Source organism: Endozoicomonas sp. ISHI1 (assembly GCF_024606225.1).
GTDB lineage: Bacteria > Pseudomonadota > Gammaproteobacteria > Pseudomonadales > Endozoicomonadaceae > Endozoicomonas_A.
Map to the genome: position 1 here is coordinate 1 of NZ_JAGRPU010000018.1, position 57,671 is coordinate 57,671.

Genomic DNA, 57,671 nt, shown 5'->3' on the forward strand with positions numbered 1-57,671 from the left:
CATAAGTGCCAGTGATGGTCTCGGCCGTGAAGCTGGCCTCGCCGCTGTCAACATCGGTGACCCCCAGGCTGCCCGAAGTGGTCAGGGTGTTGCCGGCGTCCTCAGTAACGCCGCCTGTGTCAGTGCCCGTGATCACCGCCGCATCGTTGGTGCCAGTAATCGTGATCATCACCTGCTGATCAACAGAGCCGCCCTCGCCATCATCGACGGTCACGGTATAGGTCTGGGTCAGGGTCTCGCCGATGCCCAGATAATCAATGTCGGCATCGTCGACGCTGAAGTTCCAGTTGATCCGCCCGCTGCCATCGCCATAACTGTCGTCCGCCACAGTGGCGCTGAGACTACCGAGGTAACCATTGGCACCGGCACTGACGCTGACACTCTGCTGGTCACTCAAGTCAACATCGGCAATTGTGAAAGAGCCAGTGTCGGTCAGGGTGCTGCTGTTCTCACCAGCGCCCCCATCCACGATCTCGGTCACCGCTCCGGCAACATCGGTGGCACTGCTGATGGTGGGGGCGTCATTGAGGCCCTCAATTGTCATTGAAGCAGTCTGGTTAACTACACCCCCATGACCATCTTCAACTTGATAGCTGTACTCAAGCGTTTCCGTCTCTCCTGCCGCCAAATGATTATAGGCGGCTGAATCCAGAGATAGGCTGTTGCGATCTTCAGAGATGTTGATGCCAACCGGATTACCGGCAGTGAGCCGGAGGTTGTTAACACTTAAGGTATCAGTCTGATCAGCATCATTGATACCTGTAAGCAAATCAATACTCTGTAGTGGCGAACTCTGATCAGTCCTCAATAAAATTGCATCTTGAACAATCGGGTCATCATTACTTCCTGCCAGAGTAATGCTGGCGGTTTGGATCGTAAAATCTCCTTGTATATCTGTTACACGATATTCGTAGGTAATGGTTTCCGTCTCTCCGACAGCAAGGTACTTATAAGCTTCCGGATCAATAGCCAACTCTGAGCCATCTTCAGCCACACTGATACCTGTCTCATTACCAGAAACCAGACGAAGGTTGTTAACAGAAAGCACTTCGTTCAGATCCTTATCACTGGCCGTTTGTAATAGGTTCAAACTAATGGCAGAGTCATTCTGGTTGACATCAAGAACAATTGGGGCCTCCACTTCAGGTGCATCGTTAACGCCTTCTACCATGATATCAATGGATGCCTGACTCCTGTTCCCCTGAGAATTAATAACCTCAAAAGTAAAAGTAACCGTCTGGTTTTCGCCTTTGGCCAGATAGTCAAAGTCTGCTCCTGGCATAAATTCAAAAGAGCCGTCACTGTCAATATTTATTGAACCGGCTTCCGGTGCAGAAACCAATGAGTAGGTGAGTGTGCCGCCACTGGAATCTTTCGCAGTCAGCTGTCCCTGAAGGACCGGCGCATCTTCACTACCGACCATGGAAGATACCTGAGCTACGGGCTGATAGGAAATTACAACAGGTTCTGCCAACCCTGCCTCATTCTCGGACTCCTGTTGTTGAACAATGGTGTTGTTACCAGACCTGTCATTGGCACTAAGAATCTCAGATGACTCGGCCGATGGTTCCTGATCTATCTGGTCATCATTTTCAAGCGTGATAACAGGTATGTCCGAAGGTGCACGCCTGGATTCTGTTTGATCAGAGTCTCGCTCGCCTGAGGCCTCTTCTCCCGGAGCAGGGGTCTCTGATACCGCAGCTGAGTCAGCCCCTTCGGCAACAGTCTCTCGAGCCTCTTCATCAGCCTGCTCTTCTTCAGACAGTTCTTCATCGTTTTCAACACCCTGACCAGACACCACGCTGTCGGTGAGTGTAAGTGACTGCTGCCCACTCAGCTCCAGAACCTGATTGTTTGCAGTTGTAATGACTACAGGTTCACCATTTTCCGATACCACCCGATCATTAAGAAAAACCTTGTCTCCTGGTTCGAGAATTATCTGGGTTCCATCCGGCTTTATGGCAATAACCCTACCTGATGCTGCTGTGATCTCACCAATGGCAGGTGCAGAATTTCCTGAGCTGGAATTCATATCTTTTACTCTCTCTGAATCCTGAGGGAGCAGCGGAAAATCGATTTAAGTGCTGTATGATCAATTCATACAAAGAATAAGGCGAGTTCCCTTCGCTCCTAATCCACGAATAACCAGTTTAAAAGCTTACTAGTTTCAGGATAGACAGATTGAAGCGGCTTTGTTGAAATACTAAGCCATCTAGCTTTTTAATATTTTTCAAAAGGCTCTGTAGCAATGGTTGCACCTTCTGTAACCATGCTTTTTTTCCGGCAACTTAGAGCTTCATCTGCTGCTGTTTCCAGCCTATGAGATCGCCGATGAGAATGAAGTTCATCTGAATAGTTGATAGGACCTCTTTCCGGAATCGCTATTTCGAAGCTAGTGCGGAAACATCATAGAGTATTGGGTTTCTGGCCCTTGATGGATGGCGATTATATAAGAGTATGACAGTACAAGATAAACGGTAAATTAACCCCACATTCCAAAGAAAGCCATATCCTTTAATACTTCAGGTTTCAAAACGGAGAAATCTATGAAACCTGAAGCGCGCAAACAAAATCATTTACTCTGGCAAGAACGGATGAACGACTGGCAGCAATCCGGACTTTCGGCCTCTGTATGGTGTAAAAAACATGATATCAAGCAGCACCTGTTCTTTTACTGGAAGCGCAAGCTACTTGCTCAGCCTGACGATAAGCTGATACCTCTGGCCGTTGTTCAGCCAGAACCTTCTCCGCCTTCTCAGGTGATCCTCTATATGGATTCCATACGAATCGAAGCAGCCCCTGAACAAGCAGCAGCTCTGATCAAAGCATTGCAGGCGGTATCGTGATTCATCCCGCAGGTGAGGTTGCTGTCTATCTCTATACCGAATACGTCGAGTAGGCTCGACTGCCAGCACCGTGACTTGTATGGAGGTTCGAGGTTGACGAACTTCCCAAGCTGGTAACCAACAGCCTGCCCCCGAACGCAGCATGCACCTTTCAATGCACTACGCTCTCCAGTATTAATATCTCGCAGATTTACCACATTGCCAACGCCTGATCGGCTAGTTCCGACAGCTTCATGCCGTCGTACTTTCCGTCATGAACTTTCATGTGGCAGTCACGACAGACCGGTATTTGCTTCCGGTTGATTTGCGCCATTACCTTGCTAAAGCCTTTGGCTTCCTGACCCATCTTGCGGATATGCCGGACATGATGCATCTCAATAATTTCTCAGGATCAAGACCTTTGCCGCTGACATTAAATGCTTTCTGGTTCACCTTCAGGGACAGGTTATTGCCGTATCCATTAAAATCAACCTGTCGCATACCATCTTTAGTTGTCTTCAAGGCTGTAATCTTACCGTTGCCTTTCTTCAAAACTTGCCGGGTTGAACAGCGCCTCCTGCTCGCTAATGTATGCATCAATGATCTTTGAAGCGTGTATACAATCCAGCTCATTTTTGACCTGTTGGCAGCGAAAGAGTAGTAGTTCAGAACTCCTCCCAAGATCGAGTTGTAGTACATGACTATTTCCCATTCCTGTCTCGGGATTAAATCTCTACGCGCTTTTCCCTTAAAAGACCCTTTCTTAGCAAATCCATCCTCAACCAGTTTGCCCATCAGCTCCATGATCGGAGCTTCGAGCCTTATGGTGCCCGCACCAGTACGTGCAAGTGTTGCCCGTTTCGCATGGCCACTTTTATGTTTGGAAGTGTGCCCCTTGGGATCGGATTTAAAATCGCTCATCCTCTATTCGCTTTCGCAAGATACCAATCAGCACGTGGTGATCTACATTATCAAAAAATCCCTTAATATCACCCTCAACAATCCATTTGACACCTTTCCATTGGTTATAGACCTGCTTTAACGCTGTATGGCATCCTTTCACTGGACGATATCCGTGACTCCTGCGACTGAAAGTCGGTTCATAAATAGCCTCAAAAATCATTCTCATGGCTTCCTGTATGACCTTTTCCGGTGGTGGAGCAATGCCCAGCTGACGGAATTTTCCGCTTTTCTTTGGAATCTCCTGAACTCTCACGGGAGAAAACTGAAAATTTTCAGTCTCAAGCTCCTGAATCACTGTCCTGATCATTTGGAGTGAGTACCCGTCAAGAGTCCTGTAATCAGAGCCCTTTGTCATGTTACTGGCTTTGCTTTTGATGTTTTCATAAGCGGTAATCAGTACCGTTTCATCACATAGCAACCGGTAGAGTTTTCGGTTAACGCGGTTTTTATCTTTCCGGTTTTACTCTGCAAGCATCCGAATTTGAGCCAATCCGCCAGCTGTCGTTTTGGCGACCTCCATTGTGATTACCTCTCTTCCAGATGATTAATACCTGCGACCCTTTGCCATGTCCTGACTGTTATGTCAGGCATTTGACTAATACGATCGCTCCGTCACCATAGGGATGACTCCCCTTAGGCGATCCCGCAGTTACGCGTTCATAGTTCCTGATGCTTTAGGCTGCCTTTCCGCAACTTTTACCTGTACTGCTTTGCAGTTTGGCCAGCGGCTCCGAACTTCGGCCCTTGATTCAACTACGCATATCTCAGTTGAGAGTCGGAGCCCACCCCGTTGCCAGAAGTCTTTCGAGGGGGGCGACTTAGTTACCCACTGTTGCTGCTGGGCTTCAACCAGTATGGGCTTAGCCATAGCGTCTTAGCTGACGCCAGTCTTGGGCTTTGACTTCTAGCCCTCAGAACGCCTTTTCCGACCATGCTACACTCAGCTCTGGGATTTCCCCTTTACTTAAGGTCGGTGCTTTATACACGTCCGAAGCAGTGCAACTCCTCCTTTAAGAATCTATTAAACGCGCCACAACGGCGCACTATGCGTAAATCCATTGATGGGTTAGCAGCTTTAGTCGAACAGCAAGCCGGACAATCCCCCTTTAGCCAGACCCTCTACGTTTTCTGCCATCGCAAGCGAGACAAGATCAAGCTGTTATGCTGGGAGCGCAATGGTTTTGTACTCTGGTATAAACGACTGGAGAAATTCCGCTTTAAATGGCCGGGCAATGAAGCGCCTGAAGCGATTAATGGAGACCTGCTCAACCAGCTTCTGGATGGTTATGACATTCGACCCAAAGCACCTCATCCGACGCTGGAGTATACGACGTTACTCTGACAAACTGGCAATGACTGAACCGCAGTCTATTCTGAATCGGCATGGAAGTCTGCCCAGTCCACTTACCCGATGATAACCCCGAGCTGATTGCTTGGGTTCACTCTATTCTGGCAAAAAACGCATTGTTGGAAGAACGCCTTCGCATTCTTCTGCATAAACAGTTTGGTGCATCCAGCGAAAAGACCTCACCGGATCAGCAGGAACTGTTCAACGAAGCCGAGCAAGACCAACCGGAACAACCTGAGCTGGAACCCGAAGAAAACGTCACGGTTGCAGAACACACTCGCCAGAAGAAAGGCAGAGAACCACTGCCCGAAAATTTGCCCAGAGTCCGGGAAGAGCACGACATCCGTGACGATGAAAAAAACTGCAGCTGCTGCGGTAGTGAACTTCATCGCATAGGCGAAGAGGTCACCGAGCAGCTGGATATCGTCCCGGCTAAAATCCGGGTTATCCAGAATGTGCGGTTCAAATACGGCTGTCGGTCCTGTGAAAACGGTGTAAAAACAGCCAAACTGCCTGCCCAGCCGATACCAGCCAGTATCGCTACACCGGGGTTGTTAGCATTTATTGCCACCAGTAAATACGTCGACGGACAGCCTCTATATCGTCAGGAGAAATTTATCCTGGCTCGTCTGGGTGTTGATATTGCCCGTGCTACTACCTCACTGTGGATGATGCGCTGTGGCGATCTGGTGCAACCGTTAATCAACCTGATGCGGGACAAGCTGCTGGAAGCACCCCTGATCCATTGCGATGAAACCGTCACCCAGGTACTCAAAGAGGAGGGGAAGACGGCCCAAAGTCGGTCGTACATCTAGGTTCAGGTGGCTGAACCGGTGAAAAATCAAAAGATCATTCTGTTTGATTACGCTCCTGGCCGCAGCGGCTCAGTCCCGGTAAGACTGCTGGATGGCTTTCAGGGCTACCTGCAAACCGATGGTTATGAAGAAGGAGGGAGTCATCAATCAGGGCTGCCGGGCTCACGCACGTCGCACGTTCGATGAAGCCATCAAGGGGCAGAAAGATAAAAACAAAACCGGCAAAAGCCATATGGGGCCGTCTTATATCCGCAGCTCTACCAAATAGAACACGAGATAAAAGTCAGCCCTCCCTAAGAACGAATAAGATTACGGCAGGAGGCAAAGCTTGCCGGTTCTGCAGAAGCTGCGATAATGGCCGGATAAATCGTTGCCCCGGGTGCGTCCAAAAACCTTGTTGGGTAAGCCTCTTCATTACCTGAAGAACCAATGGGAAAAACTCATCCGTTATTGTGATGAGGGCTACCTGCGTATGGATAATAATCTGGCTGAAAATGCGATCCGCCCGATCGTGGTGGGTCGCAAGGCGTGGTTGTTCAGTAACAGTAATGACGGAGCCAAAGCCAGTGCCAGTCTTTACAGCTTGGTGGAAACAGCAAAAGCCTGTGGATTAGAGCCCTGCCATTATCTGAAGACAGTCTTCACTTATTTGCCGAGGGCAGAATCCGTTGAAGATATCGGGCTGTTGTTGCCCTGGAATCAAAAGCCAGCCTGAATCAAGGTGGGTCATAAATACCGCTTACATTACAAGACCCAGTTGTTTCGATATCAAGATGACGACCAAGTATGTCGAGTTGAGCAAAGATCATCTGGCAGATGCCGTAAGATTGAATCCGTCAAAGAATAGGCATTTTTTGGACACTTTAAGAAAAAAGTATTTTCGGATAATTAACCATTGAAAATTCAATAAATTATGAGAGAAAATGGCGGTGAGGGAGGGATTCGAACCCTCGATACGGCTACAAACCGTATACTCCCTTAGCAGGGGAGCGCCTTCAGCCTCTCGGCCACCTCACCATCATATTCCTTATTACAATAGGATTAGATTTGCTTTCAAAATGGCGCGTCCGGGAGGATTCGAACCTCCGACCGCCTGGTTCGTAGCCAGGTACTCTATCCAGCTGAGCTACGGACGCTCATATTTGAAAACTTTGAAATAATGGCGCGCTCGGGAGGATTCGAACCTCCGACCGCCTGGTTCGTAGCCAGGTACTCTATCCAGCTGAGCTACGAGCGCGTTACTTTAAACTTAATTCTGGCGGTGAGGGAGGGATTCGAACCCTCGATACGGCTACAAACCGTATACTCCCTTAGCAGGGGAGCGCCTTCAGCCTCTCGGCCACCTCACCATTATAACTTATACTAACGACACTTGACGCTTTAATAAATGGCGCGCTCGGGAGGATTCGAACCTCCGACCGCCTGGTTCGTAGCCAGGTACTCTATCCAGCTGAGCTACGAGCGCACTGCACCAACGGGAGCGAACTATAGAGATTTAACCCCCTGGAGTCAACGGCATTATGGCAATATTCAAAACTGAACAACAAGGGATAAAACAAAAAAGCCCCGCATCGGCGGAGCCAAAAGTTCAAGTTTGTAACAGACTCTGGTCGTTAAACGCTAATCTGCTACTAATCAGAATTCATAACGGACAGTGGCATTCAAGCTATCTGCCTTGTAGTCACCCATCCAGTTATTGTCATAGTGCAAACTCAGACTCAGGTTGCTCTCCATCTTATAATTAACACCCAAACCGGCTTCGAAGCGATTTTGCTCAGGATCACTGCCTGTGAATGTTAAGGTTTTACCACCTTGAATGAAGGTCACCGTTGTTTCAGGCTTATCAGCCTTAAAGTCGTGATATCCCATCAACACAAACTCAGGCTGAAGCACGCCTCGACCCAATTCGAAATCACCCATAAGCTTCAGACCTGCACCCAGCTCCGTGACTTCGAATTTTTTCATCTTACGTTTCTGAGCCCAATCACCTGTTAGTTTTTCAGTGAGATCATCAAAGTTAACACTGGTGTAGTCGAAGGCGATCTGAGGCTTAAGAGTCCAGCGATTGATCTGATAGTTATAGCCAGCTACGAAACGTGCACCCCAGATAGTGCTATCCACTTTACCTTTGTAAGAAACCTTGTCCAGCTGTACTTTACGTTTGTACTCATTGATTCCCTTACCGTAACTGAACATCGAATCCAGGAAGTAATTACCCTGATTCAATCCTGTATAAAGGGTACCCATATAAGTATCAGTGGTTGCATTACGATGTATGTCGTTTGTCTCAACCTTTGTATCACCCAAAGTGAAGGCAAAACCTACCGTCATCTGTTCATTAAGAGTGCTATCAACACCAAGAGTGACACCGTTAACCTTGACTTCATAACCTTTCAAATCGTCTTTATTATCAAGCTTTCCGTCACTGAAGATGTACTCAGCCCAGAATCCCTGAGACTCATGCATTTCGCCGGTATTCACTCCAGTACGGTTACTGCTGAGACGACGACCAATGGACTCATTAATTTTATTTTGCAAAGCTACCGAAGCACGACCCACTTCGTTATTCAGATCTGGTAACTGCTGGTCAGCAAATAACTTGATGGTTTGCTGCTTTTCCGCCATTGTTACTTGGTTGAACATAGCCTGAGCCGAAGACAGATCGTCAGTAGATAATGCCGATTCGTAGGTAGCTATATACATTTTCGCCTGATTTTCAGACAGGCTATGTTGAGAGCGCAACTTCTGAACGGGATTGCGATCGTACTTCACGTTAATAGAGTACATAGACTTGTTAGTCTTATCACTCTTCGCAAACTCACTGCTGGAAGCATCTAAAAATACAGTACCTGCGTCTGGAGCGACAAAGTCACCTTCAACTGTATCTGCTTCAATAACTGCAATCGAAGTAGCTAAAGCATTACCAGACTTAGCTTCCTCGTACAGATTTTTGGCATTTTCAAAACCTTTTGTAACATCCATACCAGTCAAATCAATTTTGACCTGATTCTCCCCCTTCAACTTCAGGGCACCATCAACACTGGCGTAGGGGACAGACGACACTGATTGATCATATGGATCCACAACCAATAACAGGTTAGCGCCTTTCTCAAACGTTTTGCCCTCCATTGCTAATAGTGAAGGTGCTGACATGGAAACAGGATTACCCTTCGTATCCTGCTTGCTTTGCTTAAACGTCTTAAAGAGTTTCAGTGAACCTTTGGAGTCAACAACCAAAGGAGCAACAACTTTTACCTGCTTAAGGTCAGTAGATTGATAGATAGCCTTTTGAGACTTTATAGTCGCTTCTGCGTTCAGAGTTGTCAGAACTGTAGTATCAGGCTTAACTTCAACCTGACCGGTTACGCGAACTTCCTTTACATGACCGTTTTCTTCTTCACCAAGAACGCCACCGATTTCACCGCCTTTCAAAGTACCTCTTTTCAGAGTAACCGTTGAACCATTGAAGCGCTTTGGATCTTTTTCATCACCGTGTTCAGCAGCAAATCCCTTCAGGTCACCTTCAAAAGTACCACCGTCCAGTACAAAGTTTCTGAAACCGTGGATATCCTTGGACACTTCCTGCTCGAGAGCCAGAGTTACATCTGTATCTTTACCGAGGAACACAGGTTGCGCATTATTAGAGATTGATCGAACAGTCGCTTTGCCTTTCAGGTCAAATGAAGCCAATGGCTTTTCCAGGGTACTGACTTCATCAGCATAAAGCTGAGCGTCTTCGACCAGAACTTTCTCTATGTCTGTCAGGCTGACATAAGAGACAGAACCTTTTCTAACCTCAAACACATCAGGCAGATCTTCAGCTTCAACATCCACAATATGCTTATCAAAGCCATCGTTGGAGCCTTCCATTGACTTTTGGGCATTGAGTCCCTTGACTGGTACAGCTTTGATTTCAATAAGCGTAATTGAGTTTGGCTCTTTGTTATCCTGAACTTTGTCATTACCCTCGAACACATCGGAAGCATTGCTTTCCAGAGCAATCTTGTGTTCTTCCTGGATGCGTAGAAGACTATTACTCAAAACAATATTCTGACCGGCTACAATTCCTTTCCCGCCTTTGACTGAATCGTCTAAGCCTGCATCAACAATAATATCACTGTCTGTGAAGGTGACATTACTGGATGCTGGAGTAACACCATCTTCCGCAACACCTAACTGCCGAACGGTTAACCTAGAACCTTTGACATGAACATCTTCATAGCCTTTTAAGTTAACAGTACCTTTTTTGGCACCTTCGATAACCGCTACTGTGGATTTTCGCGCAACAGGCTGATAAACCTTTTTACCATTCTCACTCTTGGTTGCTTCCATAACTTCCAATTTCTCGGGAAGAACACCAATCAAGTCTACAAAAGTATTAACAGGCTTGATTTTGATTCCATCACTCTCGATATCAACACCCGTTACTTCATCAACATCTTTCAGATAGATGACTGTAGATCGTATAGCTCCATCTTTCGCGACACGTACAGACGTACCTTCTTTAGCAACAAACGCATCGAGTGCTCGTTCCTTTGTACCAAAACCTTGATGCACGACACTGGATTTCTCAGAAAGAACAACGGTACCGTATGCCCTCTTATCAAGAGCGTCTCCAGTCGCAGCTGATGCTATCACAGGCAATGTCTCACCTTCTTTAAAGCCACTACCTAAACCACCCAGTTCAAATACTCTGGTTTTAAAGCCAAGCTCAGCCATTTTACCATTGCCATCCACCATTAATTCAAAGACTTCTTCAACCTTAGCGAGCTTCTCAAGAACTATTTTTCTAACGCCTTCGTCAGATAAGTCCAAGCCTTTTAGTACGATTGCATCGGGAGCCACCTTAATCTTTTTAGCTACATTGGTAGCCTCATCTATCGCTTCCTTTTCAATAAGAATGGCATCCTTAATTTTCGCATCTTCAAGTTCTAGCAAGCTTTTTACGTATAAGTCCCTTGCTTGATTAAGGCTTTGTCCAGCGCTTTTAAGGAGCCCCTTATTGAGACCATAATCTTCACCACTGAAGCTGGATTTTGTTTCTGCAGCATCCAATGATTCAAGATCTCTTTGGAATTTTCCCAAAGCAGACTTTTCACGATTTACTAAAGGTTTTTCTTCTGTTGGCTTGCCATCATCAGTGGCAGTGGATGCACTTTTTTCATTCAACAAGAAGAATTCAGGTGCTTCAGCTCGAAGATGCTTCCAAAAGCTGATGTTGAGAAAGAAACGCTCATCATCCGTGTGTTTTTCGTCATACTTAACCTTATAAGTCTGATAGCGAGCAATTGCCATATCAGCCTGTTTTTTCAGCGGATTATCAGCAGCCATTCCCTCCCGAACTTTTACCATTTCGGAAAGATCCAGTTTCTCTGCTGTTTTAAAAAACTCTTTATTATCCACAAAGAATTGAGCCTGCGAATAATCAATGCGACCACCAATTGCCGTGACTACGGCTACGGAAAGCAGTGTCTTTTTAAACACCTGAACTTGTCTCATTACTCCAACTCCAACCTCTAGCCTGGATGTTTTTCTCGTTGAATTTTCTCATTTATGAGCTTTTTCAAATTAATGGACATATCAGGCACAGATGCCTGAAGGGAGGCTATCCTACAGATGGAAATAAGTAATATTAAATACTTTTTCAGAATTAAAAGTGATATTAATTTTTCTATAGATTCTATAAGAATAAGATTTTGATCTTTTAGAGATCACTGAGCAACTCTCAGAGCTGTTAATTTAAACAACTTAAAACATTATTATTTCTTTTAATAATCACACCAGATTCAATTAAAAAAACTGGCACACAAAGCCTCAATCAAAAGAGATTGAACATCCGGAAAATAAAAAGGTACAATAGCTCCAAAAAACTGATTGCTTATGAAATACATTCTTCTAGTGCTATCTTTCATTCTCATTTCCTCTGGCTGTCATTCGCCTGCTTCTTTTAATAGCACTTCCACACAGACTCTGGCTTCCTCGAAAAAGCTGAGAGCTGTTGAAATATACACCGCAACTCATACTCTTAAGGCTTGGATGCCCATACAACCGGGAGCAGAAAAATTAAGGGTATACATAGAAGGCGATGGCAAAGCCTGGCTAAAGAGGGGCGTTCCCTCTTCCGACCCAACACCGGTTAGCAGGCTGGTTCACAGTCTCATGCTGGAAGATTCATACTCCGATATCGCTTACCTGGGCAGACCTTGTCAATACATCATGACTACGTTCTGCGATAAATCAGTCTGGACTTTTGGCCGCTATGACTCATCCTCCCTGGCAAGTACTAACGAGGCTTTAGATTATTTAAAGAAAAAGGGTGGTTATAGAAAACTCGAGCTGATCGGTTACTCAGGTGGGGCTACCCTGGCCCTTTTATCGGCAGCCCAGAGGGATGACGTAATCTCAATCCGGACGGTGGCCGGTAACCTCGACCCTTTTTTCACTAACCAGTTTCACAAAGTCAGCCCTATGCCTTCCGCACTAAACCCGTTAGATTTTCAAAATAAACTCAGAGTCATCCCACAAATACATTTTTATGGCAGTAAAGACCCGATAATCCCCTTCCAGATTTCAAAGCATTATCTAAAATCGCTGGCGAGCAGTGAATGCATTTCAATCGTCAGAGTTGAAGGAGCGACACACAGTCAAGGTTGGAATCGTGAATGGAGCACATTGATAGCCATCAACGCAACTTGTGATCGAAATAAGAAAGGAAGCAGCAAATAACTGGCGGTGAGGGAGGGATTCGAACCCTCGATACGGCTACAAACCGTATACTCCCTTAGCAGGGGAGCGCCTTCAGCCTCTCGGCCACCTCACCGCAAGTGCATTCAATACTACTGTTCACGTCTTGGAATGCAAGCTTTTTCTTTTTACATACGACCAAGGTTTTATATATAGACCAGAAAGTTTTTTATCTCGTCAGCAAACACATTAGCATTTTTCAATCGAAGCATTTCCCACAGATAAAAAAATACCCGAACGGTTAGCCGGGTATTTTTTCACTGAATTCGGTGTTATAACCAGACACTCAGTACGGCTCAGAGACGGATGGAACACCCCCGTGCTCTTTTTCTTTCTGAATTCTCTGGTAGATCTCTTCACGATGAACGGCAACTTCTTTTGGCGCATTGACTCCAATACGCACCTGGTTACCTTTTACACCCAGTACAGTGACAGTGACCTCATCCCCGACCATCAAGGTCTCTCCAACGCGGCGAGTCAGAATCAGCATTACAATCTCCTTATTTACATCTCTGTAAGTCAACGACCGTCAATCCTGAGCACGGCGATGCTTTTGTTGATTGACCTTAGCCCCAAATCCGGGAGTGCTTAAGTTCTCAGCAAAGCAGATACTGCCAGATCACCGTTTCATGCTTGAGAAACTCTCAGTCAACAGAGTCTAGCCACCGAACCCAACATTTCCATGCGTATTTTTACTAGCAGAGAAATGTAGTCATCAAAAAAATCACGTTTTGTAAGTTTTTAACAGGCACAGAACATTCTAGTTGAAGAATCCATGCCTGACGGGAATGACGGTGTATTTGTTCGATATTCCTGCCGATTGTTGATCAAACAAGCCACAGAACTATTTGGGTTGAGCAGATCAAAACTGAGCCACTCCCTTTTCAAGACAACCTACCCAGCCTTAGACTTCACTACTCTCAACAGGTTCCCTATCCAGTTCAAATACAGAGTGAAGAGCCCTTACAGCAAGCTCAAGATACTTCTCTGCAATAATAACGGAAACCTTGATTTCAGAAGTTGAAATGATCTGGATATTGATGCCTTCAGCTGCGAGAGCCTCAAACATCCGGGTGGCAACGCCCGCATGAGATCTCATACCCACACCGACGATAGATACTTTTGCGATCTTTTCATCACCGTCATACTCGCGTGCACCCAACTCATCACAGACTTTCGCACAGACATCAAGAGTGTTCTGATAATCATTACGGTGAACGGTAAAGGTAAAATCAGTAGTACGATCGTCAGACACATTCTGAACAATCATATCCACCTCAATATTGGCCTGACTGACAGGACCCAATATCCGGGATGCAACACCTGGAATGTCAGGCACACCTTTAATAGTGACTTTCGCTTCATCCCTGTTAAAGGCAATACCAGATACCACCGGTGATTCCATAGCTACATCCTCGTCGTCGATCGTAATAAGAGTTCCGGGGCCTTCTTGCATGGAATGCAGCACCCTCAATTTGACATTATATTTTCCAGCGAATTCAACCGCCCGAATCTGCAATACTTTTGAACCCAAACTGGCCATTTCCAGCATCTCTTCAAAAGTAATCTTGTCCAGTCGCCTTGCCCCCTCCACAACACGTGGATCGGTCGTGTAAACGCCGTCGACATCTGTATAGATCTGACACTCGTCCGCTTCAAGAGCAGCAGCCAGAGCAACGGCCGTGGTGTCAGACCCCCCTCTTCCAAGGGTTGTAATATTGCCTTCAGCATCACGCCCCTGAAAGCCAGCCACAATTACAACGCGCCCCCGATTAAGAGATGCCCGCATCTTCTCTGTATCAATATGCTGTATGCGAGCTTTAGTGTGAGCCTGATCCGTAACAATGGAAACCTGACTTCCAGTGTAAGAGTGGGCCGGACAGTTACGCTCGTTGAGAGCCATTGCCAGAAGGGCTATTGTGACCTGCTCACCGGTAGAAAGCAGGACATCCATCTCTCTGGGTGTGGGTTGTTTTTGAATATTAGATGCAAGATCAGTCAGCCGGTTGGTCTCACCACTCATCGCTGAGACAACGACAACAACATTATGTCCCTGATCTCTGAACCTCTTCACCTTGTCGGCAACTCCCTGGATGCGATCCAAGTTCCCGACAGAGGTGCCGCCAAATTTTTGTACTAACAGCGCCATGTTTATATCGTTCTACGTCAATCAGCCGACCCCGGAATGTAACACGAATAGCTTTGTTAAAAAAAGCACACCTCATTAAAAACGAGCCCGATGGCTCGTTTTTAATGAGGATTAAGTTGATCGAATTAACGAATCACATTACAGACGCTCTTGCAACCATGGGGCAATAGATTCAAGCGCTTCCTTGATTTTGGAAGCATCTGAACCACCACCCTGGGCAAAATCCGGACGACCGCCACCACGACCATCAACCTGATCGGCAACCATTTTCAACAAATCACCTGCTTTCACTTTGCCAGTAAGATCTTTGGTGACTCCCGCTACCAGAGGAAATTTAGCGTGACCAGGCACAGTCAGAAATACAATACCGGTCTGGAGCTTACCTTTCAGCTGATCCACCATGTCTCGCAAAGACTTAGGATCGACTCCCTCAAGCTCTGTAACCAGCACCTTTACACCATTGACATCAACAGCCCTGGACAGGAGATCGGCACTGCCAGCAGAAGCCAGCCTCTGTTGAAGTCTATGAAGCTCTTTCTCAAGCTCCTTATTCCTATCGAGAATTGAAGATACTTTGTCTTGCACATTATCCTGAGAACCTTTTACCAGACTTGCGACCGATTTCAGGGTATCTTCCAGCTTCTCCTGGTAATCAACCGCAGCTATGCCTGTGACAGCCTCAATGCGTCTCACACCCGCTGCAATCCCGGATTCAGAAACAATTCTGAATGAACCGATATCGCCCGTACGATTAACGTGCGTACCTCCGCAGAGCTCAACAGAAAAGCCTTCAGAGCCCATGGAAAGAACGCGAACCTCCTCACCGTACTTCTCGCCAAACAAAGCCATTGCGCCTTTAGCCTTAGCAGCTTTCATATCCAACAACTCAGTTTTAACCTCATTGTTATTACGAATTTGCTGATTAACCAGCCTCTCTATAGCCCGGAGGGCTTCAGGCCTGACCATTTCAAAATGAGAAAAATCAAAACGAAGTTTGTCTTGATCTACCAGAGAGCCCTTTTGAGTAACATGCTCACCCAGAACCTTACGCAGTGCAGCGTGAAGCAAGTGAGTAGCAGAGTGGTTCAACTCCGTAGCCCTGCGGGCTTCAGCATCGACGTAGGCAGTGACAGTATCACCAACCTTTAATTTACCCTGAGATACTTCCGAAATATGAAGATGACTGTCGCCCTGTTTTTGAGTATCCAATACCTTGACTTGGCCACCCTCAAAACTGAGCAAGCCGGTATCGCCCACCTGACCACCAGACTCTGCATAAAAAGGTGTTGACTGCAGAACGACCGTTGCTTCTTGACCTTCAGAGACAAAATCAACCGACTGCCCATCAACAAACAGAGCTGTGACTTCAGCCGCGTCCTGAAGATTTTCGTAACCCGTGAAATTGGTAGCCCCCTCAATGACCAACTGCTCACTGTAATTGACACCAAATTTGCTGGCTGCACGGGCCCTTTCACGCTGAACCTCAAGCAACTTCCTAAAACCTTCTTCATCTACCAACAGCTCACGTTCTCTGGCAATGTCATTAGTCAGATCGACAGGAAAACCGTAAGTATCGTAAAGGGTGAATACAACATCACCCGGGATAACACTGCCCTCTAGACCTTCCAGCCTTTCTTCCAGCAATTTCATTCCCTTGTCAAGCGTTTTGGTGAACTGTTCTTCTTCTTGCAGCAAGATTCTTTCTATCTGAGCACGGTTTTTAGCGAGATCCGGATAAGCATCACCCATCTCACGCACCAGGGAAACCACCAACTTATAGAAGAACGACTCAGTAGCCCCCAATTTGTGTCCGTGACGACATGCACGACGGATGATACGTCTGAGTGTGTATCCGCGACTTTCGTTAGACGGCATAATACCATCAGAAATGATAAATGAGCTTGAGCGGATATGATCGGCGATAACGCGCAGCGAAGCCTCTGTTGTCGGTACACCACCCAGAATTGCGGAAGCATCATTCAGCAGATTTTGGAAAATATCGATATCATAGTTACTGTGCCCGCCTTGCATAATGGCGGAAATCCTTTCCAGTCCCATACCCGTATCCACCGAGGGCTTTGGCAAAGGCTTCATCACTCCATCCAGCTGACGGTTGTACTGCATGAAGACGATGTTCCAGATTTCAATAAAACGATCGCCATCCTCTTCCGGAGTTCCGGGCCGACCACCCCAGATATGATCACCGTGATCATAAAAAATTTCAGTGCAAGGTCCGCAAGGACCGGTATCTCCCATCTGCCAGAAATTGTCAGAAGCGTATGGAGCTCCCTTGTTGTCGCCAATACGAATGATATTTTCAGCGGCAACACCAATTTCATTCAGCCAGATGTTATAAGCTTCACCGTCTGACTCATAAACCGTAACGCAGAGACGCTCAATGGGCAGTTGCAGTTTTTCAGTCAGAAAAGTCCAGGCAAACCGAATGGCGTCATGCTTGAAATAGTCGCCAAAACTGAAGTTACCCAGCATTTCAAAAAAGGTGTGGTGACGAGCGGTATAGCCTACATTTTCCAGGTCATTGTGCTTACCACCAGCGCGAACACACTTCTGGGATGACGTTGCTCGTCTATAAGTTCGCTGCTCCCTGCCAAGGAATGTTTCCTTGAACTGGTTCATACCTGCATTGGCAAACAGCAGGGTTGGATCGTCGTGAGGCACCAGAGAGCTACTGGGTACAACTTCATGCCCATTTTCTCTGAAGTATTCAAGAAAAGCAGAGCGAATCTCAGCACTTTTCATATAGTTCACACGAGTCATACAGGTCTTCCAAACGGGAGATTAAATAGCAATCTATAAAAAACGATCATTATATAGAAGGGAAAGAAAAACAGCCATGCAGGCTCTGTTTAAGTCAAATGTTGTTCGAATGGGTTAGAGTTAGCATTGCAGATCAGTGCGTTAGAAAGTTGGAAATCTCACGAACGACAAACACTCAATGCGCCGTAAACTGATATTGTTTAGACCTGTCTCTGACACTACGATACAGGCTGTCGTGAAACTCACTGCGCCTGCGGGATCTGACCATCTCCAGCCGCCGTCTTCATACACTGAAAGATGAGGTCACTTCATCAGCCAGTCTTTTCCTGCGCGAATCAGAGCACATTCTGACAGAATCACTTCTTTTTTCAGTTTTTGAACGAACACAAACCTCAATAAGGCTCCCATCACTTTAGAGACCTTCCTCTTTTAAGTTCTCAAATGGTAGAAACACGTCAAAATCCGGGTAACGAATCGAGCTTTACCTGAAACTCATGAAAGCTATGTTCGCGACGTGTCAGCAAATCCCCCGGCCAGCACGTCGAATACCTTTGTCAGAGCTTCCAAAACTTATTCTGTTAGAAGTTCATCCTGAAGTTTTGTGTCTGTTTTTGCGGAGGTTTCTGACCCAGGCTCAGCACTGCCCAACAATTCAGCTCGAATCTGCATTTCTATCTCTTCAGCAATCTTTGGGTTGTCGTTCAGATATTGCGCCGCATTGGCCTTACCCTGACCAATTTTCGTACCTTTATAGGAGTACCAGGCACCAGACTTCTCAACCAGCTTCTGTTTAACGCCCAGATCAATCACTTCACCCATGTGGTAAATGCCCTGACCATAGAGAATCTGGAACTCAGCCTGACGGAAAGGAGGAGAAACCTTGTTCTTGACCACTTTAACCCGGGTTTCATTACCGATGATTTCATCACCCTGCTTCACTGCACCGGTTCTGCGAATATCCAGACGGACAGAAGAGTAGAACTTGAGAGCATTTCCACCCGTGGTAGTCTCGGGATTACCAAACATCACGCCGATTTTCATACGAATCTGGTTGATGAAAATGACCAGACAATTTGCCTGCTTGATAGAACCAGTGATTTTTCGCAGGGCCTGGGACATCAAACGAGCCTGAAGGCCGACGTGGGAGTCTCCCATATCCCCTTCGATTTCAGCTTTAGGAACTAAGGCTGCAACGGAGTCGACAACGATAACATCAACCGCACCGGAGCGAACCAGCATATCCGTAATTTCCAACGCCTGCTCTCCGGTATCGGGCTGCGAAACGTAGAGGTCATCAACATCAACACCCAGCTTACCAGCGTACTGAGGATCCAGAGCGTGCTCCGCATCCACAAAAGCACAGGTAGCCCCCTGCTTCTGAGCTTCTGCAATCACACTGAGTGTCAGAGTGGTCTTACCAGAAGATTCAGGACCAAAAATCTCAACCACACGCCCCTTTGGCAAACCACCTATGCCCAATGCAATATCGAGTTGCAGTGAACCTGTAGAGATAGCTGGAATGGCTTCCTGCTTCTGTTCACCCATGCGCATGACCGTTCCTTTACCAAACTGTCGGTCAATCTGGCCCAGAGCCGCCGCCAGTGCTTTCTTTCTATTCTCATCCATTATTCAAATCCACCTTATGTGTGCTGGCTACTATTCTTTGAATGTTAAAAACCTCAGATACTGTATATTTAAACACTATCTGTATATTTGTCCAGCATTTATCTGGAAATTGCATCCACCAATTTAATCAGACCATCAAGAGCAGTCTCAACGGCTTGTCTTCTCACCTGCTCTCTATTACCGGAAAAGTGAAAAACCTCGGTCGTCACCTGATCATCAAAACACCAACCAATCCATACAGTACCCACCGGCTTGTCATCGGTTCCACCTTCTGGACCAGCAACTCCTGAAATGGAGACACTCAAAGGCACAGAAAGGCGCTTGACCGCACCTAACGCCATGCTTTCCACTACAGGTTGACTGACAGCACCGTAACGATCAATCAATGCAACAGGAACACCCAAAAACTTGTGCTTCATGTTATTGGAGTAGCTGACAATGGCGCCTTCAAACCAGCATGAGCTGCCGTCAACAGACGTAAAAGCCTGACTGAGCCAGCCACCCGTACAAGATTCAGCAGCAGCCACTTTCAATTTTGCGGCATGAAGCTTTCCGGCCAGCAGTTCCAGCTTTTTGTTAAAATCTCCGGACATTAATCTCGCCTCTGGCTGATATGAGAAAAAGCCTTTTGATCAAAGTTAGATATACATTCAACAGCCCATAGCTGCCAATGGCTAAAGATAAACCATTGTTCTCATGAAAACAGCCAGCTTTTCATAGTAAAATGATGGATTGTTTATTAACAACCTGAATTCAAGGCTTACCCTCATCTATGAGCCCGCGCAAAGACACCCTAAGTCAGCATACACCGATGATGCAGCAATATCTGCGTATCAAACAGCAACACCCGGAACATCTGGTATTTTATCGCATGGGTGATTTTTACGAGCTGTTCTATGACGATGCCCGCAAGGCTGCCGAGTTATTAGATATAACACTGACAACCCGGGGACAGTCTGCCGGTGAGCCCATTCCCATGTCAGGTATCCCTTACCATGCAGTTGAAGGTTACTTGGCTCGTCTGGTCAGACTTCGCGTCTCTGTCGCCATTTGCGAGCAAGTTGGCGACCCGGCCACAACAAAAGGCCCCGTTGAAAGAAAAGTAGTTCGAATCCTGACCCCCGGCACAGTGAGCGACGAAGCACTTCTGGACGAACAGCAGGACAACCTTCTGACCGCTTTAAGCCGATCAGAAGATCAATATGGAATAGCCTCTCTGGATATCAGCAGTGGTCAATTTACAGCAGTAGAAGTCGCGAGCGAAGAAGCCCTGATGGCAGAAGTTGAGCGTATCAACCCTGCCGAAATTCTCATCAATGACAGCTTTGAATGGCCGGCCCAGGTTATTGAGCGCCCGGGAACGACCAAACGCCCCCCCTGGGACTTTGATCGTGACAGCGCCTATGAAGGATTAACCCGCCAGTTCCAAACTAAAAACCTGCAAGGATTCGACTGTGAATCGTTGACTATCGGCCTTGGGGCGGCAGGCTGCCTTCTACAATACGCCAAGGAAACACAGAGAACCGCCCTGCCCCACATTCGAAGCATACAGCGGGAACTTCGCGAAGAAAGCGTAGTCCTTGACGCAGCCAGCAGAAAAAACCTGGAATTAAGCCAGAACCTCAATGGTGGTCGAGATCACACCCTTTTGTCCGTACTTGATAAAACAGCGACCGCTATGGGTAGTCGATTGCTCTCAAGATGGCTGAACCGCCCCCTTAGAAACGCTCATAAGCTGCAAAAACGCCAATCTATTATCTCAACAATAAAATCGGGCTATTACTTCGAGCAGATTCAACCCTTGCTTCGCGGCGTTGGCGATATTGAACGCATTCTTGCCAGAGTAGCGTTAAAATCAGCTCGTCCAAGAGACCTGGCTCGCTTGAGAGACGCCCTGAATCAGCTACCTGAACTACAAATCATTCTCAGAACGATTGATAATGAGGACATTCATAAACTGGCTGAAGCCATCGGCGAGCATCCTCAGGTTGCTAATCTGCTGAGCCGGTCTATCGTCGAGAACCCCCCTGTCATCATCAGAGACGGTGGAGTCATTGCGGAAGGCTTTGACAAAGAGCTGGATGAGTTTCGTGCTCTCAGTCAGAACGCTGGCGATTATCTTGTTGAACTGGAAAAAAGAGAGAAAGAGAGGACAGGACTACCCAGTCTGAAAGTTGGCTTTAACAGGGTTCACGGCTATTACATTGAGCTCAGCCGAAGAGAATCTGAAGACGCCCCTGTAGACTACATACGTCGCCAGACACTGAAAAATACTGAACGATTCATCACACCGGAATTAAAAGAGTTCGAAGATAAGGCTCTATCAAGCAAAAGCAGAGCGCTTTCAAGAGAAAAAGCACTGTATGACGAATTAATGGACGAGCTTTTGGAAGCTCTGGGCCCTCTTCAGGAAACGGCCATGAGCACCTCCGAACTGGATGTTCTGAACAACCTGTCAGAAAGAGCTGAGGCTCTGAACTTCTGCAAACCTGAACTGAGTTCGGATCCTGGCATCCATATTGAGGATGGTCGCCACCCGGTTGTCGAACAGGTGCTGACAGAACCCTTTGTGGCCAACAATATAGAATTCCATGCCACCAGGAGAATGCTAGTCATCACCGGTCCAAACATGGGTGGTAAATCGACCTATATGAGACAAACGGCATTAATCGTTTTATTAGCTCACGTAGGAAGCTTTGTTCCTGCCAGTCACGCAAAAATTGGTCTGGTAGATAGAATATTCACCCGAATAGGTTCATCCGATGACCTGGCCGGTGGACGATCCACGTTTATGGTGGAAATGACTGAGACAGCCAATATTCTTCATAACGCCACAGCAAGCAGCCTGGTTTTGATGGATGAAGTAGGTCGGGGAACCAGCACCTTCGATGGTTTATCCCTGGCCTGGGCTTGTGCTCATCACCTGGCAGATACTGTTAAGGCATTCACCCTGTTCGCCACTCACTATTTTGAGCTGACTCATTTGCCAGACGAGTGCAACTCAGTTGTCAACGTTCACCTGAATGCCACAGAACACGACGAAAAAATTGTATTTTTGCACTCAGTTCAGGATGGCCCTGCCAGTCAGAGTTACGGTTTACAGGTGGCTCAACTAGCAGGCGTCCCGAGAAATGTAGTCACTCAGGCACGCTCCAGACTGCACCAATTAGAAGAAGGCTCGTCGGCTCAGACTGTGCCACAAACTTCAAGGCAGGCCAAAACGGTTTGTAAACAGAACCCGGTTCAGGCAGATATGTTCACAGCTTCTCAGCCACATCCGGCCGTCGAAGCACTCAAGGAACTTAACCCTGACAACCTGTCCCCCCGGCAAGCTCTCGGGTTGCTATACGATCTTAAGTCACTGACTTCAAAAAACTGACTATGCTCATAACCGCTTGAACTACTACCTTATAAACAATGCTGGTAGACTTTACGCCTCAACTGGTTGAGCCGTGTGCCAAACCAGTAAGGGATATGCGATTAGAAATGTCATTCCTGATGGTGACATTTCATAAATGTATTTTGACTGACTTACCATCAGCCTGAACAAACGGAGTGTAACCATCATGACTTTCGTAGTGGGTGAAAACTGCATCAAGTGCAAATACACCGATTGCGTGGAAGTGTGTCCCGTAGATTGCTTTTACGAAGGGCCCAACTTTCTGGTTATCCACCCGGACGAATGTATCGACTGTGCCCTCTGTGAGCCTGAGTGTCCAGCCAATGCGATCTTCTCCGAGGATGAGGTACCGGAAGATCAGCAGGAGTTTATTGAACTCAATGCTGTACTCGCTGACGTCTGGGATAACATTACAGAAAAAACAGACGCACTCCCTGATGCTGAAAAATGGGATGGTGTGAAAGGCAAGCTCGAGCATCTGGAACGCTGAGAGCGCCCGATATCCGGGGGCTAAGAGCTATGCAGAAATGTCTTGATAACTGCTTTCAATGGTTCGAGCACCAACTCTTCCCCAAACAAAAAGCCATGACCCCGAGATCATGGCTTTTTTATTGCCAAGACAATGCTATCAACTGAACAGGGATTCTCCAGACAACCCCTGTTTCTCAAGGATAGAGCGCAAGCGCTTTAGAGCCTCGACCTGTATTTGCCTGACCCTCTCTCTTGTCAGCCCAATCTCCTTGCCCACTTCTTCAAGGGTGCTGGTTTCATAGCCCCTTAGACCAAACCTTCTGGCCACCACCTCACGCTGCTTTTCAGAAAGTTCACCCAGCCACTTGTCCAAACTGTCGTTGAGATCAAGATCCTGAAGCAGTTCTGCCGGATCAGACTCCTTCTCATCAGAAATAGTATCAAGGATGGACTTATCAGAATCCGGGCCCAAAGGCGTGTCAACTGAAGTGACACGCTCATTAAGCCCCAACATTCTTTTAACATCATCAACCGGCTTATCCAGCAGATGAGCGATTTCCTCCGGGGTTGGATCATGATCTAGCTTCTGAGTCAGTTCACGAGCCGCCCGGAGGTAAACATTGAGTTCTTTAACCACATGAATCGGAAGACGAATGGTACGTGTCTGATTCATAATGGCTCGCTCAATGGTCTGACGAATCCACCAGGTAGCGTATGTTGAAAAACGGAATCCGCGCTCAGGATCGAATTTTTCAACCGCCCTGATGAGACCCAGATTTCCCTCTTCAATCAGATCCAGAAGTGTCAGACCACGATTGACATATCGCCTGGATATCTTGACGACCAGACGCAAGTTACTTTCAATCATACGACGCCGACCCGCCTCAACGCCTCGACGGGCAAGACGCGCATAATGCACTTCTTCCTCTGGTGTCAACAGAGGTGAAAAGCCAATCTCGTTGAGGTAGAGCTGAGTGGCATCGATAGACTTATAGAAGCCATCATCATCGCGACGGGCTCTACTGTAATCTGACGCACTGGGTGTAAACGTCTGCGGTGCAGGTTCTTTCTCTTCAACTTCTTCGTTTTCATTAAGATCAGAATCCAGCACGTTATCAATTTCACTCTTTCCCTGGGTAAAATCCTCGGCAAAACTACTTTGCTCTGAGTCATCCCTCTTTGCTGCCATAAGAGTCAGTCCTATCCGAAAGCCCCACTGTCTGTCGAACAACCAACTGAGGGTTGAGCCGACACCCGTGAGATCCCTCTACCGACACCACATATTGAAATCAGCGTTCAGGCAGGAATCGCATTGGGTCGACCGGTTTGCCATTATGCCGAATTTCAAAATGCAGCTTAGGCTCTGTCGTTCCTGTAGAACCTATTTCGGCTATCTTCTGGCCTGCTTTAACTGAGTCTCCTTCACGCACAAGCAACTCCTTATTGTGAGCGTAAGCGCTCAGATAGCTGTTGTTATGTTTCATAATAATCAGCTTGCCATAACCAGCGAGTTCACTGCCAGCATACACGACCTCGCCTGTGGCTGCTGCACTTACAGGCTCTCCCAATTTGCCTCTGATATCAATCCCTTTATTCAGCCCATTGCCGTTGTTGTACATACGCACCACTTTTCCATTGGCCGGCCAGTGCCAGCTTGAAATGTTGGATAATCGTTCTGTTTTATCAGCTGTTTTCACTGGTTTTTTTTTAACCACATAAGACTTTGATGAGGTTGTGGTGCTCTTTCTTACAGGACTCGAAGAACGGGATACATAACTTGAGGGAGTCAAGTTAACATGTTGACCCGGAAAGATAGTATAAGGTTGGCGTATTCCATTGATAGCAGCTAACTCTATGAAATCTCTACTATAAAGCCAAGCTATAGAAAAAAGGGTCTCACCGTCACGGACTATATGACTGCCACTGCTTACTTTTGGTGGCAGCCTGAGCTCTCTAACCTGAACTGAGGAAGGATCATGGGCACACCCGGTCAGTAACAGAATCAATGTTATCCAACTGACTATTCTTGAGCAAACACTCAAATTAATTTCTTGCTCAAGACGATTGCCTGTCATTCACTCTGCTCCATACTTGGTCACCGAGGCACACCTCAAAATATAATAAATTTAGATATATTTGAATTTTCTTAATCTAAAAAAATATATCAATACAGGTAATAACGCCTACATTTCGGCGAAATTCACCTAGGAAATGTCACGACTGCCGAAACACTCTTTTCATATCAGACCGGTTCCACACTATTGGCAATCGATTTGAGTTCATTAGACCGCAACATCGACATACCATTCCAGAAAGGAGCTATGGAACGGGGAAGATCAGCAACCCATAGTTCATGATAATGAACCGGTTGATTATCTGTTCAGAAAGAGAATTTAATAATCAATCTTCAACAAAGCGACTACCGAATTTTTCAAGCAGAACAACCAGCAAGATACCTGCCAACATCAAGGCAATCGATGGCAATAGGTAAGCCGAGTGACCGGACAGCGTTTCATAGGCCCAGGGAGAAATATTTCTTTCCAGAAAAGGAACTTCCTGACCCGAACTGTTTATTCTTGTTTCCAGTGTTTCTTTCCACGGCCATACTTTTCCGAGGGCACCCAGCATCAAGCCCGTCAAGAGCGACAGAGCCAGATCACGATGCTGTTTTAACAGCCAGGCAAGGACATGAGAAAATGTCAGCAACCCGACAATACATCCAGATCCAAATGCTGTCAGCGCCAGAATATCCAGACCTTTCACGGCAGCTAAAACAGCGGGGTACAACCCCATCAACAGCAGGATAAAACTGCCGGAAATGCCCGGCAAAATCATTGCAGATATAGCAATACAGCCGGCAAAGAACAACATCAGGTAGGAAGGAGTCAGAGATGTAGGCGTCAGTCTCCCGATAAAATAAGAGACACAACAACCGAATACAAGAAGTATCATGGAGGAGACACTCCAACTCTTTATCTGTTTGAGCATATGAATGCCTGAAATCAATATCAGGCCAAAGAGAAAAGACCAGATGAGTTCCGGGTAGCCTTCCAGCAGGTACGTAATTAGATGGGCAAAACTCAGTATACTGAACAAGATTCCGCCAAACAGCAGAATCAGAAAATTCCCATCAATATACTTCCAACACTCAGCAATCCCTTCGGATTTAAGCTTGATCAGTAAACCGGGATTAATACTCTTCAAGGCATTTAACAGGCGATCATAGATACCGGTAATAAAGGCAATGGTACCTCCTGAAACGCCAGGAACGACATCGGCAGCCCCCATAGCTATCCCCCTGAGCAAAATACTCAGACCTTCTTTCATTTTTGACATAATCCAACCTGTCTTATTCTGTAAAGCGTAAATCAGTATCAGACCCGTTTATCTTTTCAGAGTAATCTCAATGACTTTCATTCATGAAACACGAAGAAGTGTATTATTTCTGAACCCCATCCAGCAATGGCACAAAGCGCACGGCTTCGAGCATTTCTTTCTTGAAGGTATCTCCCTGACGGGTGATCAGCAATAAGTCCTGAACACCGCGACCTCCAACTGGAATAATTAGACGACCATTACCCTCCGATAACTGCTGCAATAGCTCCTCAGGTATCTGATCCGGGGCAGCTGTTACAATGATTCCATCAAAGGGGCTCATGACTGACCAACCCATACCACCATCGCTGAGTTTAAGCTGAGCATTGTGAATAGACAGCGTTCTGAGCAGTTTCTTTGCTCGCTCATGAAGGGGTTTGATTCGCTCAACAGAGTATACTTTCTTTACCAGCGGCGAAAGAACCGCTGTCTGATAACCTGACCCTGTACCTATTTCAAGTACTCTGTCGAGTGGACCTGCTGCCATGAGAGCCTGTGTCATTCTTGCCACAATATAAGGTTGTGACAGTGTCTGCCCAAAGCCAATAGGCAGGGCAGTATCTTCATAAGCTCTGTGAGACAGGGCTTCATCCACAAACAGATGTCTCGGTGTGTTGCGAATAACCTCAAGGACATCGGTAGAGTCGATCCCCTGATCTGAAAGTCGATTGATCAGACGCTCCCGGGTTCTCCGTGAGGTCATTCCTATACCATGAATATCAATCTCTTTCATATCAGCTGCCCAGCCATTCACTGAGCTGAGAAAGCGTTGAATGATGAGTCTGGTCATACTGAAGGGGTGTCACTGAGACTAAACCTTCAGCAATAGCATAGAAATCAGTGCCCTTGCCCGCATCCTGTCCCTTACCGACAGGAGCAATCCAGTAAACGGGCTTTCCCCTGGGATCCATTACTTTTAAAGGTTTCTCCGGTCTTTCCCTGTGCCCTAAACGAGTCACCGCCATGCCCTTGAGCTCTTCATAGGGTCTATCAGGAACATTAACATTTAACAGGGTTCCTTCTGGCAGGGATAATTGCGCAAGTCTGAGAATCAAATCTCTGACAACCTTGCCTGCTGTAATAAAACCTTGCTCTCCCTTGCCACAGGCAGATACAGCAATGGCAGGCAACCCCATAAAACGGCCTTCCAAAGCGGCACCTACCGTCCCTGAATAAAGAACATCATCACCCAGGTTGACACCATGATTGATACCGGAAACGACAATATCAGGCTTTTGCTCCAACAATGCATTGACCGCCAAATGAACGCAATCAGCCGGTGTTCCATCGACACTGTTAAAACCATTGGAATGTTCAGTCACCCTCAGGGGACGCCCCAGAGTCAATGAACTGCTCAAGCCCGAGCTGTTTCTATCAGGAGCAAAGACAATTCGCTCACCCACGCCTTCGAGTGAACTGTAAAGGGTGGCCAGCCCGTTGGCTGCGACACCATCATCATTACTTAGCAGTATTCTCATCAAATCTTCCTTCAATGCATTGCATAGCTTCCCTTAACACCGCTGTTGCAAAGCAGCCTTTTGGCAGAGAAAATTCAAGCTGGATACAATCACCTGATAACCATTTCCAGTTCATGGCTGCAGGCATTAGACGAATGGCTCTCCTCTCATGCTTTAAACCTGCTTGCTCCAGGCCCTTACTCAACAACGGGTTGCGACCTGAAATCCTTTTTTCCATCTTTCTGCAATCCGATCCGGAAAGCAACTCCCCTTGCCCCCACAGAGGAGCTGTCAATGAGACTTCTCCGGCTTCAATTCTTGTCATCAGGTTCTGGTCATGATCCCGCAGGATCAGACTACCACTGTCTTGAAAACCAGGTACATCACCCTCAAGGTAGCGGGTCCAGTTTTTCTGACTGACACGCTCAGAAAGGATCTGATTAAATATCCAGGATCGTGCTGCAGACAGATACATAGAGCGTTTGTTTTTATCAACCCTCAAATGACCGGAAAACATCAGTAACGCCCGATCAACGTTAGCCCCCTCAAGACCAAAGCGTTGTTCTCCAAAATAGTTAGGCACACCCTGATTGGCGATGACCCTCAGACGTTCATCCAACAACGCTTGCGAGATATCCACATGCCGCAAAGTGATGATAAAACGGTTGCCTTTCAGTGCACCAGTCTTGAGCTTTCTCCCATGTCGGGTGGCAGCGATAATATCCAACGACTCACTGTTCAGCTCAGACCATTGAGGAGAGTCTTGTCCGGGCAGCCAGACACTAAACCACTGACGTGTAACACCATGACGATCCTTGCGCCCCGCGTAACTGACTGCAGAGCGTTTTACGCCAGCAAACCTGGAAAGTTGTCCTGCTACCCAATCGGTATTTTCTCCAGTTTTCTGAACATTGATATAGGCATGTTCCCCTTCACCTTCCGGTACAAAGGGCAGCTCTTCTTCAACAATGAAATCTTCAGGCAGGGACTTGAAAGTACATCGTCCCAAAGGACCACCCCAGGAGTAAGCCCAGGATGATGTGTAAGAAACTTGATTCATTAAACAATAATCTTTTTGGGTAAAATGCAAACTGATCAGGAAAGTTGTCGCTTGCTGTGAGCCAGAAGCACCACTGCATGAACTGCAATACCTTCCTCTCGGCCGATATAACCCAATTTCTCTGTTGTCGTTGCTTTTACATTGACAGCTTCAGTTTCAATCTGAAGATCTTTGGCAAGGTTTTCCCTCATGGCTGGAATATGAGGAGCCATTTTTGGCACCTGGGCAACAATGGTACTATCGACGTTGATCACCCGATAGCCCTTTTCATGAATCAGTACCACCACATGCCTGAGAAGCTGTCGGCTATCAATTCCCTTATACCTGGAATCTGTATCCGGGAAATGCTGCCCGATATCACCCAGGGCAGCCGCTCCCAACAACGCATCACAGACGGCGTGAAGGAGAACATCACCATCAGAATGGGCTAAAAGCTTATGGCTGTGATCAATACCGACCCCACCCAAAAAGACCTTGGCCTCAGCCGTTGTTTCATCGGAAAAACGGTGCACATCAAAACCGTGACCAATTCGCATCATACCGTCTCAATCAGTTTGTCTTGCTGTTGAATGTAAAGAGCCGCAAGTGTTAGATCAGCACTTCGGGTCACCTTGATATTATCGCTGTGCCCTTCGACCATCAGCGGCCTGAATCCAGCGTATTCAATCGCGCTGGCTTCATCCGTGACAGGCATTTCATCATCCAGTGCTTTTTTGAGCGCGTCGTAAAGCAGCTTCACCCGAAACATCTGTGGCGTCAGGGCGTGCCAAAGAGCATTCCTGTCAACGGTCTCCGTCACTTCTCCAGCAGATGAAGTACGTTTCATAGTGTCTCTGACAGGTATTCCCAGCAAACCACCAATGGTATGGTCAGTTAACTGTTCTACCAACCACTCCAGGTCAGAGTGACGTATACAAGGTCTGGCCACATCATGAACCATCACCCAATCCTCGGCATCTGCCAACTCAGACAGGGCTTTCAGTCCATTCAGGACGGAATGGTAACGCTCATCCCCGCCCTGCACCAACATGATTCGCGGATCCCTTAACAGCTCAATCTCCTTGTAGCACTCATCTTCAGCACCAATGACAACAATCAGCTTCTCCAAAACAGAAAAGCTGATTAGACGTTCAATGGTATGCTCCATCAAGGTGCGACCATGAATCTCAAGATACTGTTTGGGAATTGCACTCTGCATGCGACGACCCACCCCGGCGGCAGGGATAATCGCCCAAAAACGGGGTTCATGAGGATTACTCGTTCTCACATTGTCACCTAAAAAGGTCAGAAGGAACCTGCTGCAAACAGACTGTGCTTCAATCTGTTGTTAATCCGAAATGTCACTTATACCGCACTATAAAATAGCTACAATCGCCAGAATTGTGGCATTTTCTATCCGATATTACGTCAACATCAAAGCGACGGTATGACTCAGTCGTAAATCAGATAAAACGTCTCATCTTTTTTGATCATCCCAAGATCAAGACGAGCCTGCTCTTCCAGAGTTTGCAGACCATGCTGCAGCTCAACAACTTCGGTAGCGAGTAGACGATTACGCTGATACAAACGGTCGTTTTCCCGTTTCTGCAGCTCAATCTGTTTTTGGATCGCTACCATTTCTGCTAAACTGCCTTCTCCCATCCAGAGTTGTATCTGAAGGGCCACCAGCGCCAGTAGCAGTAATGTATGCACCAGCTTTCGCATCTGAATCTCTCATTGTTTCCAGCCATTCAGTCTAACAAAGCCTGAAAAATGTGCCCACGATAAAAACACAAAAACTGGAATATGCGGAAAGTAAATCAAAGAGGTAAAACAGAAAGTCGTCACATTAAATAAAGGGAGGCTTACAGAAGCCTCCCGCTATTGATACGCTACTCAGATAACATTTCAGGCACGTTTGAATTCAGCAAGACCGCGGTATGGAGCCTTAGCGCCCAGCTCTTGTTCAATGCGTAGCAGCTGGTTGTATTTGGAAACACGGTCAGAACGACACAGGGAGCCGGTCTTGATTTGACCCGCAGCAGTACCTACAGCCAAGTCTGCGATAGTAGCGTCTTCTGTTTCACCGGAGCGGTGGGAAATCACCGCAGTGTAACCCGCGTCCCTGGCCATCTTGATGGCTTCGAGAGTTTCGGTCAGGGAACCGATCTGATTAAACTTGATCAGGATAGAGTTAGCGATGCCTTTTTCGATACCTTCCTTCAGAATCCTGGTATTGGTTACAAACAGGTCATCACCGACAATCTGGATCTTGTCGCCCAGGATTTCCGTCTGGTATTTGAAGCCCTCCCAGTCAGACTCATCCAGACCATCTTCGATGGAGATGATTGGGTACTCTTCACACAGTTTGGCCAGATAGTCAGAAAATTCATTAGAAGAGAAAATCTTGCCTTCCCCTTTCATGTTGTATTGACCGTTGACGTAGAATTCCGAAGCCGCGCAATCCATAGCCAAAGTAATGTCAGTACCCAACTTGTAGCCTGCAGCTTCAACCGCTTCTTTAATGACAGCCAGAGCATCAGCATTAGAAGCCAGGTTGGGTGCAAAACCACCTTCATCACCTACCGCAGTATTGAGACCTTTGGCAGACAGCACTTTTTTCAAGGCATGGAACACCTCGGCCCCCATACGCAGGCCTTCAGCGAAAGTTTTGGCAGCGACTGGCTGAACCATGAACTCCTGAATGTCGACGTTGTTATCAGCGTGCTCACCACCATTCAGAATGTTCATCATTGGAACTGGCATAGTGAACTGACCAGAGGTACCGTTCAGATCAGCGATGTGCTGGTACAGAGGAATGTTCTTATCGGCAGCGGCGGCTTTAGCAGCGGCCAGAGAAACCGCCAGAATGGCATTGGCACCCAGAACACTCTTGTTCTCGGTGCCGTCGAGCTCGATCATTGCCAGATCAAGTCCACGCTGATCACTCGCATCGCGACCCAACAGAGCTTCACGGACAGGTCCGTTGATGTTGGCCACTGCCTTGAGGACGCCCTTACCAAGGTAGCGAGACTTATCTCCATCACGCAGTTCCAGAGCTTCACGGGAACCTGTGGAAGCACCGGATGGAGCAGCAGCACGACCCATGGCACCCGATTCCAGAATCACGTCGGCTTCTACGGTTGGGTTACCACGAGAATCCATGATTTCGCGGCCTTTGATTTCAACAATTTTTGCCATAATAGCTTTCTCTCTACACAAATGCCGATAGACGATGAAAAGTATATTGTTTCAATCTCTGACAGAATTCAGCAAGACAAAATACTTTTCACAACACCATGTCTATGAAGGGAAATATACCTGACCTGACCGGGCAAGTGAGGAATCATCCTGCAGACCGTTGAACTCTGAGATTCATATCCTCCCAACCCAACCGTCTCAGCCTGGTTAGATAATAGTACTGATTCAAACTTCCAGTGCCATTATCCAATGAGGCTGCTTTCAGCTTCCCGGACGCTGTAATGCGGTCACTATACCAACTCCCGGCGGGTTATCAACTATTGCACAAGGCAACACCGAAGACATAAACATTAACATCTCAATTCAATGGAAGCCGTTGGTATCACTGTGAAGAAAAACAGGTAACAATGACTCAATGAAGCCTGATAAAAATGAACCCAATCTGCTTAAAGACAGAGCCCTTTGACATCATCAGTCAGATTGTTTGTGACAAAAAAACCGCCGGAAAATGGCGGTTTTTTTTACATCGAACAAAGCGCTTAAGCCTTAATCAATGGGTATCCAGTACAGGCATGGACTTAACGAGATCGTCAATAGCCTTCACCTGCATCAGGAAACCCTCCAACTGGGAGAGGCGCAGCGCCGAGGGGCCATCACAACGAGCCGCATCCGGATCAGGATGTGATTCAAGAAAAAGGCCTGCCAGACGAGTCGACATACCGGCCAAAGACAGCTCAGTCACCTGATGACGACGACCACCGGAAGCCGCCCCCATGGGATCTCTGCATTGAAGCGCATGGGTCGCATCAAAAATAACAGGAGACTGGCCAGTCACCTCTTTCATGGTACGAAAACCCAACATATCTACTACCAGATTGTCGTAACCAAAAGAAGAGCCACGCTCACAGAGAATAATCTGTTCATTACCCGCTTCAGCAAACTTATCGACAATATTGCCCATCTGGGAAGGGCTCAGGAATTGAGGCTTCTTGATATTGATCACAGCACCGGTATTGGCCATAGCAAACACCAGATCAGTCTGACGTGCCAGAAAAGCTGGTAACTGAATAACATCGACAACCCCGGCAACTGGCTGGCACTGATGAACTTCGTGAACATCAGTGATCACTGGTACGCCGAACGTTTCCTTCAACTCCTGAAAGATCTTCAAACCTTCTTCCATACCCGGTCCTCGGTAGGAATGGATGGAAGAACGGTTTGCCTTGTCAAAGGAAGCCTTGAAAATGTAGGGAATACCCAGTTTCTCCGTGACAGCAACATAGTGCTCAGCTACTTTCATAGCCATATCACGAGACTCAAGCACATTCATGCCGCCGAACAACACAAATGGCTTGTCATTGGCTACTTCAATAGAGCCGACAGAGACTACTTTCTGATCAGACATGTGCACTCTTAATCCTGTTGAGCCTGATAGTTCAAGGCCGCTTCAATGAATGATTTGAAGAGCGGATGACCATCCCTTGGTGTCGAGGTAAATTCAGGGTGGAACTGGCAAGCCACAAACCAGGGGTGTTCCTTTACTTCCACCATTTCAACCAGAGCATTATCTTCAGAGCGTCCGGAAATAACCAGACCTGCATCCTGCAAAGTCTCAAGGTAATTGTTATTGACCTCATAACGATGACGGTGCCGCTCAATGACAGTGTCTTTACCGTAGGCAGAATGAGCCTGTGTTCCAGAGATGAGGTTACACAGCTGAGCCCCCAATCTCATAGTTCCTCCCAGATCGGAAGCCTCAGTACGTGTCTCCAGAGCACCATCGGAAGACAACCATTCAGTAATCAAGCCTACCACCGGATGCTCGGCGTTTTGATCAAACTCGGAGCTGTTAGCCCCTTCCAGACCCGCTTTGTTACGAGCGTATTCAATAACTGCAACCTGCATACCCAGACAGATACCCAAATAGGGAATCTTGCTCTCGCGAGCATGACGAACCGCCTGAATCTTGCCCTCCACACCACGATGGCCAAAACCACCGGGCACCAGAATCGCACTGACACCTTCCAGACGACTCAGACCCTCCTGCTCAAGCAGCTCGGAGTCAACATAACGGATGGTGACCTTGGTACGGGTTTTCAATCCGGCATGGCGAACCGCCTCAATCAGGGATTTATAGGCATCCAGAAGCTCCATATATTTACCCACCATGGCGATGGTCACTTCTTTCTGTGGATGAGTGTCACGGTCCACAACATCCGCCCATTCAGACAGGTCTGCAGCCGGTGTATCCAGATTGAATTTATCGACAACAATTTGGTCCAGACCCTGCTCATGGAGCATCTGGGGAATGCGGTAAATGGTATCAGCATCTTCCAGAGAGATAACCGCACGCTCTTCCACGTTCGTGAACAGAGAGATCTTGCGACGGGCAGAGGCTTCAATAAACTGTTCGCTGCGGCAAACCAGAATGTCTGGCTGAAGGCCGATAGACCGCAGTTCTTTAACCGAGTGCTGGGTAGGCTTCGTCTTGGTTTCACCAGCCGTCTTTATGTAGGGCACCAGAGTCAGGTGCATCAGCAATGCGCGGGAAGAACCCAGCTCGACTTTCAATTGGCGAATGGCTTCAAGAAATGGCTGAGACTCAATGTCACCCACAGTGCCGCCAATTTCAACCATCGCTATATCAACATCGCCGGCACCCTGGACAACGCGACGCTTGATTTCATCAGTAATGTGAGGAATAACCTGAACTGTGCCGCCCAGATAATCTCCGCGACGTTCTTTGCGAAGAACATCCTGATAGACTCTACCCGTAGTAAAGTTATTACCTTGCTTCATGGTGGTGCGCACAAAACGCTCATAATGGCCCAGATCAAGATCGGTCTCCGCACCATCTTCAGTAACAAATACTTCACCATGTTGGAACGGGCTCATGGTACCCGGATCAACGTTGATGTAGGGATCCAGTTTAAGCATTGTCACCTTAAGACCGCGTGCCTCAAGGATAGCTGCGAGGGAAGCTGATGCGATGCCTTTGCCTAATGAGGAAACAACACCACCCGTGACGAAAATATAACGCGTCATTGTTATCTGCTGACTCTTAAATGCGGGAAAAAAATGGATACTCAAGATGGGAGATCAGGATACCAAAACCACTACTAAACGTAAAACACATACTGAGAAAATGCGTAGAAAGTTTAGTTTAAGTCCTGCTCTCGAGACTCAAACATCAGGACGCCAGGACAGGCGTCTGCCCAGACCCGGCTCACTGGTGTGGGTGACTGTCACAAACACTCCCGGTAAGGCCACCAGATCATCCCCGTGAAAAACAAAAGGAATAGACCCCCTGACCCAGGGGGGGACTTTATAGTCCTGCAACCAACGCTTGATCGTTTTACGACCCACACGTCCTTTCACAGCGACTTTCAGTCCTGCCGGTAGCTGAGAACGAAAAAGTATGCGTAATGGCGCTTCAGGGAGTCGCACATCCCCTCCCTCACCCAACGACAAATGCCCTCCAGAAAAAGGCAGTTCGATGGCTCTATCCTTGTCCCACTGCCAGTCAAAGCCTTCTTGCTGGATCAGCTCAGGTTTACGAAGCAGCACCAGCTTTCTGGCAAAGCGACGTAAGAGAAAAGCGCCTAAAGAGACAACTGGCTCAGCGTCCTCTGCCGCATCAATCAAATCTGTGAACAGGACATTCAACCGGACTCTGCCGGGCATTTGGACCTGATGAGTCGCCAGCCAATAACGAACGACTCTCCGGGCTGCTTTGCCATTAATAAGCTTGAGCGCTTCCAGATCTAAAACGCTGCGCTCACCCCACAAACAGGACGGTGGGGTTTGAATAATCTGCCGGGCATGATGTTCTGTTTGCTCAAGCATCATCTGATTCGCTTCAGAGACATCTTCAGAAAACTGCGCCAATCGAGCTGTGGCACCCGGCCAGACAGCCTCAATCTGCGGTATCAGATTTTGCCTCAGGAAATTACGACGAAACCTCTGATTTTGATTGGATTCATCTTCCACAAAATCCAAGTAATGATTTTTTGCATAATTTTCAATAGATTGCCTGGAAATATTAAGCAAAGGTCTAAACAGGACTCCGCCACCAAACTCCCTTGAAACAGGCATACCGGCTGCACCATCCAGACCACTGCCTCGCAGTAATCTGAAGAGCACCGTTTCCGCCTGATCGTTCTGATGATGCCCCATCAACAGACAACCACCTTCGGGAAGACAGCTCTCAAAAACGGCATAGCGCGCTTCACGGGCTTGTTGTTCTATATCAGAGGACGGCTCAATAACGACTCTAACCACCTCCAGAGGCACCTGCCATTGCTTGCAGAGAGACAGACAGTGTTCCGCCCAGGCATCAGCGTTATCACTGAGCCCATGATGAATATGAACTGCCGAGAGAGACCCAATCACTCCCTCTTCACGCATAGACACCAGTAAATGAAGAAGAACAGTGGAATCCACACCACCGCTGAAGGCCACTACAATGGGCTTCCCGGCAACCGTTTTGAGTTGCTCAGAGAGGTGTTCAATTAATGAGATAAATCCTTCACTCCCGGATGGAATGAAACACTTTTTCAATCGTTGATCCTTTTTAACAGGCTGATCAGCCATCAGACAGAGCCGTAATCCCTGATTCGCTGGTAACGGCTTTCAATCAATTCATCAGCGTCCATTTTCTCCAGTTTCAGAAGCTCCTCTTCCAGGGCATCACCTAGTGCAGCGGCCATCACGTCTGGCTGACTGTGAGCGCCACCGAGAGGCTCTTTGACCAGACGATCCACCAGCCCCAACTCCTTTAGCCGGGTTGCGGTAACACCCATGGCTTCTGCAGCGGTAGAGGCATATTCAGACTTCTTCCAGAGAATCGATGCACAGCCCTCCGGAGAGATCACCGAGTAAATTGAGTTTTGCAACATTAACAGCCGGTCACAGACACCAATGGCCAGCGCACCACCGGAGCCACCCTCTCCAATGACCGTAGAGATAATGGGCACTCTAAGACGGGACATAACGGCCAGATTGTAGGCTATAGCCTCACTCTGGCCACGCTCTTCTGCACCAATTCCCGGATAAGCACCCGGAGTATCAATAAACGACATGATGGGCATTTTGAATCGTTCGGCCATCTCCATGAGTCGACAGGCCTTCCGGTAGCCTTCGGGCTTGGGCATGCCAAAGTTACGAAGTACTTTTTCTTTGATCTCACGGCCTTTCTGATGACCAATCACCATCACCGGGCGACCATTGAATCGGGCAATGCCACCAATCATTGAAGGATCATCGGCAAAGTGTCGATCACCATGCAGCTCATCAAACTCAGTAAAAAGATGTTGAATGTAATCCAGAGTGTAAGGACGACGCGGGTGTCTTGAAAGCTGAGCTACCTGCCAGGCAGACAGATCAGAAAAAATCTGTTCAGTCAGGGTTTTGCATTTATCCTGCAGACGGCTGATTTCATCAGTAATATTCAGCTCGGCATCGCTGCTGACCAGTCTCAGTTCTTCGATCTTGGCTTCCAACTCAGCGATTGGCTGTTCAAAATCCAGATAGTTCGGGTTCATAGATTCCACTTCAAGAGTTCAGCATCAGCGAAAAATACGTAAAAGCGACCAGGATGTCGAGTGAATAAGAGTAAGCGTCTGTTACTGATACTCAACTTTGGCGGACTCCTTACCCAGCCATTGCCTCAAGCCCAGCACAAGATCATCACTGGGACTGACATTCCATTTTTCGCCTAACTGGAGACTGGCGGAAGCGTCTTCACGATTGTAGTTGACCTGCACCGGAAGCCGACCCGGATGCTGTTCGAGCAAGCCGGACATTTTGGTATGAAACGCTCTGTCCACCTGCTCACTGCTTAAATCTACCAGCAGCCTGCGGGCATAGTAGCTTCGGGCATCGATCAGGTTGAGGGCTTTCCTGGCCCTGACCTTGAGGCTACCAGAATAATCATCAAAACTGACCTCCCCTTCGAAGACAATCACCGTATCCATCTTGATAAGTGCCTGACATTGCTCAAAAACATCTGCAAAGATAGACACTTCAATCCGTCCAGTACGATCATCCAAGGTAACAAAGCACATTTTGTCGCCGCGTTTATTTTTCATGGTCCTCATGGCCACCACCAAACCGGCTATGTTCTGACTTTCTCCTCTGGCCGGCTGAAGATCCCTGATACGGTTACGAATAAAGTGCTTGATCTCCTGCTCATATTCATCAATGGGATGACCGGTCAGATACAAACCCAACGTGTCTTTTTCGCCCCCCAGCCTGACTTTGTCAGTCCACTCTTCGACACTGTCATACTTGTCATAGATATTCTCCTCTCCGGCTGGCACCAGTGCTCCAAACAAATCGCCATGACCAGAGTCAAAGCTCTTGGCAGCCTGATCTGCCGCCTTCATGGCTTCAGGCTGACTGGACTCCAATACCGCGCGGTTAAAGTTGTATAGAGACTTTTTACCCGGCGCAGGCCCCAGCAGGTCAAGGGCACCGGAACGAATCAAAGCTTCCAGAACCCGCTTATTGATACTCCTGGCATCGACACGCTCACAGAAATCAAAGAGATCCTTGAACGGGCCGCCAGACTTTCTGGCTGCAACAATAGACTCAATAGGCCCTTCCCCCACGCCCTTGATGGCACCCAGGCCATAAACAATATGTCCGTCGTCATTAACACCAAACATATAGTCACCACTGTTTACATCCGGCGGCAGGACTGTCAGTTCCATCTCACGACACTCTTCAATGAACGTCACGACCTTGTCAGTATTCTGCATATCCGAACTCATGACCGCCGCCATAAACTCAGCAGGGTAATGGGCTTTCAGCCAGAGCGTCTGATAAGAGACCAGAGCATAGGCGGCCGAGTGAGATTTATTGAAACCGTAACCAGCGAATTTCTCCACGAGGTCGAAGATTTTCATCGCCAGTTCGCCATCAATCCCCTGCTTGATAGCCCCTTCTTCAAAGACAGCCCTCTGCTTGGCCATTTCTTCAGGTTTTTTCTTACCCATAGCCCGACGGAGCATATCCGCACCACCCAGGGTGTAGCCTGCCAGCACCTGAGCGATCTGCATAACCTGCTCCTGATAAAGGATGATGCCATAGGTAGGCTGAAGAATCGGCTGAAGCCACTCATGCTGATATTGAGCATCCGGATAGGACAACTCTTCCCGGCCATGCTTGCGGTTGATAAAATTATCCACCATGCCCGATTGCAGCGGTCCCGGGCGGAACAAAGCCACGAGAGCGATAATATCTTCAAAACAGTCGGGCTGAAGCCGCTTGATCAGATCTTTCATACCCCGGGATTCAAGCTGGAAAACGGCTGTTGTCTCAGCTCGCTTAAGCATGTCGTAGGAGAACTTGTCCTCCAGATCGATCATCATGATGTCGAGTTCATCCTCGCCAAGCTGCTGGCGACGGGGATTGATCATTTTCAGCGCCCAGTCGATGATGGTCAGGGTTCTTAGCCCCAGGAAGTCAAACTTCACCAGACCGGCTGACTCAACATCATTTTTGTCAAACTGGGTAACGACACCGCTACCGGATTCATCACAGTAAAGCGGAGCAAAATCTGTCAGTTTGGTGGGTGCTATAACGACACCACCGGCATGCTTACCAACATTCCGGGTAACCCCTTCCAGCTTGAGCGCCATATCCCAGATTTCCTTGCCATCTTCATCGATATCAAGAAAATCCCTGATCATGGCTTCCTGCTCATAAGCCTTGCTGAGCGTCATACCAATTTCGAAGGGGATCATTTTCGAGAGCCGGTCTGCCAGACCATAGGACTTACCCTGCACCCTGGCTACGTCCCTGACCACCGCTTTAGCCGCCATGGTACCGAAGGTAATTATCTGGGATACCGCATCACGGCCATAAGTTCTGGCCACATAATCAATAACCCTGTCCCGGCCATCCATGCAGAAGTCGACGTCAAAGTCAGGCATGGATACCCGTTCAGGATTAAGGAATCGCTCGAACAGCAGGTCGTACTGAATAGGGTCCAGATCAGTAATTTTTTGAGCGTAAGCCACCAGTGAGCCAGCACCGGAACCACGACCCGGCCCTACCGGAATGCCGTTATTTTTAGACCACTGAATAAAGTCCATTACGATCAGAAAGTAGCCCGGAAATCCCATCTGGAGAATAATATCCAGCTCGAAATCAAGACGATCCCGGTACACTTTTTCTTTGCTCGCGTATTCAGGATCAGCAGGGTTCAGAATGGTTTGCAAACGCTCGGTCAAACCATCGTGAGAAAACTTCCTGAAAAACGCATCCATCGTCATCTCTTCAGGGATGGGAAATTCTGGCAGAAAGTACTCGCCCAGATGCACATATACCGAGCAGCGCCGGGCAATTTGCACTGAATTTTCAAGCGCTTCAGGTATGTCGGAGAAGAGTTCGCACATCTCTTCTTCCGTTTTCAAATATTGCTCTTCGCTGTAGCGCTTGACCCTGCGCGGGTCGTCCAACGTTGAACTTTCACCAATGCACACCCGGGCTTCGTGGGCTTCGAAGTCTTCTTTGTTGATGAACATGACATCGTTGGTGGCCACCACCGGACAATTGTATTTTTCAGCCAGAGTTATGGAGCCGTGCAAACACTCCTCATCACCGGCTCGCGAGGTTCTGTGAAGCTCAAGGTAGTAACGCCCCGGGAAGGCTTCCATCCATTCGGTCAAAAGCTCACCTGCCAGCGCTTCATTGCCATTGAGAATGGCCTGACCTACATCCCCTTCCCTGGCAGCTGACAGCGCTATCAGGCCTTCAGATTTTTCCTGAATCCATTCCCTTTTGACAATGGCCCTGCCATGGCGCTGATTTTCCAGGAATGACCGGGAAATCAGCTCTGTGAGATTTCTGTAGCCCTGCTCATTCATGGAAAGCAGCACAAGTCTCACAGGCTCAAGAGCCGGATCAGAATGCGTCACCCAAAGGTCAGCCCCACTGATTGGTTTAATACCCGCCCCCTGGGCACTGTTATAAAATTTTACCAGTGAGCAAAGGTTCGACTGATCCGTAACCGCCACAGCAGGAAAACCCTGCTCTCCAGCTGCCTTGATCAGGGGCTTGATGCGGACCAGGCCATCGCTCAGGGAAAATTCTGTATGAAGTCTCAGGTGTATGAAACGTGCAGGCATGAGTGAAGGTAAACCGACTAATGGTGATTTTTAATTCTAACAACAGAGCTGAGTTATCCGCCAGCCTTGTCAAACCCCTGATGCTTCCAGTGCTTCACGGACGGGCCTGAAAGAACGACGGTGAATAGCTGTCGCCCCGAGTTTTTTCAGGGCATCGATGTGAACTTTGGTTGGATAACCCTTGTGACCAGCTATCCCGTAACCCGGATAAAGCTTTTCCAGTTCAACCATTTCACGATCACGTGTTACTTTCGCCAGAATGGAGGCTGCCCCAATCTCTGGAATGCGTCCATCCCCTTTCACCACAGCCTCAGCAGGACATGGCAGATCAGGACAGCGATTACCATCGATCAAGGCCAGTTCAGGCTTCACTGAAAGGCCTGCAACCGCCCTCTGCATGGCCAGCATAGTAGCATGAAGAATATTCAGTTCATCGATCTCATGAACTTCAGCCCTTCCGATGGACCAGGCCAGTGCTCTCTCTTTGATTTCTTCAAAGAGAACGTCACGTTTCTTTTCAGACAGTTTCTTGGAATCATTCAGACCGACGATGGGATAGGCAGGATCGAGGATAACAGCAGCCGTGACTACCGGACCACAGAGCGGACCTCGACCCACTTCATCGACACCACAAATCCGTGTCACTTTCTCGGGGACAGTGAATAAACCCAGATCATTTTGTTGCATTGTATTTTCCTACCACTGACATCACCGCCTCATAAGCCAGTGCACTGGCATCTCGCTTTAGGGTTTTGTGAATCGCCGTAAATTCCCGCACCAGATGATTTCGCCATTCTTGATCGTCTAATGCCTTTATCATGGCTTTATGGAGCTTTTCAGTGGTCGCATCGTCTTGCAACAATTCGGGGACACAGGGCTCGTTCGCCAACAAATTCGGCAACCCTACATGATCTACTTTCACCAACCGGCTGAGAATGGCAAAACTCAATGACGCCATTCGATAACTGATCACCATGGGCTTCTTGTGCAGAGCCGCCTCAAGGGTAGCAGTTCCCGATGCAATCAAAATGGCATTGGCTGCCGCCATCATTACGGACGTTTTACCAATCGCAACCATGACATCCAGATCCGAAAAATCTTCCAACAGTGGCAGTAGCTGTAACTTTCTCTTTTCACTGGCGCAGGGAATCAGGAACCGAATATCGGGATGATCTTTCTTTAACAGACGCGCCGTTTCTAAAAAAAGCCTCCCCAAACGAGCTACTTCCGCTTTTCGACTGCCTGGCAACAGGGCCACCACAAGCCCTTCTTCAGCTATTCCAAGACAGCGTCGAGCTTTAACAGTGTCCGGCTCCCGGGCCACCTGATCGGCCAGAGGATGACCAACAAACGTCACCGGGACTCCATGTCCCTGATAGTAATCCGCTTCAAACGGAAGCAGCGCGAGCATATGATCAACCGAGCGCCTGATTTTTTTCAAACGCCCTTCCCGCCATGCCCAAACCTGAGGACTTACATAATGAACGGTGGGTATCTCATTGGATTTAAGGTACTTTTCCAATGGCAAGTTAAAGTCAGGCGCATCAATTCCGATAAAAACATCCGGCTTTTCTAACACAAAGGTTTCTTTCAGCTGCCTGCGAATGCCTAATAACTCTTTCAGTCGTCCCAGTACTTCAACAAGCCCCATCACCGAAAGTCTCTCCATGGGAAAAAGACTCTCAAACCCTTCGGAGATCATCATCGGGCCACCGATTCCGTAACATCGGGCATCAGGATGATGGCGTTTGATCTCTTTGATCAGCGCTGCCCCCAGAAGATCACCCGAGGCCTCCCCGGCCACCAGAGCAAATGACAGTGTTCTGGACATTCCTATTTACCGTGAAAAATATGTGGCTGGCAGGAAAGGCCGAATCCCGGAATCAGCGTGTGATACCGCGAGTCGACGCTTTCAGAGAATCAATCAGCAACTGGATTTCAGGCTGTTTCTCCATGGATTCAAGCCTGCCCAGTGCCTCATTGGTTCGCAGACCCTGTCGATAGATCAGCTTGTAACACTGGCGTAATCCCCGGATCAGTTCCGGACTGTAACCACGGCGCCTCATCCCCTCAAAGTTCATGCCATGCGCCTTGGCCGGGTTGCCACTGACCATCACGAATGCAGGAACATCCTTGAAGATAGCAGTGTGAGCAGCACTCATACTGTAATCACCGATTACACAGAACTGATGGACGGTGGTAAATCCGCCAAGGATAACCCCATCACCGATCCTGACATGACCTGCCAGCGTAGCGTTATTGGCCATGATAATGTTATCGCCAACGATACAGTCATGAGCCACATGGACATAAGCCATCAACAGGTTGTTACAGCCGATCCGGGTGATCGAATGATCCTGAGTAGTCCCCCGATGTATAGTGCAGCCTTCGCGGATTACGTTATTGTCGCCGATTTCCAGCCAAGTCCTTTCACCTGCGTACTTCAGATCCTGACAATCTTCGCCGACACTGGCAAATTGAAAAATACGGTTATTTCTACCTATTCTGGTGTGCCCTTTGACAACCGCATGGGCGTGAATTTCTGTTCCAGAGTCAATTTCAACGTTTGCGCCGACAACGGCATAGGGTCCGACCTTTACGTCCGGTGCCAGAACGGCATTCGGATCGATGATGGCTGTCGGATGAATCAACTCATCTCGAACAGCATTTGATTCTTGGCTGGAACGGGAATCAATCAAGACTATAGTTCCTTTCTTGCACAGGTTATTTCAGCAGAACGCGCTATCTTACCATCAACCAACCTTTGACAGGAGAACTTCCAGATATTTCTTTTCAAGGTTACAAGTTCAGCCCTGTCTTCCTGCCTGACTTTCATCCGGAAACTCAGAATATGAGACACCTGCTCCGTGGACTCAGTTAACGGAACACCCGGCTAATGACAACAAAAGGCTGGAAAACCAGCCTTTTAGCAATGCGTACCGATTGAACAGTACATAAAAACACCTCTCACTCGTCGAGTCGACGTTCACACTGCTTCAAACGTTTGGCCATGTCGTCAAGCTTCCTGAAGCGCACTGCATTCTTTCGCCACTCCGCAACCTCCATCATGCCGGTTCCGGAGGCGTAGGCACCTGAGCGGGATATGGACTTGGTGACCATCGCCATTCCAGACAAATGAACATGATCAGCAATAGTGATATGCCCCGCAAGACCCGAAGCACCCGCAATAGTGCAATACTCACCGACCCTGGTACTACCGGAAATACCAACATTGGCAGCAATAGCGGTGTGCTTGCCTATCACCACGTTGTGAGCAATCTGGACAAGATTGTCGATCCTGACGCCGTCGTGTATCACCGTATCACCCAATGCGCCACGATCAATACAGGTACAGGAACCAATCTCAACATCGTTACCAATAACCACTCCACCAATCTGGGCAATTTTATGCCACCGGCCATCTAAACAGGCATTACCAAAACCATCAGCCCCAATAACAGCATTGGCATGAATAATACAGCGTTCACCAATAAAAACACCGTGACAGATTGAAACATTCCGACAGACATGACTGTTCTTGCCAATAACAGTGTCATGACCAATCACAGCACCTGAATCAATGCGAACACCTTCAGAGATCTGAGTTCCCGATTCAACCACTACCTTAGGACCTATTGCGGCCGATGGATGAATCTCAGCGTCTGAAGCAATAACTGCAGAGGGGTGGACACCTTCCGGCTGCCCTTTATCGGTATCGAAGAGGTGAGAAAGAGCAGCATACCCCAGGTAGGGATTGTCAAGAACCAGTGCATTTCCAGCCCATGTCTCAGCCTGAGCCGGGGCCAATATAACGGCACTGGCCCCAGTGTTCTTCAGATAGCGGGCGTAGGCGGGGTTCGCTAAAAAAGCCAGCTCCCCTGAAACAGCATCCTGAAGGGTGTTCAAACCAAAGATACACTCGCCAGGATTACCCTTGAGTTCAGCATCAGCCCTGTCAGCCAGCTCAGACAGGGTAAAGGAAAAAGACTGCTTCATGAATTACTTCAACTTGTTCATGCGCTCAATTACCTTGCGAGTGATATCAAACCCGGGCTTGACGAAACGCGCAGCACCTCTCTCCAGAACCAGATCGTAATCCTGCTCTTTAGACACTTCCTCGATTGCTTTTTCAAGCTTCGGCCTCAACTTACCCAGCTCAGTCTGATCAGAACGGGCTTTTTCGCTACGCAACTGTCGATCTTGCAGCTGCAGATCTTCAAACTTACGCTTGATCTCAACCTGCCGACTCTCACGCTGGCCTTCAGTGAGCGTGGGACCGTCTTTCTGAAGCTTTTGTTCCAGTGCTCTGAGTTCATCCTGCAGTGCTTTGAGCTTCTTGATTTTAGGAGCAAACGTCTTTTCAGCTTCTTTGGCATACTTTTTAGCTGCGTCTGATTCCAGAACAGCCATCTCTGAATCCACAACAGCGATTTTTTGTGCCTGCGCTAACGGAGATAACAGTAGCAGAGCAACAAACGCCAATTTGATCGATTTCAAGTTCATTCTCCTGAATAAAAACGCAAAGTCCAAAACTGAGTATACCTCTGTATACCAGAAACTCTCTGAAGCCTGAAATACTCACCCGATAAATTCTAAAACAGCTTCGGAGCTTCCCTACAACGGCATGCGAGAACCGCCTCATTATAATGAAATGGCACTATATCGCATCTATTTATACTACTGTGCTTGTATAGAATCAGTAAAAAGTGACCGCTTCTTAGGGCAAAAACAGTGGGCACCTATCGTATACAGAACCATGATTCTATATTGTCAGATCATGGAAAAAGTCAGGGGAAAGTAAAGTTGAAAGCCAACAGGAAGTCATCTGGCCAGCTTTCATCATTATAGTGCCTTCTGACAATCTCATTGAGAGCTGCGAATGTCGACAAGCTGCCCCCAATAAGATCATGAAAGCCTCTTAAAAAGGTGTACCGAGGGAGAACGCAAACACCTGAGTCTCGTCTTCTCCTTCGGGATTGAGGGCTTTGGCCAGACTAAAAGTCAGCGGTCCAAGCGGCGTAATCCAGGTTAGTCCCACACCCACACTGTAACGGAGCGAACCAAAGTCTGGCTGCGAACAATCCTTGATGTCACCACTGGGACAGCTGGTATCAAAGACATTACCGTAATCAAAGAACAGACTGGTTCTTAACGAACGCTGATCTTTTACAAAAGGCAGAGGGAAGAGCACTTCAGCGGTACCCTCGAAGACAAAATCACCGCCAATGGCGTTGTAATCATTGTCATTCTTCTCTTTAGCTTTAGGACCCAGAGAGTTGTCTTTGTAGCCACGAACAGAGCCAAAGCCACCTGCATAAAAATGCTCGAAGAAAGGTATATCAGTGGTATCACCATAGGCTCCAATATAACCAATTCTGGTAGAAATGCGCCCTGTCAGTGAGCCAGTAAAAGGATAGAAGTACTGACCACGATAAATGAGCTTGTAGAAATTGACATCCGATCCCGGAATGGTCACCTGCACCGAGGCGCTCTGAGAATAACCCCGTGTAGGCAGCAAGCCGCGATTCAATTCATTTTCAGACCAGCTCAGCGTCGATTTGATGTTTGTGAAACTATCACCATTCTCTTTCAAATAGTCGAGAATATAATCCGGTGTTTCTGAACCCGTTGTAATGCTGGTAGCATCAACACCCAACCCCATACTGATAGACTGAGTTTCCGAAATCGGGTAACCAAAGTTAACATTCGCACCGGTCGTGTCTGCAGCGTAGTTCGAAATATCTGTATCACTGTAATCATAAGAACGATGGTACAAGTTAAAACCACGGCTCACACCATCTACGGTGAAGTAAGGATCCGTAAAACTGAAGTTATAAAGCTGGCTGACATCACTCTTGTTCAGACCCACAGATACTTTGTTACCCGTCCCCAGGAAATTGTTCTGACTAATAGAGCCACCCAACAACAGACCATCAGACTGGGAGAAACCCACACTGGCTGAAATACTGCCCGAAGGCTGCTCTTCAACGGTATAGTTTACATCGATCAGATCACTGGTTCCGGGAACCGGAGGTGTTTCAATATTGACTGACTTGAAGAAACCCAGACGCTCAAGACGCACCTTGGACTGCTCAATTTTCTGAGTGTTCGCAGAAGCCCCCTCCATCTGACGCATCTCACGACGCAGAACCTCATCTTCGGTTTTGGTATTTCCAGAGAAGTTAAGCCTGCGAACATAAGCACGCTTACCGGGATCAACAAAGAAAGTCAGGGAAACGGTCTTCTTTTCGTGATCCGGAGTAGGTATACCCGTCACATTGGCAAAGGTATAACCTTCATTACCGAGACGCCTGCTCAGAATTTCTTCTGTTGTGGTAATCACACGGCGGGAAAATACCTGTTCAGGCTTGGCCAGCAACAGGCTTTTGGCCTCTTCCTCAGGGATAATTAAGTCGCCCGCCAGCTTGACATCACTAATTGTGTATTTATCGCCTTCGTCAATATTCACTGTGATAAAGACACTTTGTTTGTCTGGGCTGATCGACACCTGGGTGGAGCGAATATTAAAGTTGATGTAACCACGGTCCAGGTAATAGGAGCGGAGTCGCTCCAGATCACCCGATAACTTTTCACGGGAATACTTATCGCTGGAACCAAAGAATGAAAGCCAGTGAGATTCTTTAAGTTCAAACAGATCTAGCACATCTTGCTGAGGAAAAACCGTGTTACCAACAACATTGATATGTTGAATGGTCGCGACCTTTCCCTCTTTGACATTAATCGTTAGCTTGACCCGGTTTCGAGGCTGAGCTTCAACATCAGCGGTAATTCTCGCACCGTAACGACCCTGAGCAACATACTGACGCTCCAACTCAAGTCGAATAGCCTCCAGAGTTGCCTGCTGAAAAATCTCACCTTCGGCCAGGCCCGACTTGCTCAGGCCCTGTTTGAGATCATCCGTCTTGATGGCTTTATTACCCTTAATGACAATTTCACTGATGGAAGGTCGCTCAATAACCGAAACGACCAGAACATCGCCATCTCTGGCCATTTGAATATCTTTGAAATACCCTGTCCGGAACAGGGATTTAGCTGCACTGGAAATCTGCACAGATTCAATATCATCGCCAACTTCTATGGGCAGAGCATTAAATACTGTACCGGCTGAAACCCTCTGGAGGCCATCAATCCGGATATCAGACACTACAAAAGCGTTAGCACCTGACGCATAGGCCATTGAGCCAATCAGCAGAGACAACAGTGATCGCTTCATGGAATCCGTTCTTAGTCCGTGTTCATTTTTCACTCTGGGTAGTCGCATCAGAAAAGCCGGCTTATGTCATTATAAAGAGCCAGCATCATTACACTGACCACCAGAGTCACCCCAATTTTCAACCCAACCATCTGAGCCTTTTCAGACAGCGGCTTTCCTCTGACCCATTCCACCAGATAAAACAACAGGTGTCCTCCATCCAGTACAGGAATAGGCAGTAAATTTAAAACCCCAAGACTGACACTCAACATAGACAGGAAGTAGAGAAAATTCTCCAGCCCTGATTGCAGGGATGCGCCAGCCACTTTAGCAATGGTAATGGGACCGCTCAAGTTTTTTACCGAAACCAAGCCAACAACCATCTTCCACAGCGACTCAAGCGTCATTTCCGTCAAAGCTGACGTAGCCTGAATGGCTTTAGGAATTGCAGACAGAGGGTTAAATTGCAAGGTTCTGATCATATCGTCAGGCCAGGAGACTGACTGAACACCTGCACCGATATAACCGACAAGCTGACCCTCCACCTCTTTCTCACCGGGCGTCATGGTAATGCTCCGGAGACTACCCTTTCGCTCAATTTCTAATTGCAGTGTTTTGCCAGGGTGACTACGAATCAGGTTAACCCATGCCAGCCAATCCTGTACAGGCTCACCATTGGTTTTGAGGATTTTGTCACCCGTCTGAAGGCCCGCCTGCTCGGCAGCACCACCCGCTACAACCTGACCGATAACGGCTGGTATTTGAGGTGAATAGGGGACAATCCCCAGCGCTTTGACTGGATTCAGATCCTCTTGACCTACCAGCCAGTCGTTCAGAGGCACCTGCCTGACGACTTCACTCCCTACCGGCTTTTGGCCGGGGATTCCCTGCCTGACAGTTACATCGACAGAACGATTGTCGCCAATAAACGACAAAAGCTCCATATTAACCTGTTGCCACCCGGGTGTATCTGCCGAACCGATTCTTAAAATCTCATCTCCAGGCTGAATACCAGCCACTGCCGCAGGAGAGTCAGGCAATACTTGCTCAACCTGTGGTAGCATGGTCTTTACGCCAAGTACATACATTAACCAGAGCGCGGCTATGGCCAGCAGGAAATTAGCGATCGGCCCCGCGGCCACAATCGCTATCCGGGAGAGGACCGGTTTATTGTTAAAAGCGAACGCCTTCTCCGATTCGGGCACAGGCCCCTCCCGCTCATCCAGCATCTTGACATAACCACCAAGAGGGATGGCTGCAATCACGTATTCAGTGCCCTGACGATCGGTGCGACTCCAAAGTGGTTTGCCAAAGCCTACTGAAAAGCGCAGTACCCTGACACCACATCGCCGAGCCACCCAAAAATGACCAAATTCATGAATACTGACAAGAATCCCTAACGTTATGACAAAGGCCAGAAACGTCTGCAAAGTTCCAAATATCATTTCGCGTTACCCAACCTCCGTTACGCCAGACTGACTGCCTCGACCCTGAACTTCCAGACAGCAGCAGTTGACAGAGTTTTATGATTCAATGTACGACTGTAAATAGAATATCGCCAGAATGACAGTGAAATATATGCATTTAAACCTTAAGAACATCAAGCTGTCTTGTGCCAATATTCAATCTGGGTTCTGGCCTGTAACCTGGCCTTTCGATCAGCATCCAGCACCTGCTCAATATCACCAGCACTCTTCACCTGAAGCGCCTGAAGAGTGGCATCAATGACTTCCGGGATACGATCAAAGCGAAGATGATCGCCCAGAAAGGCTTCTACAGCCGCCTCATTGGCTGCATTAAGCATAGCGGCAGCAGTACCACCAGTAGATGCAGCATCCTGAGCCAGCTGCAAACACCTGAAACGCTGCAGACAGGGCTTCTGAAAATCCAGCCTGCCAACATCGGCCAGAGAAAGTGGCTCTACACCGGACTGGATGCGTTCCGGCCAGGCCATTGCATGAGCAATAGGTGTGCGCATATCCGGGTTCCCCATCTGGGCCAGAACCGAGCCATCCTCATAGTCCACCAGAGAATGAATAATACTCTGCGGATGAATCACCACTTCGACCTGTGAGGGGCGGGCACCAAAGAGCCAGCACGCCTCAATAAACTCAAGCCCCTTGTTCATCATGGTCGCCGAGTCTACAGAGATTTTTCGCCCCATACGCCAGTTCGGATGAGCACAGGCCTGGGCAGGCGTGACAGCTGGAAGAGCTTCTACCGGAATATCCCTGAAAGGACCACCCGAAGCGGTTAATAAAATCCTGCGAACCCCAATGCTCTGAAGACCTTGTCGATAACCATGAGGAAGGCACTGAAAGATAGCATTGTGTTCACTGTCAATAGGCAACAACTGAGCTCCGGACTCTTTCACTGAATCCATAAAAAGCGCACCAGTCATTACCAGCGCCTCTTTGTTTGCCAGCAAGACTTTCTTGCCTGCCTTGACAGCAGCCAGAGTAGGCAAAAGACCTGCCGCTCCGACAATAGCTGCCATGACGATATCGACGTCTGAATCAGCGGCCACCTGAGCGACTGAACGGCTACCACCCAGAACCTCTGTTTTGATTCCTTCAGCTTTAACCGACACCCTCAACTGGTCTGCAACAGCAGGATCTGACATTACAGCAAAGTCGGGCTTAAATGCCCTGACCTGCTCCAGCATCGGGTCATGACTCCGACATGCGACCAGCGACCTTACTTTATAACGATCACTGTTTCGGGCAATGACATCCAGAGTGTTTTTTCCGATAGACCCGGTTGAGCCCAGTACACAAACCTGCTGCATGCTTAACTCCCACCGATAACCAAAGCAAGAGTAAAGACCGGCACAGCCGCCGTCAGGCTGTCTATTCGATCCAGCACCCCACCATGGCCGGGCAGTAAATTACTACTGTCCTTAATCCCACGCTCTCGCTTGAGCATACTTTCAAAAAGATCGCCCAGCACGGAAACCAGCACGACAACTATTGAAAGCACTAAAAGCCCCAGCCCACGGGCAAAAGAAAGGTCAAAGTAGAGCCCCACACAGGCCGCTACCAGTAACGACATCAGCAGCCCGCCCACTAATCCTTCAATCGTTTTCTTGGGACTCACCCGTTCAGCCAGCTTGTGACGCCCGAGACCCTTACCGGCAAAATAGGCCCCCACATCGGCCGCCCAGACGAGCAGGAATACCAGCATGATGGTCCAACCCTGCTGGTCATGGAATTTGAGTTTTGTGAGAGCAAACCAGGCCGGGACCAACGTCAACAAGCCCATCATCAGCCTTAAAAAACGACTGTGACAGAAATAGGCGGAAGAAGGATAACCCTTGACCAGAGCAAATGCTACCAGCCACCAGACGACAGATACAGCCAGCAGTATATAGGCTGACATATCTTTAACAAACCAGCAGACCCCACCAGTCAATAACACATAACCCACCCGGGCGGCGGTGTCCTTGAAACCAGACAAGTTGGCCCACTCCCAGGCTCCAAGCATAATAACCAGAGCAATCAGGATCGAAAAAGCGGTGGGAGAAAGAAAAACAACACTCCCTAAGGCCATAACTGCCAGAAACACGGCAGTGAGAATTCTCTGTTTTAACACGTAGCCTCAGCCTCCACCTGCTCGCTGGTCTTGCCAAATCGTCGCTGACGATTGACATAAGCCAGGAGCGCACGCTCAAACTCCCTGCGATCGAAATCCGGCCACAAGGTTTTGGTAAAATAAAATTCGCTGTAGGCACACTGCCACAGAAGGAAGTTACTAATACGCTGCTCACCACTGGTTCTGATTAAAAGGTCGGGCTCGGGTATACCAGCCGTACTCAAATGCTGACCAATCAACGACTCATCAACCTCGTCAGCGGATATCTCACCCTGCTCCACCAGGCTAGCCACCTTACGAGCAGACTGAGCAATATCCCACATCCCACCATAATTAGCAGCAATCACCAGGGTCACTTTCGCCCCGTCAGCAGTCAAAGCTTCTGCTTCTGCAATCTGCGCCTGAATGTCAGGGCTAAAGCGACTTACGTCGCCTATAATTTTCAACCTGATATTATTTTTTTTGAGCTTGCCAGTTTCCTTGCGCAATGTCCTCAGGAACAATTCCATCAGGCCATCCACTTCACTCTTCGGCCGATTCCAGTTTTCACTACTGAAAGCAAAGAGAGTCAGAACCTTAATACCTGCTTCACCACAAGCCTCAACTACTCCTCTTACTGCTTTTACACCCGCTCGATGTCCGGCAAGACTCGGAAGCAGTCGCCGTTTCGCCCAGCGGTTATTCCCATCCAGAATGATGGCCACATGGCGGGGCAACTTACTCACCGGTATCCCCTCTAAGTTGCCGATTTCCTCTAGCGATTTCATGGCCATTCACTATTTTGTTGATCTGAAAATACAATTTATTTGCAGCCCCCTGGAGGCGTTCACAGTTAAATACAAACACCCGCAAAGTGCCGCTCCTAACGCCTCAGAACGGAAAGACCCGCCTGAGAGACAACATCCCTGATCAAATAAGACATTTAGAGGAGCAACAGGCAGTCATGCAAAGGAAATGCAGCCACGCCCCTGAGGAGGGGCTAACGAGAACGCTGTTATAACCGCATTAGCAATTAAATTCAGGCTGCTACATCAAGATTCAAACAGACTGATTTTCCTCGCTCATGACTGTCTATAAGCAACCAATAAGAAGATGAAGCACTCAAACTTCCATCAGATCTTTTTCTTTGCTGGCCAGCGCCGCATCGACTGCAGCAATGTATTTATCAGTCACCTTCTGGATATCGTCCTGTGCACGACGCTCATCGTCTTCACTGATTTCCTTTTCTTTTTCCAGCTCCTTGATGTCGGCCAGTGCATCACGACGAATATTGCGAATAGCAATTTTAGCGTTTTCAGCTTCCTGACGTGCCTGACGGGTGTAGCCCTTCCGGGTCTCTTCAGTCAGGGGAGGAAGAGGGATACGAATCACCTCACCGGCAGTGGAAGGATTCAAGCCCAGATCAGATTTAAGGATCGCTTTTTCTACATCAGGCACCATCTGTTTTTCCCAGACCCGAACAGCCAGGGTTCTGGCATCTTCAGTAGAAATGTTCGAAACCTGGCTTAATGGCGTCTCGGAGCCGTAATAGGAAACCCGGACACTATCCAGCAGACTCGGGTGAGCACGGCCAGTACGAATTTTGGCAAATGCACCATCCAGAGAGTCAACACTCTTGCTCATGCGCTCTTGCGCATCTTGCTTAATTTCTTCAATCATTTACCACCCCACTCACCAGTGTTCCTTCTTCGCCACCTACCACTGCATTGAGCAGAGCACCGGATTTATTCATATTGAAAACCCGAACGGGCATCTGCTGATCACGAACCAGACAGATCGCAGTCAAATCCATTACACCAAGTTTGCGCTCAAGCACATCATCATAGGTCAGGGACTCAAATTTTACTGCATCAGGATGTTTAACCGGATCCTTGTCATAGATACCGTCAACTTTGGTTGCTTTCAACACAACATCGGATTCAACTTCAATACCACGAAGGCAGGCTGCTGAGTCTGTTGTAAAGAAAGGGTTACCGGTACCCGCTGAAAAGATCACTACATCACCACCATTGAGGTAGCGCATTGCACGACGATGGTCATAGTGTTCAACAACACCATCCATCGGAATGGAAGACATGACACGGGTATTGATGTTTGAACGCTCCAGGGCATCACGCATAGCCAGGGCATTCATGACTGTGGCCAGCATCCCCATATGATCGCCAGTCACACGATCAAGACCAGCAGCACTCAACGCTGCTCCGCGAAAGAGATTTCCGCCACCGATAACGATACCAACCTGAACGCCGATACCCACCAGCTGGCCGATTTCCAGGGCCATTCTGTCAAGAACACTGGGATCAATACCAAAGTCCCCCGATCCCTGAAGGGCCTCACCACTGAGCTTAAGCAGAATGCGCTTATATTTCGGTTGTCTATCATTTGCCGGCATTTTCAGCTTTCCGATTCAGAGTTAGGCGAAAAGGCGCCTGTCCCCAACGGCCTGCCGACTCACCCCAAACCTCAATGAATGAGTTTTATGCACTATTGGCAGCTGAAATTCAGCCACTCATATACAACCTTGCATCAGTGCATCAATACTCAGACATCAGGATATGGGCAAACCTGCAAACCTGCAGACCTGCAGACCTGCTGAGCAGACTCAATTAAGCCTACTCAACTGAAAGGTCAGACACCATCCATTAAGTACTAACAGTATCAGGATTGGAGTCCAGCCTGGGCTCGAACTTCAGCAGCAAAGTCCACTTCTTCTTTCTCGATACCCTCACCCACTTCGTAGCGAACGAAGCCTGTGATGGTAGCGCCCGCTTTCTTGGCCAGAGCGCCAACTTTAACATCAGGATCCTTAACGAAAGGCTGCTCCGTCAAACTGTTTTCAGCCAGGAACTTGTTGATACGACCAACAATCATCTTCTCGATGATTTCAGCTGGCTTGCCGGACTGCTCTGCCTGAGCCTTGAAGATTTCCTTCTCTTTCTCGACCAGATCAGCTGGCATATCGTCCTTGTTAACCACCTGAGGGTTAACAGCAGCAACGTGCATAGCTACATCACGAGCCAGCTCGGAGTTGCCACCGTCGAGGCTGACCAAAACAGCAATACGCTTATTTCCGTGAACGTAAGCGTCAATCACGCCGCCTTCTACGATTTCAATACGACGAACACCAATGTTTTCACCGATCTTCTGTACCAGAGCCAGACGTGCTTCTTCCAGCTCACCCTCCATCAGCTTGGCCACGTCAGCTTCCTTACGATCAAAAGCGGCATCCACCACTCTCTGAACGTAACTCAGGAAGTTATCGTCACGGGCAACAAAATCGGTCTCGGAGTTAACTTCGACCATTACACCGAAGCTACCATCTTCGGCAACTTTAGTGGCGACAATACCTTCAGCGGCAGTGCGACCTGCTTTCTTGGCGGCCTTGGCCTGACCAGATTTACGCAGCTCTTCAATAGCCTTTTCGATATCACCTTCCGAAGCAACCAGAGCCTTCTTGCACTCCATCATGCCCAGACCAGTGCGTTCACGCAGTTCCTTAACCAGTGCTGCAGTAATTGCTGCCATGGTGGGTTCCTCTCGCAAATATTCAATAAGGGGTTCAGGGCAGCCTTGAGCTTATTTATTTAGCGCTTCAAGCTTATGACATATGAACAAGCTTGTGCATACTGAAGCTCTTGCCAACGACCACCCCAAAGTGACAAACGCTCTTTTTAATCTGAAAAAGGGGGCTACGCCCCCTTTTCGCAACGATCCGGAAATCACGCTTCCTTAGCGTCTTCCTGACCGTCATCAGCCTTGGCTTCAGCTGCTTCTTCAGTTTCAGCTTCTGCTTCAACTTCTACAAACTCGCTTTCAGTGCCTGTGTTGGCTGCCGCACGACCTTCGAGGACAATATCTGCAGCAGCTTTGATGTAAAGCTGAATAGCGCGAATCGCATCATCGTTACCTGGGATAACGTAGTCAACACCTTCAGGGCTGGAGTTGGTGTCAACGATACCAATGACAGGGATACCCAATTTATTGGCTTCCTGAATAGCGATGCGCTCGTGCTCAACATCGATAACAAACAGCGCGTCTGGCAGACCACCCATTTCCTTGATACCACCCAGAGACCGATCCAGCTTTTCCAGATCGCGACGGCGCATCAGGGCTTCTTTCTTGGTCAGTTTTTCGAAAGTACCGTCTTCAGCCTGGGCTTCCAGATCACGCAGACGACGGACCGACTGACGAATGGTCTTATAGTTGGTCAGCATACCACCCAACCAGCGATGCGCCACAAAAGGCATACCGCAACGAGCAGCTTCTTCACGGATGATTTTACCGGCAGCGCGCTTGGTACCAACAAAAAGAATCTTGTTCTTACCTTCGGCAAGCTTGCGAATGAAGCTCATCGCTTCATTGAAGGCAGGCATGGTGTGCTCAAGGTTAATGATATGAATCTTGTTGCGAGCACCAAAGATGAATTTGTTCATCTTTGGGTTCCAGAAACGAGTCTGGTGACCAAAATGCACACCCGCCTTGAGCATGTCACGCATGGTGACTTGAGCCATGAGAAATCTCCTGTTACAGGGTTAGGCCTCCACACACCCCATGAGTTCGACCCAATGATCAGCTTTCGCTGATAGCCAGGGCACCCTGAATCATGTGTCGGTGTATGTGAGTTCTGGTTACAAAATAAATAAAAACCTCGCAGTCAGGCAACCCTGAACACGAGGACGCAGTTTTATACCACAATCGAATGTTGATTCATAGCCAGAAGACTTCTTAGAAGGAAGATTCATCAACTCCATGGAAACCGGTTCTACTTTACGATAGCCAACTCTCCCTTCTTTTCTGTTAGAATTCCAGCAAGTGAATCCGTAAAGCCCCGGGAAAGCTGCTTAAGTAAACCGCCATGAGCGAAAAACGACCCTATTATTCTGTCGTCATAAGGTCACTCGCTGCAAAGCACTCTCGGTATTTCCCGCGCCCTACAAAGAACATTTGAAATGAAAGTTACGATCAAAACCTCTGAAGATATTGAAAAAATGCGCGTCGCCGGCAAGCTTGCTGCTGATGTACTGGAGATGATCACTCCCCATGTGAAACCCGGCATTACTACTGGTGAACTTGATCGTATCTGTCACGACTACATCGTTAATGAACAGCAGGCTATCCCGGCACCCTTGAACTATGGTGCAGCTCCCGGCCGCCCCGGCTTTCCAAAATCGATTTGCACCTCCCTTAACCACGTTGTCTGTCACGGCATCCCCAACGACAAGAAAACCCTGAAAAATGGCGACATGCTCAACATCGACATCACTGTCATCAAAGACGGTTATCACGGTGACACCAGCAAGATGTTTCTGGTAGGCAGTTCGCAACCTTTTGCTGAAAAACTGGTCAAAGTCACTCAGGAATGTCTTTACAAGGGCATTGAAATCGTTAGGCCCGGTGTCAAGTTAAGTGATATTGGTCGGGTGATCGCCCGGCATGCTCACGCCAATCACTATTCAGTAGTTGAAGAGTATTGCGGCCACGGTATCGGCAGAGTCTTCCACGAAGACCCTCAAGTCCTTCATTATGACGGCTATGGCGATCA

47 protein-coding genes, 6 tRNA genes and 2 pseudogenes (1 of these 55 running past the window's edge) are annotated in these 57,671 nt (G+C 48.1%); 10 read left to right on the plus strand and 45 right to left on the minus strand.

Annotated features, from left to right (window positions below; translation table 11 throughout):
- Positions 1-2,032 (minus strand): VCBS domain-containing protein (locus KBW69_RS12665; RefSeq protein WP_257281104.1); only part of this gene is annotated, 2,032 nt, incomplete at its 3' end.
- 514 nt (positions 2,033-2,546) lie between these two features.
- On the opposite strand from KBW69_RS12665, the gene KBW69_RS12670 reads away from it, so the two are divergent.
- The gene (locus KBW69_RS12670) at positions 2,547-2,846 is read left to right on the plus strand and encodes a hypothetical protein (protein ID WP_257255016.1); all 300 of its coding nucleotides are present in this window, start codon (positions 2,547-2,549) and stop codon (positions 2,844-2,846) included.
- Between the two features lie 190 nt (positions 2,847-3,036).
- On the opposite strand, the gene KBW69_RS12675 is transcribed toward KBW69_RS12670, so the two are convergent.
- Genes KBW69_RS12675 through KBW69_RS12685 form a run of 3 tightly spaced genes read right to left on the minus strand, consistent with a single transcriptional unit; the run spans position 3,037 to position 4,143 of the window.
- Entirely contained in the window at positions 3,037-3,219 is a 183-nt protein-coding gene (locus KBW69_RS12675; RefSeq protein WP_373690693.1) for a hypothetical protein, read from the minus strand.
- On the minus strand, positions 3,159-3,746 hold the full coding sequence (locus KBW69_RS12680) for a group II intron reverse transcriptase/maturase (RefSeq protein ID WP_257255014.1): 588 nt from the start codon (positions 3,744-3,746) through the stop codon (positions 3,159-3,161). Before KBW69_RS12680 ends, KBW69_RS12675 begins: the two co-directional genes overlap by 61 nt.
- Positions 3,733-4,143: a reverse transcriptase/maturase family protein gene (locus KBW69_RS12685; RefSeq protein WP_257281105.1), complete on the minus strand. Its 411-nt coding sequence runs from the start codon at positions 4,141-4,143 to the stop codon at positions 3,733-3,735. The genes KBW69_RS12680 and KBW69_RS12685 overlap by 14 nt, the downstream gene beginning before the upstream one ends.
- Before the next feature lie 690 nt (positions 4,144-4,833).
- Here KBW69_RS12685 and tnpB point away from each other — a divergent pair.
- The 4 genes and pseudogenes from tnpB (at position 4,834) to KBW69_RS23500 (ending at position 6,666) form a co-directional block, all read left to right on the plus strand.
- The gene (gene tnpB / locus KBW69_RS12690) at positions 4,834-5,130 is read left to right on the plus strand and encodes an IS66 family insertion sequence element accessory protein TnpB (protein WP_257281106.1); all 297 of its coding nucleotides are present in this window, start codon (positions 4,834-4,836) and stop codon (positions 5,128-5,130) included.
- A 41-nt stretch (positions 5,131-5,171) separates the two neighbouring features.
- A pseudogene (locus KBW69_RS12695) lies at positions 5,172-6,137 on the plus strand (IS66 family transposase).
- 181 nt (positions 6,138-6,318) lie between these two features.
- Positions 6,319-6,504: pseudogene (locus tag KBW69_RS23495) on the plus strand (transposase); the annotation flags it as partial.
- Between the two features lie 33 nt (positions 6,505-6,537).
- Positions 6,538-6,666, plus strand: coding sequence for a transposase domain-containing protein (locus tag KBW69_RS23500; RefSeq protein ID WP_373690695.1), 129 nt, complete (start codon positions 6,538-6,540; stop codon positions 6,664-6,666).
- A gap of 209 nt (positions 6,667-6,875) precedes the next feature.
- Here KBW69_RS23500 and KBW69_RS12705 read toward each other — a convergent pair.
- The 6 genes from KBW69_RS12705 to KBW69_RS12730 form a co-directional block, all read right to left on the minus strand.
- Positions 6,876-6,968 (minus strand) — tRNA-Ser (locus KBW69_RS12705).
- 42 nt (positions 6,969-7,010) lie between these two features.
- Positions 7,011-7,087, minus strand: a tRNA-Arg gene (locus KBW69_RS12710).
- 24 nt (positions 7,088-7,111) lie between these two features.
- Positions 7,112-7,188: transfer RNA gene (locus KBW69_RS12715), tRNA-Arg, on the minus strand.
- Positions 7,189-7,207: 19 nt separating this feature from the next.
- Positions 7,208-7,300 (minus strand) — tRNA-Ser (locus KBW69_RS12720).
- Positions 7,301-7,339: 39 nt separating this feature from the next.
- A tRNA-Arg gene (locus KBW69_RS12725) sits at positions 7,340-7,416 on the minus strand.
- Positions 7,417-7,586: 170 nt separating this feature from the next.
- Positions 7,587-11,450 (minus strand): autotransporter domain-containing protein, encoded by a 3,864-nt coding sequence (locus KBW69_RS12730; RefSeq protein WP_257281108.1) that lies wholly within the window; start codon positions 11,448-11,450, stop codon positions 7,587-7,589.
- A gap of 537 nt (positions 11,451-11,987) precedes the next feature.
- Between KBW69_RS12730 and KBW69_RS12735 the strand changes: the two genes are divergently transcribed.
- On the plus strand, positions 11,988-12,677 hold the full coding sequence (locus tag KBW69_RS12735) for a serine hydrolase family protein (RefSeq protein ID WP_257281109.1): 690 nt from the start codon (positions 11,988-11,990) through the stop codon (positions 12,675-12,677).
- A 1-nt stretch (position 12,678) separates the two neighbouring features.
- On the opposite strand, the gene KBW69_RS12740 is transcribed toward KBW69_RS12735, so the two are convergent.
- From KBW69_RS12740 to KBW69_RS12765, 6 genes are all read right to left on the minus strand, one after another.
- Positions 12,679-12,771, minus strand: a tRNA-Ser gene (locus KBW69_RS12740).
- A gap of 210 nt (positions 12,772-12,981) precedes the next feature.
- Entirely contained in the window at positions 12,982-13,185 is a 204-nt protein-coding gene (csrA, locus tag KBW69_RS12745; protein WP_257281110.1) for a carbon storage regulator CsrA, read from the minus strand.
- Between the two features lie 414 nt (positions 13,186-13,599).
- Complete coding sequence (locus KBW69_RS12750; RefSeq protein WP_257281111.1) at positions 13,600-14,844, minus strand: aspartate kinase; 1,245 nt, start codon at positions 14,842-14,844, stop codon at positions 13,600-13,602.
- A gap of 138 nt (positions 14,845-14,982) precedes the next feature.
- Positions 14,983-17,604: an alanine--tRNA ligase gene (gene alaS / locus KBW69_RS12755; protein WP_257281155.1), complete on the minus strand. Its 2,622-nt coding sequence runs from the start codon at positions 17,602-17,604 to the stop codon at positions 14,983-14,985.
- 588 nt (positions 17,605-18,192) lie between these two features.
- On the minus strand, positions 18,193-19,248 hold the full coding sequence (gene recA, locus KBW69_RS12760) for a recombinase RecA (RefSeq protein ID WP_257253782.1): 1,056 nt from the start codon (positions 19,246-19,248) through the stop codon (positions 18,193-18,195).
- Between the two features lie 98 nt (positions 19,249-19,346).
- Positions 19,347-19,841: a CinA family protein gene (locus tag KBW69_RS12765; protein WP_257281112.1), complete on the minus strand. Its 495-nt coding sequence runs from the start codon at positions 19,839-19,841 to the stop codon at positions 19,347-19,349.
- 179 nt (positions 19,842-20,020) lie between these two features.
- On the opposite strand from KBW69_RS12765, the gene mutS reads away from it, so the two are divergent.
- Both mutS and fdxA read left to right on the plus strand, forming a co-directional pair.
- Entirely contained in the window at positions 20,021-22,627 is a 2,607-nt protein-coding gene (gene mutS, locus KBW69_RS12770) for a DNA mismatch repair protein MutS (RefSeq protein ID WP_257253786.1), read from the plus strand.
- Between the two features lie 187 nt (positions 22,628-22,814).
- The gene (fdxA, locus tag KBW69_RS12775) at positions 22,815-23,138 is read left to right on the plus strand and encodes a ferredoxin FdxA (RefSeq protein WP_257281113.1); all 324 of its coding nucleotides are present in this window, start codon (positions 22,815-22,817) and stop codon (positions 23,136-23,138) included.
- Positions 23,139-23,276: 138 nt separating this feature from the next.
- Here fdxA and rpoS read toward each other — a convergent pair whose 3' ends face one another.
- The 28 genes from rpoS to tsf all read right to left on the minus strand — a co-directional run bounded on the left by rpoS (position 23,277) and on the right by tsf (position 55,654).
- Positions 23,277-24,308 (minus strand): RNA polymerase sigma factor RpoS, encoded by a 1,032-nt coding sequence (rpoS, locus tag KBW69_RS12780; protein WP_257253789.1) that lies wholly within the window; start codon positions 24,306-24,308, stop codon positions 23,277-23,279.
- A 100-nt stretch (positions 24,309-24,408) separates the two neighbouring features.
- Positions 24,409-25,194 (minus strand): peptidoglycan DD-metalloendopeptidase family protein, encoded by a 786-nt coding sequence (locus tag KBW69_RS12785; protein ID WP_257281114.1) that lies wholly within the window; start codon positions 25,192-25,194, stop codon positions 24,409-24,411.
- Positions 25,195-25,519: 325 nt separating this feature from the next.
- On the minus strand, positions 25,520-26,455 hold the full coding sequence (locus KBW69_RS12790; protein ID WP_257281115.1) for a DUF368 domain-containing protein: 936 nt from the start codon (positions 26,453-26,455) through the stop codon (positions 25,520-25,522).
- Between the two features lie 103 nt (positions 26,456-26,558).
- Entirely contained in the window at positions 26,559-27,227 is a 669-nt protein-coding gene (locus KBW69_RS12795; protein WP_257281116.1) for a protein-L-isoaspartate(D-aspartate) O-methyltransferase, read from the minus strand.
- Between the two features lies 1 nt (position 27,228).
- Positions 27,229-27,972 (minus strand): 5'/3'-nucleotidase SurE, encoded by a 744-nt coding sequence (gene surE, locus KBW69_RS12800; RefSeq protein WP_257255284.1) that lies wholly within the window; start codon positions 27,970-27,972, stop codon positions 27,229-27,231.
- On the minus strand, positions 27,953-29,011 hold the full coding sequence (truD, locus tag KBW69_RS12805; protein WP_257255285.1) for a tRNA pseudouridine(13) synthase TruD: 1,059 nt from the start codon (positions 29,009-29,011) through the stop codon (positions 27,953-27,955). The genes surE and truD overlap by 20 nt, the downstream gene beginning before the upstream one ends.
- Before the next feature lie 35 nt (positions 29,012-29,046).
- A complete protein-coding gene (gene ispF / locus KBW69_RS12810; RefSeq protein ID WP_306670930.1) occupies positions 29,047-29,547 on the minus strand; it encodes a 2-C-methyl-D-erythritol 2,4-cyclodiphosphate synthase in 501 nt (166 codons plus the stop codon).
- Complete coding sequence (gene ispD, locus KBW69_RS12815) at positions 29,547-30,278, minus strand: 2-C-methyl-D-erythritol 4-phosphate cytidylyltransferase (protein ID WP_257255287.1); 732 nt, start codon at positions 30,276-30,278, stop codon at positions 29,547-29,549. The genes ispF and ispD overlap by 1 nt, the downstream gene beginning before the upstream one ends.
- A gap of 164 nt (positions 30,279-30,442) precedes the next feature.
- Entirely contained in the window at positions 30,443-30,715 is a 273-nt protein-coding gene (locus KBW69_RS12820; protein ID WP_257255288.1) for a septum formation initiator family protein, read from the minus strand.
- Positions 30,716-30,898: 183 nt separating this feature from the next.
- The gene (eno, locus tag KBW69_RS12825; protein WP_257255289.1) at positions 30,899-32,191 is read right to left on the minus strand and encodes a phosphopyruvate hydratase; all 1,293 of its coding nucleotides are present in this window, start codon (positions 32,189-32,191) and stop codon (positions 30,899-30,901) included.
- A 550-nt stretch (positions 32,192-32,741) separates the two neighbouring features.
- Positions 32,742-33,596 carry a 3-deoxy-8-phosphooctulonate synthase gene (gene kdsA, locus KBW69_RS12830; protein WP_257255290.1) on the minus strand — a complete coding sequence of 285 codons (855 nt, stop codon included), beginning with the start codon at positions 33,594-33,596 and terminating at the stop codon, positions 32,742-32,744.
- Between the two features lie 8 nt (positions 33,597-33,604).
- The gene (locus KBW69_RS12835) at positions 33,605-35,236 is read right to left on the minus strand and encodes a CTP synthase (protein WP_257255291.1); all 1,632 of its coding nucleotides are present in this window, start codon (positions 35,234-35,236) and stop codon (positions 33,605-33,607) included.
- A 138-nt stretch (positions 35,237-35,374) separates the two neighbouring features.
- Positions 35,375-36,784, minus strand: coding sequence for a tRNA lysidine(34) synthetase TilS (tilS, locus tag KBW69_RS12840; RefSeq protein WP_257281117.1), 1,410 nt, complete (start codon positions 36,782-36,784; stop codon positions 35,375-35,377).
- A complete protein-coding gene (locus KBW69_RS12845) occupies positions 36,784-37,734 on the minus strand; it encodes an acetyl-CoA carboxylase carboxyltransferase subunit alpha (protein ID WP_257255293.1) in 951 nt (316 codons plus the stop codon). The genes tilS and KBW69_RS12845 overlap by 1 nt, the downstream gene beginning before the upstream one ends.
- Before the next feature lie 81 nt (positions 37,735-37,815).
- The gene (gene dnaE, locus KBW69_RS12850) at positions 37,816-41,325 is read right to left on the minus strand and encodes a DNA polymerase III subunit alpha (protein WP_257281118.1); all 3,510 of its coding nucleotides are present in this window, start codon (positions 41,323-41,325) and stop codon (positions 37,816-37,818) included.
- 69 nt (positions 41,326-41,394) lie between these two features.
- Positions 41,395-42,012, minus strand: a complete 618-nt coding sequence (rnhB, locus tag KBW69_RS12855; protein ID WP_257255295.1) for a ribonuclease HII — start codon at positions 42,010-42,012, stop codon at positions 41,395-41,397.
- On the minus strand, positions 41,999-43,156 hold the full coding sequence (gene lpxB, locus KBW69_RS12860; RefSeq protein WP_257281119.1) for a lipid-A-disaccharide synthase: 1,158 nt from the start codon (positions 43,154-43,156) through the stop codon (positions 41,999-42,001). Before lpxB ends, rnhB begins: the two co-directional genes overlap by 14 nt.
- Before the next feature lie 52 nt (positions 43,157-43,208).
- On the minus strand, positions 43,209-43,976 hold the full coding sequence (gene lpxA, locus KBW69_RS12865) for an acyl-ACP--UDP-N-acetylglucosamine O-acyltransferase (protein WP_257255311.1): 768 nt from the start codon (positions 43,974-43,976) through the stop codon (positions 43,209-43,211).
- A gap of 316 nt (positions 43,977-44,292) precedes the next feature.
- Positions 44,293-45,321, minus strand: coding sequence for a UDP-3-O-(3-hydroxymyristoyl)glucosamine N-acyltransferase (gene lpxD, locus KBW69_RS12870; RefSeq protein ID WP_257255297.1), 1,029 nt, complete (start codon positions 45,319-45,321; stop codon positions 44,293-44,295).
- A 3-nt stretch (positions 45,322-45,324) separates the two neighbouring features.
- On the minus strand, positions 45,325-45,822 hold the full coding sequence (locus KBW69_RS12875; protein WP_257255298.1) for an OmpH family outer membrane protein: 498 nt from the start codon (positions 45,820-45,822) through the stop codon (positions 45,325-45,327).
- A 421-nt stretch (positions 45,823-46,243) separates the two neighbouring features.
- The gene (gene bamA, locus KBW69_RS12880; RefSeq protein ID WP_257255299.1) at positions 46,244-48,559 is read right to left on the minus strand and encodes an outer membrane protein assembly factor BamA; all 2,316 of its coding nucleotides are present in this window, start codon (positions 48,557-48,559) and stop codon (positions 46,244-46,246) included.
- A 47-nt stretch (positions 48,560-48,606) separates the two neighbouring features.
- Complete coding sequence (gene rseP / locus KBW69_RS12885; protein WP_257255300.1) at positions 48,607-49,983, minus strand: sigma E protease regulator RseP; 1,377 nt, start codon at positions 49,981-49,983, stop codon at positions 48,607-48,609.
- A 155-nt stretch (positions 49,984-50,138) separates the two neighbouring features.
- The gene (ispC, locus tag KBW69_RS12890) at positions 50,139-51,326 is read right to left on the minus strand and encodes a 1-deoxy-D-xylulose-5-phosphate reductoisomerase (protein WP_257255301.1); all 1,188 of its coding nucleotides are present in this window, start codon (positions 51,324-51,326) and stop codon (positions 50,139-50,141) included.
- A gap of 2 nt (positions 51,327-51,328) precedes the next feature.
- Positions 51,329-52,129: a phosphatidate cytidylyltransferase gene (locus KBW69_RS12895; RefSeq protein WP_257255302.1), complete on the minus strand. Its 801-nt coding sequence runs from the start codon at positions 52,127-52,129 to the stop codon at positions 51,329-51,331.
- A complete protein-coding gene (gene uppS, locus KBW69_RS12900) occupies positions 52,123-52,896 on the minus strand; it encodes a polyprenyl diphosphate synthase (protein ID WP_306670929.1) in 774 nt (257 codons plus the stop codon). Before uppS ends, KBW69_RS12895 begins: the two co-directional genes overlap by 7 nt.
- Before the next feature lie 334 nt (positions 52,897-53,230).
- On the minus strand, positions 53,231-53,788 hold the full coding sequence (gene frr, locus KBW69_RS12905; protein ID WP_257255304.1) for a ribosome recycling factor: 558 nt from the start codon (positions 53,786-53,788) through the stop codon (positions 53,231-53,233).
- The gene (gene pyrH / locus KBW69_RS12910) at positions 53,781-54,521 is read right to left on the minus strand and encodes a UMP kinase (protein WP_257255305.1); all 741 of its coding nucleotides are present in this window, start codon (positions 54,519-54,521) and stop codon (positions 53,781-53,783) included. The genes frr and pyrH overlap by 8 nt, the downstream gene beginning before the upstream one ends.
- A gap of 266 nt (positions 54,522-54,787) precedes the next feature.
- Positions 54,788-55,654 carry a translation elongation factor Ts gene (gene tsf, locus KBW69_RS12915; RefSeq protein ID WP_257255306.1) on the minus strand — a complete coding sequence of 289 codons (867 nt, stop codon included), beginning with the start codon at positions 55,652-55,654 and terminating at the stop codon, positions 54,788-54,790.
- Positions 55,655-55,736: 82 nt separating this feature from the next.
- On the opposite strand from tsf, the gene KBW69_RS12920 reads away from it, so the two are divergent.
- Positions 55,737-55,862 (plus strand): hypothetical protein, encoded by a 126-nt coding sequence (locus KBW69_RS12920; RefSeq protein ID WP_257255307.1) that lies wholly within the window; start codon positions 55,737-55,739, stop codon positions 55,860-55,862.
- Here the strand turns inward: KBW69_RS12920 and rpsB are convergent.
- On the minus strand, positions 55,849-56,640 hold the full coding sequence (gene rpsB, locus KBW69_RS12925) for a 30S ribosomal protein S2 (protein WP_257255308.1): 792 nt from the start codon (positions 56,638-56,640) through the stop codon (positions 55,849-55,851). The two genes, KBW69_RS12920 and rpsB, sit on opposite strands and share 14 nt — an antisense overlap.
- A 438-nt stretch (positions 56,641-57,078) precedes the next feature.
- Between rpsB and map the strand changes: the two genes are divergently transcribed.
- Positions 57,079-57,671 carry the 5' portion of a type I methionyl aminopeptidase gene (gene map / locus KBW69_RS12930; protein WP_257255309.1) on the plus strand. The gene runs 208 nt beyond the window's last position, so only the first 593 of its 801 coding nucleotides appear in the window; its start codon is at positions 57,079-57,081; the stop codon falls past the right edge of the window.

Coding starts and splice junctions, on each gene's coding strand:
- KBW69_RS12765 (WP_257281112.1), bottom strand. CDS start 19,841: ATGTCCGGAGATTTTAACAAAAAGCTGGAACTGCTGGCCGGAAAGCTT.
- KBW69_RS12685 (WP_257281105.1), bottom strand. CDS start 4,143: ATGACAAAGGGCTCTGATTACAGGACTCTTGACGGGTACTCACTCCAA.
- KBW69_RS12735 (WP_257281109.1), top strand. CDS start 11,988: ATGCCCATACAACCGGGAGCAGAAAAATTAAGGGTATACATAGAAGGC.
- kdsA (WP_257255290.1), bottom strand. CDS start 33,596: ATGTCTGATCAGAAAGTAGTCTCTGTCGGCTCTATTGAAGTAGCCAAT.
- csrA (WP_257281110.1), bottom strand. CDS start 13,185: ATGCTGATTCTGACTCGCCGCGTTGGAGAGACCTTGATGGTCGGGGAT.
- KBW69_RS12835 (WP_257255291.1), bottom strand. CDS start 35,236: ATGACGCGTTATATTTTCGTCACGGGTGGTGTTGTTTCCTCATTAGGC.
- lpxB (WP_257281119.1), bottom strand. CDS start 43,156: ATGTCCAGAACACTGTCATTTGCTCTGGTGGCCGGGGAGGCCTCGGGT.
- fdxA (WP_257281113.1), top strand. CDS start 22,815: ATGACTTTCGTAGTGGGTGAAAACTGCATCAAGTGCAAATACACCGAT.
- tnpB (WP_257281106.1), top strand. CDS start 4,834: ATGCGTAAATCCATTGATGGGTTAGCAGCTTTAGTCGAACAGCAAGCC.
- ispC (WP_257255301.1), bottom strand. CDS start 51,326: ATGCAGCAGGTTTGTGTACTGGGCTCAACCGGGTCTATCGGAAAAAAC.
- KBW69_RS12920 (WP_257255307.1), top strand. CDS start 55,737: ATGAACAAGCTTGTGCATACTGAAGCTCTTGCCAACGACCACCCCAAA.
- pyrH (WP_257255305.1), bottom strand. CDS start 54,521: ATGCCGGCAAATGATAGACAACCGAAATATAAGCGCATTCTGCTTAAG.
- rpoS (WP_257253789.1), bottom strand. CDS start 24,308: ATGGCAGCAAAGAGGGATGACTCAGAGCAAAGTAGTTTTGCCGAGGAT.
- KBW69_RS12670 (WP_257255016.1), top strand. CDS start 2,547: ATGAAACCTGAAGCGCGCAAACAAAATCATTTACTCTGGCAAGAACGG.
- alaS (WP_257281155.1), bottom strand. CDS start 17,604: ATGAAAAGTGCTGAGATTCGCTCTGCTTTTCTTGAATACTTCAGAGAA.
- KBW69_RS12785 (WP_257281114.1), bottom strand. CDS start 25,194: ATGACAGGCAATCGTCTTGAGCAAGAAATTAATTTGAGTGTTTGCTCA.
- KBW69_RS12795 (WP_257281116.1), bottom strand. CDS start 27,227: ATGAAAGAGATTGATATTCATGGTATAGGAATGACCTCACGGAGAACC.
- eno (WP_257255289.1), bottom strand. CDS start 32,191: ATGGCAAAAATTGTTGAAATCAAAGGCCGCGAAATCATGGATTCTCGT.
- rnhB (WP_257255295.1), bottom strand. CDS start 42,012: ATGCAACAAAATGATCTGGGTTTATTCACTGTCCCCGAGAAAGTGACA.
- mutS (WP_257253786.1), top strand. CDS start 20,021: ATGAGCCCGCGCAAAGACACCCTAAGTCAGCATACACCGATGATGCAG.
- KBW69_RS12675 (WP_373690693.1), bottom strand. CDS start 3,219: ATGCATCATGTCCGGCATATCCGCAAGATGGGTCAGGAAGCCAAAGGC.
- uppS (WP_306670929.1), bottom strand. CDS start 52,896: ATGAAATCGCTAGAGGAAATCGGCAACTTAGAGGGGATACCGGTGAGT.
- KBW69_RS12730 (WP_257281108.1), bottom strand. CDS start 11,450: ATGAGACAAGTTCAGGTGTTTAAAAAGACACTGCTTTCCGTAGCCGTA.
- ispF (WP_306670930.1), bottom strand. CDS start 29,547: ATGCGAATTGGTCACGGTTTTGATGTGCACCGTTTTTCCGATGAAACA.
- truD (WP_257255285.1), bottom strand. CDS start 29,011: ATGAATCAAGTTTCTTACACATCATCCTGGGCTTACTCCTGGGGTGGT.
- lpxD (WP_257255297.1), bottom strand. CDS start 45,321: ATGAAGCAGTCTTTTTCCTTTACCCTGTCTGAGCTGGCTGACAGGGCT.
- rseP (WP_257255300.1), bottom strand. CDS start 49,983: ATGATATTTGGAACTTTGCAGACGTTTCTGGCCTTTGTCATAACGTTA.
- KBW69_RS12820 (WP_257255288.1), bottom strand. CDS start 30,715: ATGCGAAAGCTGGTGCATACATTACTGCTACTGGCGCTGGTGGCCCTT.
- rpsB (WP_257255308.1), bottom strand. CDS start 56,640: ATGGCTCAAGTCACCATGCGTGACATGCTCAAGGCGGGTGTGCATTTT.
- surE (WP_257255284.1), bottom strand. CDS start 27,972: ATGAGAATACTGCTAAGTAATGATGATGGTGTCGCAGCCAACGGGCTG.
- tsf (WP_257255306.1), bottom strand. CDS start 55,654: ATGGCAGCAATTACTGCAGCACTGGTTAAGGAACTGCGTGAACGCACT.
- bamA (WP_257255299.1), bottom strand. CDS start 48,559: ATGAAGCGATCACTGTTGTCTCTGCTGATTGGCTCAATGGCCTATGCG.
- KBW69_RS12750 (WP_257281111.1), bottom strand. CDS start 14,844: ATGGCGCTGTTAGTACAAAAATTTGGCGGCACCTCTGTCGGGAACTTG.
- frr (WP_257255304.1), bottom strand. CDS start 53,788: ATGATTGAAGAAATTAAGCAAGATGCGCAAGAGCGCATGAGCAAGAGT.
- tilS (WP_257281117.1), bottom strand. CDS start 36,784: ATGGCTGATCAGCCTGTTAAAAAGGATCAACGATTGAAAAAGTGTTTC.
- dnaE (WP_257281118.1), bottom strand. CDS start 41,325: ATGCCTGCACGTTTCATACACCTGAGACTTCATACAGAATTTTCCCTG.
- KBW69_RS12790 (WP_257281115.1), bottom strand. CDS start 26,455: ATGTCAAAAATGAAAGAAGGTCTGAGTATTTTGCTCAGGGGGATAGCT.
- KBW69_RS12845 (WP_257255293.1), bottom strand. CDS start 37,734: ATGAACCCGAACTATCTGGATTTTGAACAGCCAATCGCTGAGTTGGAA.
- KBW69_RS12680 (WP_257255014.1), bottom strand. CDS start 3,746: ATGAGCGATTTTAAATCCGATCCCAAGGGGCACACTTCCAAACATAAA.
- recA (WP_257253782.1), bottom strand. CDS start 19,248: ATGGATGAGAATAGAAAGAAAGCACTGGCGGCGGCTCTGGGCCAGATT.